This window comes from Mucilaginibacter sp. FW306-07-L (assembly GCF_058782065.1).
The window spans coordinates 517,113-574,783 of sequence record NZ_JBYSXI010000001.1 but is presented as its reverse complement, the minus strand read 5'-3'; the positions used below and the strand labels follow the sequence as shown (position 1 = coordinate 574,783).

Sequence of the window (57,671 nt, the reverse complement as noted above, 5' to 3'; positions counted from 1 at the left end):
GCATGTGTACTACGAGATCAAATCATCAGGCTACGAGAAAAAACTGATTGCCGGTATTGTAATAACCGGTGGCGGCGCGCAGCTTAAACACCTTACCCAATTGGTTGAATATGTAACCGGCCTGGATTGCCGCGTGGGCTACCCCAACGAGCACCTGGCTAAAAACGAGGTTTTACCAAAAGGCATATATGAGGAGCTGCAAAGCCCGACTTTTGCAACAGGTATTGGCCTGCTGATAAAAGGTATTCAAAAAATGGAATACGATACGCTTACCCTTACTGCACCTGCCATTGCCAAGCCCGAAAAGGTTAAATACAGCGCCGGCAGCGAGGAAAAGAAGTATGGCCTGCTAAGTAAAATATTAGAGAGCGGTAAAAAGTTTATTAAGGACGACATCAAGGATGAGGATTTTCTGAAGTAATTGTTCACAAACGAAAACTTTTCCACAATATTGACAATTGTGGAAAAACATTGTGGAAAAAGTTATAATATTACAATAGAGAATTCTGACTGATCGTCAAAATACATTTAGCTGAAAACAAGAGATATGCAGTTCGAGATGTTAAAAGAAAAATCGTCAATCATCAAAGTAATTGGTGTTGGCGGTGGTGGTGGCAACGCTGTAAACCACATGTACAGGCAGGGAATTACCGGTGTCGACTTCATAATTTGTAACACCGACGCGCAGGCTTTAGAGCTTAGCCCTATCCCCAATAAAGTACAATTAGGTGCCAGCCTTACCGAAGGTATGGGCGCAGGTTCGATACCCGAAGTTGGCAAAAACTCAGCTATCGAGAATATTGATGATATTAAGGAAATGCTTGGCACCAATACCAAAATGCTGTTTATAACAGCAGGTATGGGTGGTGGTACCGGTACAGGCGCGAGCCCTATCATTGCCAAAGCAGCACGCGAACTGGATATACTTACTGTAGGTATTATAACTACCCCGTTCTCATTTGAAGGCAAACGCCGTAAAATGCAGGCCGAGGAAGGTTTGGAAGAACTGAAAAAATACGTTGACTCGTACCTGGTAATTTCAAACGACAGGCTGCGCCAGATATTTGGCAACCTTACCCTAGGTTCGGCATTTGGCCAGGCTGATAATATTTTGACCACGGCTGCCAAAGGTATTGCCGAGATCATTACCCTGCCGGGCTATATCAACGTGGATTTTAAGGATGTGCGCACCGTAATGAAGGATAGCGGCGTAGCCATAATGGGCAGCAGTGCTGCCGATGGCGAAAACCGTGCCCTTAAAGCGGTTGAGGGTGCCCTTGCATCGCCACTGTTAAAAGATAACGAGATTGAAGGTGCACGCTACATACTGCTTAACATTACCTCGGGTGATAAAGAGGTAACAATGGATGAAGTAAGCGTGATCACGGATTACATACAGGAAGAGGCCGGCCTTGCTGCCGACCTGATCTGGGGTAACTGCCGCGACGAGAATTTAGGTGATAAAATATCGGTTACTATCATCGCTACCGGTTTCCAAACCAAGGATGAGCGCGAGAAAGAGATCAGCAACAAAAAAGTAGTTTCTATGCTGATGCCTGAGGATGCACCAATGGTTAAGCCGGTAAACGAATTTATTAACCCGGTTAAGGCTGATGCTGTGGTTGAGCCGTACATGAAGGCTAAGGATGAGCCTAAACAAACCGGCTTGTTTGATTTATTTGGCAACCGCGCTACTGAAGAAAATGCAGCCCCTGTAGTAAGGCACCAGTTAACGCCCGAAGAGCCTAAAGCATCTGCCGAGCCTGAGGTAACTGATTTTACCTTTAAGATAACCGAATCGGTAATGCAATACCAAACGGTTGAGCAGGCAGAACCGGAGCCGGAACCAACCCCGGAACCTGTTGCCGGTGCTGATGATGATAAAACTGAGGAATCAATGGAGGAGCAACTACGCAAATCGCGTGAGCGCATCATGAGGTTGAAAGACCTGAGCATGAAACTCCGTTCAGGTAATTTACAGGAGTTGGAAAATGTTCCTGCTTATAAACGTAAGGAGATCGCTTTACAGCAAACTCCGGCATCTAACGAAAGCCAGATCTCACGCTTCTCATTATTACCGGATGATGAAGGTAAAACCGAGATCAGGAACAACAACTCGTTTTTGCACGATAACGTAGACTAACTATACCCAAACATAATTCTCCAGCCTCTGCATCCCCTTGCAGAGGCTTTTTATTTGCGCATAACCTCGCTTCAGCCGCTAACGTAAGCATCCCCCATATTGGGGGTATAAACCCAATATTAAGCCTGTGTTAGGGTACATTTAGCAAGAAACAGTCTAAATAACTGTCTATCAGTTAAAATGTGGAAAAAATACACCTTTTGAGATTAGATTTTGATGTGGAAAATTTTTTTTTAAATAAAAACAATTTTAGATTAGCTACAGTAAAACAATTAAACTCAATTATCTAATCAAAGGAGTAACCTAAAATGAAAAAATTTAGCGAACTGAAAGAGCTCGTGTCCTCGCTGGAGACTGATGCTGACAAATTCTACAGTAAAGGTAACAGCGCCGCGGGCACCCGCTTGCGCAAAGGTTTGCAGGATCTGAAAAACTTAGCTCAAACTATCCGCCTGGAAGTTCAGAATACCAAGAACAAAGAGGAATAAGTTTACAGGATCTTCTAAAACACTGACCAATTAAAAACCGGCCGAAGCCGGTTTTTCTATTTTATGCTTTTATCTTATTGATCTCGCTGATGATGGCCTGTTCAGTAGCCGGGCTAACAGGCGTTAGTGGCAGGCGCAGAGTATCACCACAAACATCCAAATGTTTTAATGCCGCTTTAACCCCGGCCGGGTTGCCCTCAACAAACATCAGGCGGGTAAACTCAACCAGATCAAAATGAGCTTTACGGGCTTTTTTAAAATCACCGGCAAGGCATTGGCGTACCATATCTGTCAGTTCACGCGGTAAGGCATTACCCACAACAGATATGAGTCCGGCCCCACCCATCGCGATCAGCGGCAAGGTTACCGGGTCATCGCCCGATATAAAGAGGAAATCATCAGGCATATCACGCAGTATCTGGTTAAACTGGTCGAAATTACCGGCGGCCTCTTTAATACCTATAATGTTATCAAAATCATTAGCCAGGCGCACAGTAGTTTCAGGTGCCATATTGCTGCCAGTGCGGCCGGGTACATTATATAGTATAACAGGTAGCGGTGATGCCTGCGCTACGGCCTTGTAATGCTGGTAAATACCTTCCTGTGTCGGCTTGTTATAATAAGGACTAACTGATAGTATGGCATCATAGCCGGTACTGTCAAAACCTTTTATCAGCTCAACAACCTCAAGGGTGTCATTACCGCCGATACCTGCTACTAAGGGTACACGGCCATTTGCTTTTTCGGCAACAAACTTAAATATCTTCTTCTTTTCGTCCTTGGTTAAGGTGGCGGTTTCGCCGGTTGTACCTAAAACAACAAGGTATTCCACCCCGCCGTCAATTAAATGCCCGATCAGGTTATTTAACCCGTCAAAGTCCACTTGTCCGTCTGGCTGAAAAGGAGTAACCATTGCAACTCCCGTTCCGAAGAATTTGTTCATCTATTATGTTTAAAGCCCGCTAAGATAATAAAATTGAAAATTGTTGAGCAGTTTAGTAGGGATTTTTATTTGAGCTGTGTATTATGTTATGATGCTTCGACAAACTCAGCATGACAAGGTGGTTATTATTAAAAGAAGCTCGTCACCCTGAGCTTGTAGAAGAGAACTTTGTGATGGTTACAATTTCCCGGCCATGAACCATGATCCACAAACCATCAACTCCCCCCGTAATTAACACTCGAAAAATGTTATTAACAGGGTATAAATATTTCGTTAGAAATCATAACTTTGCGCCTCGAATAGTATCATTGTAACAATACACTCGACAACACACTAAAATATTTAATATCAGGTTATAATATGCCAAACACTGGAAAAGTATCGCGGATCATCGGTCCCGTAGTTGACGTAAGCTTTAGCGAAGGCTCTCTTCCTAAAATTTACAGCGCTTTAGAGATCACTAAACAAAACGGTCAGAAAATTGTGCTTGAGGTACAGCAACACCTTGGCGAAGACAGGGTACGTGCCATAGCCATGGATTCAACCGACGGTTTATTACGCGGTATGCCTGTTATCGACTTAGGCTCAGGTATTAAAATGCCTGTAGGCGAAGCTATAAAAGGCCGTGTATTCAACGTAGTTGGCGATCCTATTGACGGTATTGCCGCTCTTGATAAAACAAACGGCCGTAACATACACAACCACCCCCCACGTTTTGAAGACCTGTCAACCGAAAGCGAAGTACTGTTTACCGGTATCAAGGTTATCGATTTGTTAGAGCCTTATGCTAAAGGTGGTAAAATCGGTTTATTTGGTGGTGCGGGTGTAGGTAAAACCGTATTGATCCAGGAGTTGATCAACAACATCGCGAAAGCATATTCAGGTTTATCAGTATTTGCCGGTGTAGGCGAGCGTACCCGTGAAGGTAATGACCTTTTACGTGAGATGCTTGAATCGGGCATTATAAAATATGGTGATGAGTTTATGCATTCCATGGAAGAAGGCGGCTGGGACTTAACTAAAGTTGATGCTGAGGCTTTGAAAGATTCAAAAGCGACCTTCGTATTCGGTCAGATGAACGAGCCTCCCGGTGCACGTGCACGTGTGGCACTTTCAGGCTTAACTATCGCTGAGTACTTCCGCGATGGTGATGAAGAAGGTGGCAAAGGCCGCGATATCCTGTTCTTTATTGATAACATTTTCCGTTTCACCCAGGCAGGTTCTGAAGTATCGGCACTATTAGGCCGTATGCCATCAGCGGTAGGTTACCAGCCAACCCTGGCTACCGAGATGGGTTTGATGCAGGAGCGTATTACCTCAACCAAACGTGGTTCAATTACCTCAGTACAAGCTGTTTACGTACCTGCGGATGACTTGACCGACCCTGCGCCGGCCACAACCTTCGCCCACTTAGATGCTACTACCGTACTTTCACGTAAAATTGCTGAGTTAGGTATCTACCCTGCGGTTGACCCACTGGATTCAACTTCACGTATTTTGAGCCCGGCTATCTTAGGCGATGAGCACTACAACACCGCTCAACGCGTTAAAGAAACCCTGCAACGTTATAAAGAACTTCAGGATATCATCGCTATCTTAGGTATGGATGAGCTTTCTGAAGAGGATAAACTGGTTGTATCACGCGCCCGTCGTGTTCAGCGTTTCCTTTCTCAGCCGTTCCACGTTGCCGAGCAGTTTACCGGTTTAAAAGGTGTACTGGTTGACATTAAGGAAACCATCAAAGGCTTCAACATGATTATGGACGGTGAAGTTGACGAATACCCTGAAGCAGCCTTTAACCTTGTAGGTAACATTGAGGACGCTATAGAAAAAGGTAAAAAACTGTTAGCTGAAGCTAACGCGTAATAAGATATGAGATTGGAGATATGAGATTTGAGATCAGTGTTCTCAGATTTCATATCTTAATTAAAGCACAAGAGATAAAGTTTGATTTAGGAGATAATCTCACATCTCATATCTGACATCTCACATCTAAACAACAATGACTTTAGAAATTCTTACACCAGATAAAACAGTATTTGAAGGCGAGGCAACATCAGTTACCGTACCGGGTATACTGGGTGCTTTTGAAATACTTAATAACCACGCTCCTATTATTTCTATCCTGCAGGATGGCAAATTGGTTGTGCGCGGTGGTTCGGTACAAAAGGAAACCTTTATTATTAAAGGCGGGGTTGTTGAAGCTGCAGATAATAAAGTTACCGTACTAGCCGAAGGTATTTCACACTAACCTTTAAAAGATAAAAGCTAACGCCCCGGTAACAAGTTTACCGGGGCGTTTTTTTTGTACTTAATTTTGGCTGATGCCATTTTTACGCCGAATTTGAACACTTTATTATGCAAGCATAGATTTTATACTGAATACCGATTTACACTTTGGTACAATATGATAAATATTAAATTCTATATTTATAATACATATAGGAATTTAATTCTGAAATATGTAAATTATTGAAATATAATACCAAATGTAAATTTTTACAATTGCTATTGCATTAAAAAACGAGTGTTTATACCTTAACCATATCGATCACATACCTAATATCAATATATAAACTTTAAAAGATAATGAGCGATACTACCGATACTTTGCAGGCTGTTGAATTAAACAAATACAGCAAAACCCTTACGCAGGACCCTACCCAGCCGGCGGCACAAGCCATGCTTTACGGCATTGGCCTTACCGATGATGATATGAAGAAGGCGCAAGTGGGCGTAGCCAGTATGGGTTATGATGGCAATACCTGCAACATGCACCTGAATGATTTGGCCAAGGTGGTTAAGAAAGGCATTTGGGATGAGGATATGGTAGGTTTGATATTTAACACCATTGGCGTAAGCGATGGCATGAGCAACGGTACCGAAGGTATGCGCTATTCGCTGGTTAGCCGTGATGTGATTGCCGATTCTATTGAGGCCGTTTGCGGCGCGCAGTATTATGATGGCCTGATCACCCTGCCGGGTTGCGACAAAAACATGCCGGGCTCACTGATTGCCATGGGTCGTCTTAACCGCCCGTCAATCATGGTATACGGTGGTACTATTAAACCCGGCCACTGGAAAGGTGAAGACCTGAACATCGTATCGGCATTTGAGGCTCTGGGTAAAAAAATCGCCGGACAAATTGACGATGTTGATTTTATGGGCGTGGTTAAAAATGCCTGCCCGAGCGCGGGTGCCTGCGGTGGTATCTACACGGCAAACACCATGGCCGCGGCTATCGAGGCTATGGGTATGAGCTTACCCTACTCATCATCAAACCCGGCCCTGAGCGAAGAAAAACAAGCCGAATGCCTTGCGGCGGGTAAAGCCATCAAGATATTATTAGAAAAAGACATTAAGCCAAGCGACATCATGACGCGTGAGGCTTTTGAGAACGCTATTATCACCATTATGGTGATGGGCGGCTCAACCAACGCGGTGTTACACCTTATCGCGATAGCGAAAAGTGTTAATGTAAAACTTACGCAGAATGATTTTCAGGAACTAAGCAACCGTACACCGTTACTGGCCGATATGAAACCAAGCGGCAAGTACATGATGGAAGACCTGCATAAAGTGGGTGGTGTACCTGCGGTAATGAAATATTTGTTAAAGCTAGGCTGGCTGCATGGCGATTGCCTTACCGTAACCGGTAAAACTATTGCCGAAAACCTTGCCGACGTACCTGATTTTGATTTTGACACGCAAAAGATCATCCTCCCGGTTGATAAAGCGATTAAGGCTACCGGCCACCTGCAAATTTTGTACGGTAACATTGCCGAGGGTGGAAGCGTTGCCAAAATAACCGGTAAAGAGGGTGAGCGCTTTGAAGGCCCCGCCCGTGTTTTCGACGGTGAATTTGAGCTGATTGACGGTATCATGTCAGGGCGAGTCAAACAGGGTGATGTGGTGGTGATCCGCAACGTGGGCCCTAAGGGCGCGCCCGGTATGCCTGAAATGCTCAAGCCAACATCGGCCATATTTGGCGCTGGCCTGGGCAGTTCGGTAGCTTTAATTACCGATGGGCGTTTCTCCGGCGGTACACATGGCTTTGTAGTTGGCCACATTACCCCCGAAGCGTTTGACGGCGGCCTGATAGCGATGGTAAAAGATAACGATAGGATTGAGATAGATGCCATCAACAATAGCATAAACGTGAAACTTAGCGACGAGGAAATAGCCGCCCGCAGGGCACAATGGCAGCAACCGGCGCTTAAAGTAACCAAAGGCCTGCTTTACAAATACGCTAAAACTGTAAGCACAGCCGCCGAAGGTTGTGTTACGGATGAATAGTCTGAACAGGAATTTTCAGAATTAGGGAATTAACAGAATGAGTATAAATGTCAATTAGTAAAAAATTCTGCTCATTATAAAATTCTGAAAATTCAGGTTCAAGAATAAAATTAAGAAAATAACATTCGAGTCGATATTCGAAATAAAATAAGAGATTATGGAAGTTGCACAACAGGAAATACCTGCACCAACCAAAACCAAAGAAACCGTAGAGGTTTCAGGTTCAGTAGCATTGCTTGAGGCGTTGATAGCTGAAGGTACCGATACCATTTTCGGGTATCCGGGCGGGGCTATTATGCCTATTTATGATGCTTTGTATGATTATAACGAGAAGCTGAACCACGTGCTGGTGCGCCATGAGCAGGGCGGTATTCACGCTGGTCAGGGTTATGCACGTACGTCTGGCAAGGTTGGCGTGGTGTTCGCTACCAGCGGTCCGGGTGCTACTAACCTGGTTACCGGTTTGGCCGACGCGCAGATTGACAGCACGCCACTGGTTTGCATCACCGGGCAGGTATTCGCGCACCTGTTAGGTACGGATGCCTTCCAAGAAACGGACGTGATTAACATCACTACCCCGGTTACCAAATGGAATTACCAGGTAACAGATGCTAACGAGATCCCGGAAGTTATCGCCAAGGCATTTTACATTGCCCGCAGCGGTCGCCCCGGCCCGGTATTGATCGACATTACCAAAAACGCGCAGATCCAAAAATTTAACTTTGAGGGTTACGTGCCTTGCAACCATATCCGCAGTTACAGGCCAAAACCTATTGTGCGTAAACAGTATGTTGAGGAGGCTGCCACGCTGATCAATCAGGCAAAAAAACCTTTTGTGCTTTGGGGTCAGGGTGTAATTTTAGGCAGTGCCGAGCAGGAGTTCAAAGCTTTTATCGAAAAAGCGGGCATCCCGTCAGCCTGGACAATTTTAGGTGTGGGCGCTATCCCGACAGATCATCCGCTGAACGTAGGTATGCTGGGGATGCACGGTAACTACGGCCCTAACGTATTAACCAATGAATGCGATGTATTGATCGCGATAGGTATGCGTTTTGACGACCGCGTAACCGGCCGATTAGATAAATATGCCAAACAGGCCAAAGTGATCCACCTGGATATTGACCCGGCTGAGATAGATAAGAACGTACAAACCACCGTACCGGTATGGGGCGACTGTAAGGAAACCCTTCCCCTGCTTACCGAACTGGTAGAGGCAAAACAGCATACCGAGTGGCTGGCAAAATTTAACGACTTTACCCAAAAAGAAGTAGAAGCGGTCATCCACAAGGAACTAAATCCGGATACCGAGGAAATGACGATGGGCGAAGTGGTAAGGATATTGAATGAGCTTACCGGCGGCGATGCCGTTATTGTAACTGACGTTGGCCAGCACCAGATGGTAGGCTGTCGTTATGCCAAATTCAACAAAACCCGCAGCAACGTAACCAGCGGCGGCTTAGGCACCATGGGCTTTGCCCTGCCGGCAGCCATAGGCGCTAAATTTGGCGCGCAGGATCGCCAGGTGGTTGCCATTATTGGCGATGGTGGTTTCCAGATGACCTTGCAGGAACTGGGTACCATTATGCAAACCGGCGTTAACGTAAAGATCATCATCCTGAACAACCGCTTTTTAGGTATGGTACGCCAATGGCAGGAACTGTTTAATGAGCGCCGTTATTCGTTTGTGGATATTCAAAGTCCGGATTTTGTGCGCGTGGCAAGCGGCTACGGCATTGCAGGCAAATCTGTAAACGACCGCGCAGAACTAACCCCGGCTTTAGAGCAGATGCTTAATCACGATGGTTCCTTCCTGCTGGAAGTAATGGTTACCAAAGAGAACAACGTGTTCCCGATGGTACCTCAAGGTTGCAGCGTATCTGAAATCAGGCTTAAATAATTTAAAAGATCATATTATGAGCACTCCCGAAATAGAAAAACAGGAATTCAACATAACGGTATATACCGAAAACCAAATTGGTCTTTTAAACCGAATTGCTATTATATTTACACGCCGTAAAATTAATATCGACAGCCTGAACACTTCTCCATCAGAGGTTGACAGCATACACCGCTTCACCATCGTGATAAACGAAACGGAGGACGTGGTACGTAAACTGTGCCGCCAGATAGAAAAACAGGTAGAGGTATTGAAAGTGTACTATCATACCAATGCTGATGTAATCTGGCAGGAAATGGCGCTTTACAAGGTATCAACCAATGTAATTGCCGAGCAGGTTAGCGTTGAGCGTTTATTACGCGAAAATGGCGCGCGAGCGGTGGTGATCCGTAAGGATTACACGGTGTTCGAAACCACCGGCCACCGTGAAGAGACTGAATCGCTGATAAGGATATTACAGCCCTACGGCCTCATAGAGTTTGTACGCAGCGCCCGTGTAGCCATTATTAAGGATAGCGAAGGCTTTAACGCCAAACTGCGCGAATTTGAAAGGCTTGAACCGGGTGAAGAAGTGATCGAGAATGAATATTTGAACCAGGGGCAGAAGGTGTTTACGATGTAACCCCATTTTAATAGCGTCGTTGCGAGGTACGAAGCAATCTCTTCAGGACATTCTGATGGATAAGCTTAAAGAGATTGCTTCGTACCTCGCAATGACGCAGACAACCAAGTAACTAAGAACTAAAAACAATAAAACCAAGGTGAAGTGCCTGTAGGCACATCACACAACAAAACAAAAAAACATGGCAAAATTAAATTTCGGCGGTACCGAAGAAAATGTAGTTACCCGCGAGGAGTTCCCTTTATCAAAAGCGCAGGATGTACTTAAAAATGAAACGGTAGCCGTTATTGGTTACGGTGTTCAAGGTCCGGGCCAGGCTTTAAACCAAAAAGACAATGGCATTAATGTAATTGTTGGTCAGCGTAAAAACTCAAAAACCTGGGATAAAGCAATTGCTGACGGTTTTGTACCCGGCGAAACACTGTTTGAAATTGAAGAAGCGCTTGAAAAAGGTACCATTATTTGCTACCTGCTTAGCGATGCCGCACAAATTGAACTTTGGCCAACTGTTAAAAAACACTTAACTCCGGGCAAGGCATTATATTTTTCACACGGTTTTGGTATCACTTTTAACGAACAAACCAATATCGTTCCTCCGGCTGATGTTGACGTGTTCCTGGTTGCCCCTAAAGGTTCAGGTACCTCACTGCGCCGTATGTTTTTGCAAGGCCGTGGCTTAAATTCAAGCTTCGCTATCTTCCAGGATGCTACCGGTAAAGCATGGGATCGTGTTATTGCCCTTGGTATTGCCGTAGGTAGCGGTTACCTGTTTGAAACTGATTTCAAGAAAGAAGTATTTAGCGACCTTACCGGCGAGCGTGGTACTTTGATGGGTTGTATCCAGGGTATCTTCGCCGCACAATACGATGTATTACGGAGCAATGGCCACACACCATCTGAAGCTTTTAACGAAACTGTTGAAGAATTGACCCAATCATTAATGCCACTGGTTGCTGAAAACGGTATGGACTGGATGTACGCCAACTGCTCAACAACCGCACAACGCGGCGCGCTTGACTGGTGGAAAAAATTCCGCGACGCTACCAAACCAGTATTTGAAGAATTATACAACAGCGTTGCTACTGGTAAAGAGTCACAACGTTCTATCGACTCAAACAGCCAGCCTGATTACCGCGAAAAACTTAACGCCGAACTTGCTGAGCTACGCGACAGCGAATTATGGCAGGCAGGTAAAACTGTACGCAGCCTTCGCCCGGAGAACCAGGCAGTAGAAGCGTAATTTCTTAGTAGCGGTAGAAGTTTTTGAGTAGCAGTAACCTACTGCAACCGCAACTGCTACTGCTACTTTTATAAAAACAGAATATGGGACAGACATTATTTGATAAGATTTGGGACGCTCACGTTGTTAGCAGCAAGGAGGGATTTCCGGATATTTTGTACATCGATACACACTTTATTCACGAGGTTACCAGTCCGCAGGCTTTTGACGGATTGCGCCAGCGTGGATTACCTGTTTTTAGGCCGAAGCAAACCGTTGCCACGGCCGATCATAACGTACCTACCTGGGATCAGCACCTGCCCATCAAGGAGGAGCTATCGCGTTACCAGGTGGATATGCTTACAAAAAACTGCGCCGAATTTGGCGTTGAACTCTATGGCCTCGGCCATCCATACCAGGGCATTGTGCACGTAATAGGCCCTGAACTGGGCATTACCCGCCCCGGCAGTACTTATGTTTGCGGCGACAGCCATACTTCTACTCACGGCGCTTTCGGATCGATAGCGTTTGGTATTGGCACCTCACAGGTTGAGCAGGTACTGGCCACCCAGTGCTTACTGCAATCGCGCCCTAAACGCATGAAAATTGAAGTTAACGGCACCCTGCAAAAAGGCGTGGGTGCAAAAGATATAATACTCTACATCATCAGCAAAATATCGGCTGCCGGCGGTACCGGTTACTTTGTTGAATATGCGGGTGATACCATCCGTTCGCTGAGCATGGAAGGCCGCATGACCATCTGCAACATGAGCATCGAAATGGGTGCCCGCGGTGGTTTAATAGCGCCCGACCAAACTACTATTGACTATGTTAAAGGTCGCGAATTTGCCCCTAAAGGCGAAGCGTGGGACAAGGCAGTAGCTTACTGGCAAACACTGTATTCTGATGAAGATGCACAGTTTGACTCCGTATTAAGCTTTAACGCCGAAGATATTGAGCCGATGATCACCTATGGAACCAATCCGGGTATGGGCATCGGTGTAACACAACATGTACCGGCTACAGAGGATTTTGAGGCTAAAGAACGGGGCTCATACAAAAAAGCCCTTGATTATATGGGCCTGCATGATGATGAGCAGTTGTTAGGCAAACCTATCGATTATGTGTTCATCGGCAGTTGCACCAACTCCCGTATTGAGGATCTGCGCCAGGTAGCCGCTTTTGTAAAAGGCAAACACAAGGCCGATAATGTTACAGTTTGGGTAGTACCCGGCTCAAAACAAGTAGAGCAACAAGCCATAGCAGAAGGTTTGGATAAGATATTTGAATCGGCAGGCTTCCCGCTGCGCGAACCGGGTTGCAGCGCATGTTTAGGCATGAACGAGGACAAAATACCGGCAGGCAAATACTGCGTATCAACCTCAAACCGCAACTTTGAAGGCCGCCAGGGACCAAACTCCCGCACCTTATTAGCCAGCCCGCTGACTGCGGCAGCAGCAGCTATTACGGGTAAGGTGACGGATGTGAGGGAGATGTTGTCTGCATCAGAATTTGCAGAATTGGTTGATTAACAGAATTCATGCAGCGTGATGAGCTTACATATAAAATAATAGGATGCGCAATGCAAGTGCATAACACTTTGGGCAATGGATTTCAAGAAGTTATTTACCAAAGATGTTTAGCAATTGAATTATTAAACGCAGGTATATCATTTGTAAGAGAGCAGGAACAAACAATTTATTATAAAGGTATTGACGTAGGTACAAGAAGAGCAGATTTTATAGTTGAGAACAAACTAACTGTGGAATTAAAGGCAATAATAAATTTAGAAGATGTGCATTTAGCACAAGCAAAGAATTATACCATTGCTTATGATTTTCCCATTGGTTTGCTTATCAATTTCGGGAGCACCAGTCTTCAATATAAATTGATCTTTAACCTGAGATATAATACCAACATACATTAAGCAAATTCTATAATTCAGTAAATTCTGATTTAAGATGACAAAAATATTCAAACATATACAAACCACGGTGGTACCGCTGCCTATCGAGAATATTGATACGGATCAGATCATTCCCGCGCGTTTTTTAAAGGCCACTACCCGTGATGGTTTTGGCAATAACCTTTTTCGCGATTGGCGCTTTGACGAGAACGATCAGCCAAAAGCCGATTTCGTATTGAACCACCCTACCTACAGCGGCAAGGTGCTGGTGGCTGGCAAAAACTTTGGTTGCGGCAGTAGTCGTGAACATGCGGCCTGGGCCATAGCTGATTATGGCTTTGATGCCGTGGTAAGCAGCTTTTTTGCCGATATATTTAAAGGCAACGCCCTGAACAACGGCCTGCTGCCGGTACAGGTGAGCGACGATTTTTTGAAAAAGATATTCGATGCCGTTTTTGCCGATCATACCACCGTTGTAGATATCGACCTTGAAAACCAGGTAATCAAAATCTCATCAACCGGCGAGCAGGAAAGCTTCGAGATCAATCCGTATAAAAAAGCCTGCTTAATAAACGGATACGATGATATTGACTATATCCTGAGCAACAGGGAAGCGGTAGAGGAATTTGAAAAAGCCCCTAACCCCTAAAGGGGAACCGGAGAGCCGATTCAATAATTATAACATACATATTAAACACTTATTCCCCCTTTAGGGGGTTAGGGGGCAAATGAAAAAGAATATTTTAGTAATACCAGGCGACGGCATCGGGCCGGAGGTTACTACCTGGGGTAAGGCGGTACTGGAGAAGGTTGGCGCGGCAGGCGGTCATGAATTTACGTTTGACGAGGCCTTGATGGGCCACGTAGCTATTGAGGCTACCGGTACCCCACTGCCTGATGAAACTTTGGAAAAAGCAAAGGCCAGTGATGCCATTTTGTTTGGTGCCATCGGCCATATAAAATATGATAACGATCCATCGGCAAAGGTGCGCCCGGAGCAGGGATTGTTGAAGATACGTAAGGAGCTTGGCCTGTATGCCAACCTGCGCCCTATCATGCTGTTTGATGAGCTGCTGGATGCATCGAGCCTGAAACCTGAAATTTTAAGGGGAACGGATATTCTGTTTTTCCGCGAACTGACCGGTGATGTTTACTTCGGTGAGAAAAAACGCAGTGAAGACCGCAACACGGCATCGGACCTGATGATCTATCACCGTTACGAAGTAGAGCGCATAGCCACCAAGGCTTACGAGGCTGCCCGTGCACGCGGTAAACGACTGTGCTCGGTTGATAAGGCTAACGTATTGGAAGCGTCGCGCCTGTGGCGTGAGGTGGTGCAGGAAGTAGCCAAAAACTATCCTGACGTTGAAACCGAACACATGTTTATTGATAACGCCGCTATGCAACTGGTTAAAAACCCTAAAAAGTTTGATGTAGTGCTCACCGCCAACCTTTTTGGTGATATCCTGACCGATGAAGCTTCGCAGATCGCGGGTTCAATGGGTATGCTGGCTTCGGCATCTGTGGGTGATGGTACAGGCTTTTTTGAGCCTATCCACGGTTCGGCGCATGATATTGCCGGGCAGGACAAAGCCAATCCGCTGGCTTCTATCCTATCCGTAGCCCTGATGTTCGAGATCAGCTTCGGCCTGAAAGAGGAAGCCAAAAAGATAACCGACGCTATTGACAAGGTATTAAAAGACGGCTACCGCACCGGCGATATTGCCGATGCCAATACCGACAAAACCAAAATATTAGGCACCACCGCCATGGGCCAAAAGGTGTTGGAATATTTGTAACCCCTCCCGGCCTCCCCAATGGGGAGGAGATTGATGAGGAGTTGAATATTATTAATTAAAAGAAAGAAGAGCCTCTCCCCTTTGGGGAGATAAGAGAGGGGTACCAATGAAGTGGAACGCTGAATTATACGACCAGAAACATGCCTTCGTATTTCAATACGGGGAGAATGTGTTGGAATTGTTGAATGCCCAACCCGGTGAGCACATACTCGACCTAGGCTGCGGTACCGGCTACCTCACACAGCAACTGCATGATCTGGGTGCTATAGTTAAAGGCACCGATAGCTCGGCAGAAATGATCCGCCAGGCAAAAGCCAATTACCCGGACGTTGATTTCGCGGTTGAGGATGCTACTAAATTTAAGGCAACCGAAAAGTATAATGCCGTTTTTAGCAACGCTGTTTTGCATTGGATAAAAAATGCCGATGCGATGATGGATTGCGTATACAAAAGTTTAAAACCCGGCGGTCGTTTTGTGGCCGAGATGGGCGGCAAAGGCAATGTACAGCACCTGATAGCCGCCACCAAACAGGTATTGGAGCAGCACGGGTATCATCAGCAGGCAAAAAGCGAGATTTGGTATTTTCCATCTTTAGGCGAGTACACATCAAAGCTGGAAGCGCATGGCTTCAGGGTATCGTTCGCGGCGCATTTTGACCGTAAGACACCGTTGCAGGATGGCGACCAGGGCGTAGCTAAATGGATCACCATGTTTGCACCACTGTATTTGGTGGGTGTGCCCGAAGATGAAAAACAACAAATGTTGCAGGAAGTTACCACCCTGCTTGAACCGCACTACAATGAAGGCGGCCAATGGTATGCCGACTATAAGCGATTAAGGTTTATAGCGGTAAAGGAGATTTGAGTATTGAGAGGTGAGATATGAGATGATCTATGTCACTATAAATTAGTTAAATAAGAAATAAAACTGGTGTAAGAACAAGGATAGGGGGGCGCATGTCTCACATCTCAAATCTGACATCTAAAATCTAAAGAAATATGTTACACGATCCCAACCGAGTCTACATCTTTGATACCACGCTGCGCGATGGCGAGCAGGTACCGGGTTGCCAGTTAACAACCCCTGAGAAAATTGAGATAGCACGCGAACTGGAAGCACTCGGCGTGGATATTATTGAAGCAGGCTTCCCTATCTCGAGCCCCGGCGATTTTCAAAGCGTTGTTGAAATATCAAAAGCCGTAAAAGAACCTACCGTTTGCGCTTTAACACGCGCCAACAAAGGTGATATAGATGCCGCTGTCGAGTCGCTTAAATATGCCAAACGTCCGCGTATACACACAGGCATCGGCTCGAGCGATATGCACATCAAACATAAATTCAACAGCACCCGCGAAGAGATTTTAGAGCGCGCTGTTGATGCCGTTAAATACGCCAAAAAATCTGTTGAGGATATTGAGTTTTATGCCGAGGATGCCGGACGTGCTGATATTGAGTACCTGGCCAAAATGGTTGAGGCCGTTATTGGTGCCGGTGCAACAGTAGTAAATATACCCGATACCAACGGTTATTGCCTGCCCGACCAGTATGGCAGCAAGATCCGTTTCCTGAAAGAGAATGTACGCAATATCGATCAGGCCATTATATCCGTACATTGCCATAACGACTTGGGTTTGGCCACTGCCAACTCTATTGCCGGTTTGCAAAACGGTGCCCGTCAGATAGAGGGTACCATCAACGGTATCGGTGAGCGCGCGGGCAATACTTCTATTGAGGAAGTGGTAATGATCCTGAAAACACACCAAACCCTTGGCCTGCATACCAACATCAACAGCACTAAGTTTTATGAGATGAGCCGCATGGTGAGCACCCAAATGCGCATGCCGGTTCAGCCGAACAAAGCTATTGTTGGGTCTAATGCCTTTGCGCACAGCTCAGGCATACACCAGGATGGTTTCCTGAAAATGCGTGAGAATTACGAGATCATCCGCCCGGAAGATGTAGGCTTCCCGAGCGCGAGCATTGTGCTGACGGCCCGCAGCGGTCGCCATGCCTTAAAATTCCACCTGGAGCGTTTAGGCTTCCAGCTTAATAAAGAAGAACTGGCTGATACTTACCAACGTTTTTTAACGCTGGCGGATAGCAAACTGGATATAAACGATACCGATCTGCAAGGTTTGATGGCTTATCGTTTGGTAAAATAAATATTGATGAGTACTGAAACCGAACATCAGCTTGATTTTGAACAGGCCTACCAACGACTGGACGGGGTGGTTAACCATACCCCCCTGCAATATAATGCCGGCCTGTCAGCTAAATACGAGTGCGAGATCTACCTCAAGCGTGAGGATCTACAGGTAGTGCGCTCCTACAAACTGCGCGGCGCTTATAACATGATCAGCCAGTTAAATGCCGAGCAGCTTGGCCGTGGCGTGGTTTGCGCCAGCGCGGGTAACCATGCGCAGGGTGTGGCTTTTTCATGCAGCAGGCTGGGTACCAAAGGCGTAATTTTTATGCCCGAGATCACCCCGAAACAAAAGGTGAAACAAACCCAGATGTTTGGCGGCGACAATGTAGAAATTGTGCTTACCGGCGATACGTTTGACGATTGCCTGCGCGAAGCACTGGCCTATACCGAAGCCCATAACATGACCTTTATTCCCCCTTTTGATACCCAACGGGTTATTGAGGGGCAGGGTACCGTAGGTGTTGAAATACTGGATAAACTGCCCGATGTTGAAGCCGTAATAATGCCGGTTGGCGGCGGCGGTTTAGCTGCCGGTGTGGGCACTTATTTAAAACAGCATAATCCTGATATATTATTGATTGGTGTGGAACCGGAAGGCGCGCCATCAATGGTGGGCGCATTCGCGCATAACGAGCCGGTAACGCTCGATCAGATCGACCGCTTTGTGGATGGTGCCGCGGTAAAACGTGTGGGTACATTAACCTATCAGATATGCCGTGAAGTACTAAACGATATGCTGCTGGTACCGGAAGGAAAGGTGTGTACCACCATCCTGAAATTATATAATGAGGATGCTATTGTGGTGGAGCCCGCCGGTGCCCTGTCTGTTGCCGTGCTTGATCTGTGTAAGGAGCAGATAAAAGGCAAAAAAGTGGTGTGTGTTATTAGCGGCGGTAATAATGATATCGACCGTATGGCCGAGATCAAGGAGAAATCACTACTATATGAAGGGCTGAAACATTACTTCATTGTTCGCTTTCCGCAACGTCCGGGGGCGCTTAAATTGTTTGTGAACAATGTGCTTGGTCCCGGTGATGATATTACCCGTTTCGAGTTCATCAAAAAAACCGCTAAGGAGAATGGTCCGGCACTGGTAGGTATCGAACTAAAAGCTGCCGAAGACTACCCTGCCCTGCTGCAGCGTATGGCTGCCCATCGTTTTGATGTAATCGAGATCAACCGTGATCAAACCTTGTTTGAGTATTTAGTGTAAGCCATTTGGTCAAACCTAAGTAAAGTATACTGGCAAAGCCGGATCGCTATTGTGATCCGGCTTTGCATTTTACAATCCGCTGAACAATACCAAAACCTGAGTGTTCATATTTGCTGAAACATTTAAATAATGAGCACACTTTTTTCACCTATAACTATAAAAGAGGTTACCCTGCGTAACCGTATTGCCGTATCGCCAATGTGCGAGTATTCAAGCTCGGATGGCTTTGCCAACAACTGGCATTTAGTTCATTTAGGCAGCCGTGCTATTGGCGGCGCGGGTTTACTGATCACAGAGGCAGCAGCCGTTTCACCCGAAGGTCGTATATCTTATGGCGACCTGGGTATCTGGAAGGATGAACACATCGAAAAACTAAAAGAGATCACCGGTTTTATACATGAGCAAGGTGCCGTAGCCGGTATACAACTGGCACACGCGGGCCGCAAAGCCAGTCATCAAAAACCCTGGGATGGCGGTAAGCTTATACCTTCCGACCAACCTAACGGCTGGCCAACTGTAGCGCCAAGTGCCCTGCCTTTTGCCGAAGGTACCGAAGCTCCTAATGAACTGGATAAAGCAGGTATCGAAAAAGTAAAGGCTGATTTTAAAGCCGCCGCCTCGAGGGCATTGGCAGCAGGCTTTAAAGTAGCCGAGATACATGCCGCGCACGGTTATTTATTGCACCAATTTTATTCGCCGTTAAGTAATCACCGTACCGATGAATATGGTGGCAGCTTTGAAAACCGCATTCGCTTGGTAATTGAAGTGATTGAAGCCGTAAAAGAGGTTTGGCCTACCAGCCTGCCCCTATTTGTACGCATTTCGGCTACCGACTGGACCGAAGGCGGCTGGACTATTGAGGACTCTGTAGCGCTGGCTAAAAAATTAAAAGAAGCCGGTGTAGACCTGATCGATACCTCAACCGGTGGTAACGTCCCGCGTGCAACTATCCCTGTAAAACCAGGTTACCAGGTTGAATTTGCTGAGGCTATCAAAAAAGAAACCGGCATACTTACCGGCGCTGTAGGGATGATAACCGAACCGGAGCAGGCCAATGCTATTATTGCAAGCGGACAAGCCGACCTGATACTCATCGCCCGTGAATTATTACGCGACCCACATTTCCCGCTACGTGCCGCCCACGAACTTGGCCAGGAAATACATTGGCCGGTGCAATACGAGCGCGCGAAGTGGGGTTGATTTAGTCAGTTGTTCATAGATCATAGTTGATAGTTCATGGCCGGAGTTTAATAAACACTAAACTCAATATGATCTGTAAATCATCAAATATGAACTAAAAATAATATTACCATGATCTATGAACCATGAACTATTAGCTTATTAATATCTAACTTTACATACAAACTAAACAATAAATCAATAACTATGAAACGTACAGCAACCGCCCACTGGGCCGGCAATTTAAAAGAAGGCAAAGGCGAATTAAGCACACAAAGCACTACCCTTAGCCAAACTCAATATTCATTTAAAACCCGTTTTGAATCTGGCGTGGGTACCAACCCGGAGGAATTATTAGCTGCCGCTCATGCTGGCTGCTTCACTATGGCTGTTAGTGCTACATTAACCCAGCAAGGCATCACTGCCGGTGACCTGAACACTGAGGCCATCCTGGAGTTGGATATGGTTAAGCTTGAAGTTACCGCTATCCACCTGGAATTGAAAGCATCAGTTATTGATGGTGTATCTGAAGATCAATTCAAAGAAGTTGCCGAAGGTGCCAAAGCAAACTGTATCATATCAAAAGCTTTGAGCGTGCCTATCAGCCTGAATGTAACCTACGCGTAATCTTAAATAACGTAATTAAACTAAGGGAGCAGATTCAGGTCTGCTCTTTTAGTTTAACGGAAGTTTGGAATGAGATAACTAACTTTCGTCATTGCGAACGATAGTGAAGCAATCTCTTTAGGACATTCAGACGTAGCTTGTATAAAGAGATTGCTTCGTACCTCGCAATGACGCATTCCAAAATACGTTAGTTAAAACAAATTAAAATATGTCAAGTACCCGCAGCCGTGTGTCCATCAGTCTTGTTATTTTAATAGCGATAGCAGGCTTTTTGGCTTTCCTTTTCTTTTACATTAAGCGCCAGTTTACCGAAACCAAAACCGAGGTAAGCCAGGTAGTAATGGTGCAAAAAATAACCAGCATGGGCAAGCTCGAACTGGTTAAATACGCCATGAAAGATATTGTGGAGAAGAAAGAGATACACACTTTTTTGCCCGACGAAAAAGTATTGTTCCTGGCGGTTGGCGAGGTTACCGCCTGTATTGACCTGACCAAGGTTAAGCAGGAAGACATTACCCAAACTAAAGACAGCGTTATTGTTGTTTTACCTCAACCCGAGATCTGCTATGCCAAGCTCGACCATCAGCAATCAAAAGTGTATGATATTACCGGGGCTTGGTTTCCGAGCAACGCGAGGGATATGGTGGAGGATGTTTATAAGATAGCCGAGAAAAAAATTCTGGAAGAAAGCAAGAAGATGAACATTACCGGCAAAGCGCGCGACAATGCCCAGCTCATCTTCAAACCCCTGCTCGAAAGCATTTCCGGCAAAAAGGTTGTGCTTAAATTTAAGTAACGCTTATTTCATCACATCCAGCACACGGAACATCTTTTCCTTAATGCCCTTAGTGGTGCCGTTATAATTATTTACAATGATTGAAAAGCACAGCTCACGGCCCTTATAGGTTTGGTAGCCGGTATAAGCCAATACATCGGCAATGCTGCCGCTTTTCATCTTCATATCGTTATATATCGGCAGGCTCTCATAAAAAAACTTATACCAGGACTGGCCTTTGGCCGATTGCAATATGCGCGCCATGGTTTGCGTAGTTACCCGGTTACCCGGCGACAGGCCGCTGCCATCATAAATATTCAGTGTTTTTACGTCGATACCTTTGGTTTTCCAAAAATCCTGTAATACGGCAATACCATTGGGGGTAGTTGGCTCTTTGCCTGCCTTCAGGGCGATGGTTTTCAGTAGTTGCTCTGCGTACAGGTTAAGGCTTTTTTGATTGAGCCAGTAAATGATCTTGTTCAGCTCGGGCGATTCAATAACGGTCAACGTTTTACCTATTACAGGCGCGGTTTCGCCCTTTACGGCGAGCGTCAGGGTTGATTGCGGTTCGCCGCTTACCTTGAGGCCGAGGCGGTTCATGGTATCCGTCAGCCGCAGGGCCACGTCAAAAGCCGGGTCGGGTATGGCTCCTGATACGGTTTTCTTGGTTTGATCGACCGCATAAGTACCGCGCAAATACATCAGCTTACCGCCTACAGGCAAATAAATAAATGCGCGGTCGCCGGTGCCGGCGGGGGCATTGGTAAGCTCGCTTTTAAAACCCAGGTATGGCATCAGCGGCACGGTACGGTCAACCGAAATAGGCGTACCAACCGCGCCGGTTTTCAGCTTGATGTCAAACTGGTTTTCGTGCCAGCACAGGGCGTTGATGCCCGCGCCGTAGTAGTTGCCTACATCCTGCCATATCCAGCCGTCGGGTACGGCTTGGGTTCCGTAAGCGCTGTCATCACCAATAATGTCGCCGTTAATTTTTTTGATGCCTGCCTTTTGCACGGCGGCCACCAGCAGGCTAAGAATATAATTTTCTTTAGTGGTATTCCAGCGCCAGCTACCGAGGGTTGGATCGCCGCCGCCTTTTATAATGATGCTGCCATTCAGCGTACCATCAGCGGCAATGCTGCCGGTATAACCTATGGTAGTTTGATACTGGTAATCGGCCCCTAACAGGTTAAAGGCTGTTACCGAAGTTATGGTTTTCAATGTCGATGCCGTAGCCAACCCCATATTCGGGTTAGCAGCAAATACCTGCTCGCCTGTTTTAGCATCCAGCACGGTTAACGAGACCGATGCGTAGCGGCACTGGCTGTCCTGCTGTAATTTACCAAACGCTGTTTGCAATTGCTGCTGCAGCGTTTGGGCATGGGCGTATCCTGTAACTAATAAAAAACTAACTAACCAGCTCCGTTTTCTCATCATCCTCTTTTATATTTCGCTTTGCAATATAATAGATAGGTATGCCAATTAAAACTATAAGCAAGCCAGGAAATGAATAATTAGGCTTGTAATACAACAAAAGCACGCAGAACGCAACACCCATCACTACATATATAGCAGGCAGTACCGGGTAACCAAAAGCCTTGTATGGGCGCGGCGCATCGGGGCGTTTTATTCTTAATATGTATATACCGACTATGGTGAGTACATAAAAGATCACCACCACCAGCGATATCATATCCAGCAGGTTACCGTAAGTGCCGCTCAGGCATAGTATGCAAGCCAGGCCGCATTGCAGCCACAAGCCGTACTCAGGCACCGAGAATTTATTAAGCGTACCTGTCTTTTTAAAGAATAGGCCATCCTTAGCCATGGTATAATATACACGCGCACCGGCCAAAATCAACCCATTGTTACAGCCAAAGGTGGAAATCATGATCATAACGGCGATCAGTAAAGTACCTATGTTACCAAATATCACCGTTGAAGCGGCCACAGCCACACGGTCTTTTTCGGCATTTGCTATTTCCTGCAGCGGAAGCACTGAAGTGTACATTACATTAGCCGCTACATATATAATAGTTACGATCAGCGTACCTAAAAATAAACTTAGTCCAACATTGCGCTGCGGGTTTTTCATCTCTCCTGCAATAAAGGTTACGCTATTCCACGAGTCGCTGCTGAAGATGGAACCAACCAGCGATGCTGCGATAGCTCCCAGTCCGGCGGCAACAGTAAGTGTTACGGTTGATCCATCCTTGTTCAGGTTATGCAGATCCCAGGCGTTTGTCCAGTTGGCTGTCCATACATCGCCCCTGGCCATAATAAAACCGAAGATGATTAGGCCGAACAAACTCACCAGTTTAGTAATGGTAAAAGTGGTTTGAATAATCTTACCACCCTTTACACCTTTGGTATTAATGTAGGTTAGTAAGATGATCAGGATGATAGACACCAACTGCGCCGCGCTGAAATTAAAAACCTTATCGCCCCAATAATTAAAGCTGAATAAAATATTATCCTCACTAACGGCGGGCCACAGGTAAGCGAAAAATTTAGAGAAGGCCACCCCTACCGCCGCTATGGTACCGGTTTGTATCACCGCGAAAAAACTCCATCCGTATAAAAAGCCGATCAGCTTGTTATACGCCTCCTTCAGATAAACATATTGCCCACCCGCTTTCGGAAACATGGCACTCAGCTCACCATAACTAACGGCGGCGGTAAGCGTCATAAAACCGGTAATAAGCCATACGGCTATCAGCCAGCCGGCCGAGCCAACGTTACGTATAATGTCGGCACTTACTATAAAAATACCTGAACCTATCATTGATCCGGCAACCAGCATGGTACCATCAAGCAGGCCAAGTTCGTGCTTCATTCCGGAGGAAGAAGGGTTTTCTTTCATATAATTGTTTTGAGGTTAGTTAATATGTGGGTTAAGATAAGTATAAATTTCAGTAACCAAAAGCGCGTAAATTATCCTCTTAGCATCAATACTTGGCCTATTCCATATATCCGTAAACGCTTGGTTGCTATGCATAAAGCACTTTTTAAAAAGTTTAATATCATGCCTTTGTAATATTATTTTTACTAATTTGCATTTACCTCACTATCCTCTTTGGTGGGGAATTATAAACCAAATTATAACCAAATTTTATGGAGTTCTTAAACAATTACTTAATCTATTTAATACCCCTGTTAGGCATTTTGGGTATTATAGTTATGGCTATTAAAGCGGCCTGGGTAAGCAAGCAGCCTGCTGGTGATGCCAACATGACCGAGCTTGCCGGTTACATAGCCCAGGGTGCCATGGCCTTTTTACGTGCCGAGTGGAAGGTGCTGAGTTACTTTGTAATTATCGCGGTGATCTTACTGGTATGGTCGGGCACTACTGTGGCTACCTCCAGTCCGGTTATAGCCGTATCATTTGTTATTGGGGCGCTGCTATCAGCCTTTGCCGGTTATATTGGTATGCGCATAGCTACCAAAGCCAACGTACGCACTACCGAAGCGGCGCGTACCAGCTTGGCCAAAGCGCTTAAAGTATCATTTACCGGCGGCACCGTGATGGGCCTTGGCGTTGCCGGTTTAGCTATTTTAGGTTTAGGATCGCTGTTCATTGTATTTTATAAAATGTATGTAGGTTCCGATGTTAATGGCGAGGATATGGAAAAAGCGCTTGAAGTGCTGGCCGGTTTCTCGCTGGGTGCCGAGTCTATCGCCTTATTCGCCCGTGTGGGTGGCGGTATTTATACCAAAGCTGCCGACGTGGGTGCCGACCTGGTGGGCAAGGTTGAAGCAGGCATCCCTGAAGATGACGTACGTAACCCTGCTACCATTGCCGATAATGTGGGTGATAACGTGGGCGACGTAGCCGGTATGGGTGCCGACCTTTTCGGATCATATGTGGCTACCATGCTGGCTACGATGGTACTGGGGCGCGAAATCAAATCAGATGATGCATTTGGCGGTATTGCCCCTGTGCTATTACCAATGGTGATCGCGGGCTTAGGCCTGGTGTTTTCTATAGTCGGAGCCTCCTTTGTAAAGATCAAAAATGAATCAGATAGCGTGCAGACCGCCCTTAACATAGGCAACTGGGCATCCATTGTACTTACAGCCATAGCCACCTTTTTTGTAGTGAACTGGATGCTACCAAACGAGCCGTTGCACCTTACGCGCGATTTGATACCGGGCACACAAACCATAAAGGAAGGTGCCAAAGTATTTGATAAAACGGGCGTTTTCCTTTCCATTATAGTAGGATTGATCGTAGGCACGCTGATGTCATTGATCACTGAATATTATACCGCCATGGGCAAGCGCCCTGTGCTGAGCATTATCAGGCAGTCATCAACAGGGCATGCTACTAATATAATAGGCGGGCTGGCAGTGGGTATGGAATCAACCGTACTCCCTATCCTGGTATTGGCAGCGGGCATTTATGGTTCGTATCACTTCGCGGGTTTATATGGCGTAGCCATCGCGGCAGCAGGTATGATGGCCACCACAGCCATGCAATTAGCTATTGATGCTTTTGGCCCTATCGCCGACAATGCCGGTGGCATTGCCGAAATGAGCCGCCTGCCCGAAGAGGTAAGGCACCGTACCGATAACCTGGATGCGGTTGGCAACACCACTGCCGCTACCGGTAAGGGCTTTGCCATCGCTTCGGCTGCGCTTACTTCGCTGGCCTTGTTCGCGGCCTTTGTGGGTGTGGCGGGTATTGAGCATATTGATATTTATAAAGCCGATGTACTGGCCGGTTTATTTGTGGGCGGTATGATTCCGTTCATTTTTTCGGCACTGGCCATATCGGCGGTAGGGCGGGCAGCCATGGCGATGGTAGAGGAGGTTCGCCGCCAGTTCAGGGAGATACCGGGCATCATGGAGTACAAAGCCAAGCCCGAATACGAAAAGTGTGTCGCCATATCAACCAAAGCTTCCATTCGCGAGATGGTGGCACCAGGGCTTATCGCGCTTATTACCCCTATCATCATCGGCTTTGCTTTTGGCCCTGAAGTATTGGGTGGCCTGCTGGCAGGTGTTACCGTATCGGGCGTACTGATGGGCATCTTCCAAAGCAACGCGGGTGGCGCGTGGGATAACGCCAAGAAATCTTTTGAAAAAGGTGTGGAGATCAACGGCGAGATCTATTATAAAAAGTCAGAGCCGCACAAAGCATCAGTAACCGGCGATACCGTAGGCGATCCGTTTAAAGATACCTCGGGCCCTTCTATGAATATCCTCATTAAACTCATGTCCATCGTATCACTGGTAATAGCGCCGCACCTACATCAGGAAGTAAATACCAATGAACGTATACAAAAACAGTTGAAGGAGCAATCCTTAGAAAAGCCGGTAAGCAAACCCCATAATCACCGATTATAAAAAATAAATGGCATGGCTTAAACTAAGCCATGCCATTTATCAGGCCATAAGGCAACGTTTCTACACCGTGCGGGCGCTTATTCCCCATATAAAGGAACGGGGAAATTGGAATACCCATTTATCCGCTTAAAAACACCTAAAGCGTAAAGGAATAATATTTGAATTACTATCTGCATAACCATAAAACAGATGAACAGAATTGTGATGATTGACGACAACCCTATGGAACACTTTATAGCGGTAAAACTGCTTAAAAACGTGGGCCTGTTTGGTAACAGTAAACATGTAACCAACGGTTATGAAACTTTACAGTATATAAAAGACAACCTGCACAATACCGCCGAGCTGCCTGACGTGATATTGCTTGACATTAACATGCCTGATATTGATGCCTGGGGTTTTTTAGATCAGTTTAACGTGCTGCAGCAACAGATCAGCAAACCTATTGACATTTACATTATCACCTCATCAATTGATGCTGATGATATGCTGAAGGCAAAAAGCAACCCCCTGGTAAAATCATACCTGGTTAAACCATTAAGCGCTGATGATTTTGTTAAGATCCACGATGAATGCGCCAAGGCATAAGGCCGGATTTTAACCTGAATATTGAGATATTGGCACTATCATACCCAAAATTCAGAGTTTTGTTTTGCTGATACAATCAGTTCTTTACCATATCAATAAAATTAAGTAGGTTTGGACTGATATATTAACTGACATTATATATGAGATTTAAAAAACCACTTGATTTACTACTAAAAGAAGCGGCAGCAAGCGGCGAAGGCACACTAAAGCGTACTTTAAGCAGCTTCAACCTGGTAACTATGGGTATCGGAGCTATTATTGGTGCGGGTTTATTCTCGTTAACCGGTTTGGCTGCTGCTAACAATGCCGGCCCGGCCGTTACTATTTCATTTATTATCGGCGCTATCGGCTGCGCGTTCGCAGGCCTTTGCTATGCCGAGTTTGCCAGTATGATCCCTATCGCGGGTTCAGCTTACACTTATTCATACGCCACCATGGGCGAATTTATGGCCTGGATCATCGGCTGGGACTTAGTGCTTGAATATGCACTCGGCGCGGCAACGGTATCCATAAGCTGGTCACAATACCTCACTAAATTTCTGCATTTATACGGAATACAAATACCCCCCCAATTTACCATGTCGCCCTGGGAAAGCGTTACCATGGCTGATGGCAGCATAGTTAGCGGTTACTTTAACCTGCCTGCTGTATTTATTATTGTTTGCCTTTCACTATTACTAATCCGCGGCACTAAAGAATCAGCTTTTGTGAACAACATACTGGTTGTATTAAAAGTTGCCGTAGTATTGGTATTTATCGCTGTGGGCTGGGGTTATATCAACCCATCTAACCACGTGCCTTACATCCCTGAAAATACCGGTAAATTCGGTGAGTTCGGCTGGTCGGGCGTGTTACGTGGTGCCGGTGTGGTATTCTTTGCTTTTATTGGTTTTGATGCCGTATCAACCGCCGCCCAGGAAGCTAAAGACCCTAAACGCGGTATGCCAATCGGTATCATCGGTTCATTATTAGCTTGTACATTATTATACGTACTATTCTCGCACGTAATGACAGGTGTGGCCAACTACAAAGAGTTTAAAGACAGCGCGGCACCTGTTGCCGTAGCTATCGCTAAAACCCCATACGCGTGGTTACAGAAAGCCATTATCCTGGCTATTTTGGCAGGTTACACCTCAGTTATCCTGGTGATGTTAATGGGCCAGTCACGTATATTCTATACCATGTCAAAAGATGGTTTGATCCCTTCTGTATTCGCTAAGGTTCATAAAAAATTCCAAACGCCTTATAAATCAAACTTACTATTCGCGGTATTTGTGAGCTTGTTCGCGGCATTTGTACCGGTTCACGTTGTAGGTGAGATGGTATCTATCGGTACATTATTCGCCTTCGTGCTGGTTTGCGTTGGTGTTATGGTGATGCGTAAAAGCGATCCGAACACACCTCGCCCGTTCCGTACGCCATGGGTTCCTTTTGTGCCAATAGCGGGCATTGTAATTTGTATCTCTATGATGGTTTCACTACCGGCAGATACCTGGATCCGTTTAGCGGTGTGGATGATCATAGGCTTAATTATTTACATGGCTTACGGTAAAAAACATTCGCTGATCCGTAAAGGCCTTGTTAATTTACCTAACGATCCGCCTAACCCTAAATACACCGAATAACATTTAAAACCCTTACATAAGAAAGGTTCTGAAAAATATTTCAGAACCTTTTTTGCTTTTTACACTTTCTACATTAACCAAAACTATACCGAATGAAGAAAGGCCTATGGATACTGGCTATTATATGCGTTATCAACTCCATGGGCTTTGGCATTGTGGTGCCGTTGTTATACAGCTACGGCAAAAAGTTTGGCGTAACCAGCGAGACATTAGGCTTACTTACCGCTGCCTTTTCTATAGCACAGTTTTTTGCTACGCCGCTGCTGGGTTCACTGTCTGACAAGTGGGGCCGCAAACCGGTACTCATTATCAGCCTGATCGGCACTTGTATCTCGTTCATCCTTTTCGCGCAGGCACGTAGTATTATTATGCTTTTCGCGGCCCGTATTTTAGATGGATTGACCGGCGGCAACATATCCGTAGCGCAGGCCATGGTGTCTGATGTATCCTCACCTGAAGAACGCGCGAAAAATTTCGGAATACTCAGCTCGGCGTTCGGGTTTGGCTTTGTGGCAGGGCCTGCCTTAGGAGGCCTGCTTAGCAAATACGGTATGCATGTTCCTTTTTATTTCGCCGCAGGCATCGCGCTTATCGGGGTTTTGCTTACTGTATTTTTACTGAAGGAAACCAATCAAAATAAAGGCGAAAAGCAGTCTCCTAAATTCAACTTTGTATCCCTGGTTACCATACTCAAGCAAAAAACGGTTGGCCTGAGTATTTTTATTGGCTTTTTGCTTACCATGGCGCAGTTTGCCATGATCATCGGCTTCCAAACCTTTACTACGGATAACCTTAAACTATCGCCCGCGCAAACCGGTATATTTTATGCCGGGTTTGGTATTACGGGAATCATTATGCAACTATTGGTGCCCTTTTTCACTAAAGTGTGCCGGTCAAAAGCATTGATACTTTTACTGTCAACAACGGTATGCTTAGCCGCCATGCTGCTTGCCGGATTTTCTACAGGCCTGATGCTTTTTGCGGTGGCAATTGCCGTGTATGGTTTGTTTAACGGTTTACGAAACCCCATGCTCAATGCCATCATTGCCGACAATTCAAATGATGATGAGCAGGGCAAAGTTTTGGGCATCAATCAATCTTACACCTCCATCGGCCAAACCCTCGGACCCATCACGGCAGGTTTTGTTACGGCTATATCACTGCATAGTATTTTCTTTTTAGCATCTTTGTACATTCTGGCCGCGTTAGTTATCAGCTTTAAGCTAAAGCGCCAGCAGTGCTAAACTGACCTTAATTGTAATTTTGCTATGCAACCACTTATCTTTAAAGAGGTATTATCGGTTACCATGATCCTGTTCGCCATTATTGATATATTGGGATCAATACCGGTAATCATTGAACTACGCCAGCGCGCCGGGCACATACAGTCTGAAAAAGCCAGTATTGCCGTGCTGGTGCTGATGATCACCTTTTTATTTATCGGTAACGAGCTGCTGGATATTATCGGGCTCGACATCTCCTCTTTCGCTATAGCAGGCTCTATCGTAATATTTATCATAGCGATGGAAATGATCTTAGGTATCACCTTTTTTAAGGACGACCCGGAGATGGCAAAAACGGTATCTATCGTCCCCTTGGCTTTCCCGCTCATAGCCGGTGCCGGCACCATGACCACGCTATTATCCTTAAAATCACAATACCAAACGCAAAACATACTGGCGGCAATAGTGATCAATACCACCATTGTTTACCTGGTACTAAAAAATGTAAAATGGCTGGAGCATCTGCTGGGCAAGGCAGGGTTGAGCATTCTGCGTAAAGCCTTTGGAATAATATTATTAGCTATCGCGATAAAATTATTCCGGAGCAATAGCGGATTGTAAACTGATTATTCCGGGCAGATGAGGCGTGCCACAAACATGGTATCAGCCTTGCGTTCGTAGCCTTTAAGTATTTGCTGACTTTCGAGTTTTAGGCCTAATTCTTTGGTCAAAAATTCAACCGCTTCTTCATTCTCCGCCTTAAAGGCCGAACAGGTAATATAAATAAGCGGCTTGCCGGGTTTCAGATATTTCACCACATTACGGGCGATGTTTTGCTGCAAACGCTGAAAGAAAGCGATACGCTGCGGGTTAAACTGGCTTATCATCTCCGGCGTACGGCCCCAGGTGCCTGAACCGCTGCATGGCGCGTCTAATATAATACCATCAAATGCATAGTCGTGCATTTCCTGGTCGGGATTTTGAGTCAGGTCGAGCACCTTTTTTTGGTATTTGAGCAAGCCCGCTTGCTGAAAGCGCTCATCCAAATTAGCCAGGATAGATTCACGAACATCTGACACAACCAGCTTTACATCCGGTTGCAAACTATGCAGCAACAGCGATTTACCACCTGATGCCGCGCAGGCATCCCACCATTTATCCCAGCGTTCGGGTTTAAAAAAGCGGGCCGTTTGTTGTGACGAATAATCCTGCACCTCAAACCTGTGCTGCTGCCGCGGAAAGATGTTCTCCAACCGAGTACCATTTGGCAGGCAAAAGCAACTGTTACCTTCATCCTTAAAAATAATACCCGCGTTAGTCAGCTCGGCCTTTACCTCGGGCTCGTAGCCACGCAGTACGCGTATGTACAAATCGGGCTGTATAAAAAAGGACCGCAGAAACTTATCCCTATCCACCTCCGCCGAAAGCTCCCCTATCCATGGAAAAACATCATCCAGCTTAAAATCAGAATAAGTTGTTTTTATGAGGGCAATCTTCTCGTTAATGGTAAAACCAATGCAGGCCGCCCATTCAGGCTTAAAATGCTGTAAAAACGAATTGGTTTGCGTATTGCATAAAAACTCGGCCACCATGAGGCGCTCTTCGGGTAGTAAAGCAGGCAGTGCCCTGCCCAAACGAAAGTAATTATAAACCAACCGGCCCGCCACCTTACGGTCGGTTGAGCCCATTTGCTTATTTTGGCGATAAAAGCCCGGTAAAAATTTACCTAAAGGCACATCAGCAGGATATTCATCCAAAATACGTAAAAACGTTTTTAGCTGATTCAGCGCTTTCATTCCGCTTTTTTTAATTCAAAATTTTCGTAATGCAATAAATTTACATGCTTGTTTACCCAGCCCTGCCCCGGTTTATAAATAAAATCAAAGCTGTTGTGCAGGCCGGTAAACTCGTTATCATCAAGGCTTTTCAGCTTGTCGGCATCATCAGCCAGTAACTGGCCAAAATACATGCCTTCGTCAAACGCCTTAATAGCGTATTCAGAGGGCTCTGACCGGTACAGGCGGCGATAGTTACGCATAAAGGTAACAGTTGCCTGCGATTTATAGTTCACCCTATCTGCCGAGGTAATGTACGCGTTCAGGCGTTGCATTTGGTCAGCTTTCAAAAAGCCATATTTCTCCCAGTTAGGATGGCCTATCAGCGTTACCGGGTAACGTTTGGCAAGCGTATCAAGTGAATACAGTGTGATCTTTAAAAATGACTGATTAGTTGACGGTATAACCACAAAATTACGGTCAAACTTTGTCATCTGCGCTATAATAGGTTTCAGGTTCCCGCGGGTTACGGTTAGCTGAACCACTTTTATTTTCTTCTTACTCAGGCTGTCAACCGCCTTTTTAAAGTACCTGATGTAAGGCACCTCGGCACTGTAGCCGGATGTGAGCACAAAAATCTTTTTGGTTTTTGATTTATCTACCGCGAATTCAGCCGCCCGCAAGGCATGATATTCCAACGGCGGTATAACCGTTATCAGGTTTTCGGCTTTATAAGTTGTAGGTGCCGATGGTGACAGCGGCGACAGGATAAGCTTTTTACTGTTGCCTGGCACGGTAGTAAATGCCTTCATCCCATCCGGAAAAACGGGACCAACAATCAGATCACTGCCTTTTACCTGCGGATTGAGCGCCAGGCTATGCGACTGTGAGGTTTCATCCTTTGAATCAAAAAGCTGCAGGCGGTAGTTTGCTCCTTCGCCGGTGAGCGAGTCAAGCGCGAGTTTAAACCCGCGGTAATAATCAAGCGCCAGGGCGGCTTTTTTTAAACCCGCGGCGCTATAGTTAGCGCCGGGGTTTAAATGATCAAGCCCGAAAGGCAGTATCATGGCAATGGTTGATACTTTTTTATCAGATACCTTTTTGGCGTTCTTATCGTCTTTTTTATCCTTGTCAGCTTTATCGCCGGGTTTGTTTGTCGCTTTTTCAGTTGACTTAGTTGTACCCCTGCTTACCGGGCGTGTTTTTGGCGAACACGCTGCAGCAAGTGCAACAACTAAAATTAACAACCACTTATTCCCACTCAATAGTGGCCGGTGGTTTTGAACTGATATCATATACTACCCGGTTTATGCCTTTTACGTTATTGATAATTTCGTTTGATATTTTAGCCAGCAGTTCATACGGTAAGTGGCACCAATCGGCCGTCATACCATCAACTGATTCAACCGCGCGCAGCGCTACCGCATTTTCATAAGTGCGCTCATCGCCCATTACCCCTACCGATTGTACCGGTAAAAATATGGTGCCTGCCTGCCAAACTTTATCATAAACACCGGCAGCCCTTAAATTGTTGATGTAAATTGCATCGGCTTCCTGTAATATATGTACTTTCTCGGGCGTAACTTCACCTAATATCCTGATAGCCAAACCAGGACCCGGGAATGGGTGGCGGCCTAAAATATTAGGATCGATACCCAAAGCCTTACCTACGTTACGCACTTCATCCTTAAACAGGGTATTTAGCGGCTCAACCACTTTCAGCTTCATAAAATCGGGCAAACCACCTACGTTATGGTGCGATTTAATGGTTGCCGATGGCCCTTTTACCGATACCGACTCGATCACATCCGGATAGATAGTACCCTGGCCAAGCCATTTTACATCCTGCACCTCGTGCGCGGCATCATCAAACACCTCAATAAATACGCGGCCAATGGCTTTGCGTTTCAGTTCAGGGTCGGTTAAACCGGAAAGCGCATCGTAAAAACGTTGCTTGGCGTTAATGCCTTTTATGTTAAGCCCCATGTGTTTGTACGAGTCGAGCACCAGCTCATACTCATCCTTACGCAACAGGCCGTTATCAACAAATATACAGTGCAGGTTTTTGCCGATGGCATGGTGCAGCAATACCGCCGCAACCGATGAATCAACACCGCCCGAAAGGCCAAGCACTACTTTATCATCGCCCAATTTTTCTTTAAGCTGCGCGATGGTGGTTTCGACAAACGAATCCGGTGTCCAGTCCTGCGCGCATCCGCATATGTCAACTAAAAAGTTATGCAGCAGTTGCTTGCCATCCACACTATGGGTTACCTCGGGGTGAAACTGGATACCGTAGGTTTGTGAACCGGTTACCTGGTAAGCGGCAACACGCACGCTATCGGTACTGGCAATTACCTCAAAATCATCAGCCAAACGGGCAATGGTATCGCCATGCGACATCCACACCTGCGAATCGGCCGGGATCATCTTCAGCAACGGATTTTCGTGGTTGATGTATTGCAGGTTGGCACGGCCATACTCGCGCGTGCTTGATGGCAATACTTCGCCGCCGTTAAAGTGGGCCAGGTACTGCGCGCCATAACATACACCAAGTATTGGCAATGAGCCATGAAACTTGGCAAAATCAAAATGCGGTGCATCGTCCTGACGAACCGAATAAGGCGAACCCGAAAGGATGATACCCTTTACGCTGCCGTCAACTTCAGGAAAATTATTGAAGGGATGGATCTCGCAGTAAATGCGAAGCTCCCTGACACGGCGCGCTATAAGCTGGGTGAACTGCGAACCGAAGTCAAGAATGAGGATTTTTTCTTGCATGGGCAAAGATAGGATTTAGATGCGATATGTAATAAATGAGATTGAAGATAATATGAATTCAATGTGGCAGTTAACAAAAAAGCCGGCTAATTGAGTTAGCCGGCCTTATGATTGAATCCCGTTAGGAGATTATTTTTTCAAAAATTTGAAGTTTTTACCGATGAAGCGGGCGTTCTCGCCTAATTCTTCTTCGATACGCAGTAACTGATTGTATTTAGCTATCCTGTCTGAACGTGAAGCTGAACCGGTTTTGATCTGGCCGCAGTTAAGGGCAACAGCAAGGTCGGCAATGGTAGCATCCTCAGTTTCGCCAGAACGGTGGCTCATTACCGAAGTGTAACCGTTAGTTTGTGCCAGGGTTACCGCGTTGATGGTCTCCGTTAACGAACCAATCTGGTTTACTTTTACCAGGATAGAGTTAGCGGTGTCGGTATCAATACCATCCTGCAAACGCTTAACGTTGGTAACAAACAAATCATCACCCACTAATTGAACGTTTTTACCAATACGGTCGGTTAATAATTTCCAGCCATCCCAATCATCTTCAGCCATACCATCTTCAATAGATACAATAGGATATTTTTCAGATAAAGAAGCCAGGTATTCCGCTTGCTCAGCGCTGGTACGTATAGCACCTTTATCGCCTTCAAACTTAGTATAATCGTATTTACCGTTTACGTAGAACTCAGAAGCAGCGCAATCAAACGCCAGGTAAATTTGCTCACCTGCTTTGTAACCTGCTTTTTCGATAGCCTGGATGATGGTTTCAACCGCATCTTCTGTACCACCAAAGGTTGGCGCGAAACCACCCTCATCACCTACTGCGGTTGACAGGCCGCGATCGTGCAATATTTTTTTAAGCGTATGGAAAACTTCAGCACCCCAACGCAAAGCTTCAGAGAATGAAGTAGCGCCGATTGGCATGATCATGAACTCCTGGAAAGCGATAGGCGCATCAGAGTGCGAACCACCATTTACAATATTCATCATCGGGATAGGTAATGTGTTAGCGTTGACACCACCTACATAACGGTATAAAGGCTGGCGGCTCTCCTGAGCTGCTGCTTTAGCTACCGCTAAAGAAACACCAAGGATAGCGTTGGCACCCAGGTTGCCTTTATTTTCGGTACCATCTAACTTGATCATGATGTCATCGATGGTATTTTGCTCAAATACATCTACGCCTTTTAATACAGGGGCAATTTTTTCGTTTACGTTGGCAACTGCTTTTAAAACACCTTTACCCATGTAAATACCTTTATCACCATCCCTTAATTCAACAGCTTCGTGGGCACCGGTTGATGCGCCCGAAGGTACTGCGGCGCGGCCAAGTGCACCATTTTCGGTTAATACATCTACTTCAATTGTAGGGTTACCACGCGAATCAAGTATCTGGCGTGCATGAACATCAATTATTATACTCATAGTTATTATTAGCGTTTATTGATAAAACTTTAAACTGCGCTAAGTTAAAGCTAATTAGCTAAAACGCAATTACAATTTAGTATTTAATGATTATTTAATCGTGGATTGATGGTATGTGCTCCCTTGGCTTAACATTCTTGCGGTTAAAGCGGTACTGCACATTAATAGCCAGGTTATTTTTCGCTCCTGCCGTGGTTAGGTTGTAATTATACTGGTTCATTAAGCCGGCCTGTATATTCAGCGCTTTGGTAAACTGGTAACCTAAGGCCAGCGAGAAGCGATTACGCTCAAAGTGCGGAGCTTTATTGTTAAAGAAAACCTCATCAAATACGGCTATGTACCAGGTTTTTGGGTCAACCTTACGGTGGTTTAATGGGATAGCCAGGTTAAGCCTGTAACGGAATCGGTTGCGGTAACCGGTATTTTCAAAAAAGCGCTGCTCCACGCGGTAACGGTGCTCTATCTTGATACGATCCAGAAACTGGTTAACGGTTAATTGCTCCCACAGGCGGGTTTCCAAAGCGGTTGGCGGCTCGTCAAGGTTTTCGTAATCATAAGTAATGTAACGACCTGTACCAATAAGCGCGGTGTAATTCTTCGCTATATCGTAACTGATGCCGCCTTTTACTTCATAATAGAACGCCTGGTTAAACAGGGTGTTGGTACGTGTTTGCAGCTCGATGTAGCCGCCCCATTTGTGCGCGCTGTCGCCTGGTAAAACAACGGTAACAATGCCCCAGGTACCCGTTTTGCTGTTTTGCGCCTTAACATTTACCGAACAAAAAATTAATATCAGAATTGATAATAAGCCCGAAAAGATATTTTTTAACATCTGATTAACATTATATCACAAATGTATTTCGATAATGTTATTTTAATGTTAAGTGGATAGTTCCTAATATTATTTTAATGTTAATTAATTATTCCCATTTAAAGGTTTTTACAGCGATGGTATAGATCACGATGCCCCAAATAAGCAGTATAAGCAGTTGATGCGTAACATCGCCAAGCCCTGCACCTTCAAAAGCCACTTTGCGCATGGCATCGTTCAAATAAGTTAAAGGTAAAATGCGGCTTACCGGTTGTAGCCACGCCGGAAAGTTATCAATAGAAAAAAACGTACCCGATAGCAGAAACTGCGGCAGGGTTATAATATTGGCTATGGGCGGTACAGAACTTTCGTTTTTGGCGATGCCTGATACGGTGAAACCAAAACCCATGAATACGATTAAACCGATGATCGACAGTATCAGCATGTTGATTACGGTTACCGCCCCATGCACCAGCGTAAAGCCAAAAGCAAAGTGGCCGATAAGGATTATAAACAGCGCCCCGATAAGCGAGAAGCAGATACGTGCCAGCGCCTCGCCCAATACAATGCTCGCCCGCTTAACCGGCGTAGCAAAAAAACGCTTGATAACTAAGGTGATACGCAGGCTCAGAAATACAAATGCCGTACCAAATACACCTGTACTCAATAATGAAAAACCTAACTGACCGGGCAAGATGAAATCAATGGTTTTATAGGCACGGCCTGTAATAGTACTTTCACGCACTTCGGCCATTTGGAAACCGGCGGCGGCACGGGCGGCAGCATCTGCATCGCCGCCAGAACGACCTGCCAGTACTTGCTGCATAAACTTGATATTCACCTCATTTTTTATGTTGGTGATTATCGATTTAAATATATCGCCTTTGGCTGATGATGTGGTATAGTTTACATTAACTATGTAAGGAGCATTACCAGATGTGAGACGCATTCTACCATCGCCGGTTTTAACGTAGCTGTTCGATTTAATTTGCAATACCGCATCCAAACTGCCTTTTGACAGATTCTGGTTAAGCGATTTTATATTTAACCCTTTGTGAAGATTGATGATGGATGTTTGTTCAAGCGCTTTGTAGATGGGGTTAGCGGTATCCGTTCCCGGCGCTACGCCTACATCAACCTTTACGCCGCCACCGCCAATAAAGCCGAACACCAAAATAAATATCAGCGGGAACGCCAACGTAAAAACCACCGACGACGGACTACGCAGGATCGATCTTAAACTCGCCTTCGCAATGGCCAGCGTGGCCCCAACATGATTGTATTTGCTCATAAACCTCACCCCAACCCCTCTCCGGGGGAGAGGGGCTTTTAATGTATCTTAATTAATGTTATTATCTAAATAATTCCAACAAACTGCAAACCGGACACTGCTAACTTAAAACCGCTACCGCCACTGCAACCGCTACTTCTTAACTACCCTCTCCACTCCTTGCCTGTCAGATCAATGAATACATCCTCCAGGGTGGCGGCTTTTACTTCCTTTTTACGTTCAAAACCCGATGCTATCAGCTTATCAACAAAATTATCCGGGGTATCAATACCTACAATTTTGCCGCCGTCAACAAAGGCCACACGGTCGCACAGTACTTCGGCCTCGTCCATGTAATGGGTGGTGATCACCACGGTGGTACCGCTGTCGCGGATCTTGATGATGAGGTCCCACAAATTACGGCGCGCCTGCGGGTCAAGCCCTGTGGTCGGCTCGTCTAAAAATATAATGCGTGGATTGTTAATCAGTGTGGTAGCAATGGAGAACCGCTGCTTTTGTCCACCCGAAAGTTGTTTGTATTTGGCCTTGGCCTTATCAGTAAGGGCTACCATCTCCAGCATCTCCAAAGGTTTTTTGTTGATGCCGTATAGTCCGGAGAAAAGCTCGATCAGCTCGGAAAGGTTAAGGTTGGGATAATAACCCGCCGCTTGTAGTTGTACGCCTATGCGCTGTTTTATGCTCTCGGCATTGGTATCAACCGAAAAGCCGTCGACAATAATTTCGCCTGAGGTTTTATCACGCAAGGTTTCAATAATTTCGAGCGTGGTGGTTTTACCCGCGCCGTTTGGCCCAAGCAAGCCGAATATCTCCCCCTCGTAAACCTCAAAACTTATATCCCTTACAGCTTCAAAATCACCATAGTTTTTAACCAGGTTTTTTACGCTGATAATAGGCTGTTTTTCCATGCTGTAAAAATGGCACAGATTATTGATATTCTCACAATTTTTTAATTCGATTGACGGAATATTTGCGGCGGGATAAATTCTTATGATTGTCATTTCGAAGAGGTACGAGGAGAAACCTGTCCGCGTCTATAACCGGGCCACAGATTTCTGGCTATCACTCGGAATGACAAATATCATTTCCTAATTTACGTGTGTCATTTCGAACGAGGTACGAGGAGAAATCTGTCCGCTCTGTTATGAACGCAGGCAGATTCCCTCTCTATCGTTCGGAATGACAAGCTTGGTAAAAGGGAGAGGTTATTATGCTCTTTTACCGCTTGGCCTTGCGCCGCTCATGCCGCTGCTGCCGCCTTTGGCTTTATTGTTGCCTCCGCGGGTATTGTTATTACGGCGCTTGTTGTTGCGTTGCTTTTCGGCTGATGATGCTTTGTTGTGATGCGGCTGTTTCTTCAGATCCTGCAAAATACGCTGCTCGCGGGTAAGCTGCGCTAACGGGTAAGGGTGCGAATCGTTAACCGGAACTTTTACACCGATCAGCTTTTCAATATCCTTTAAAAATTCCTTTTCTTCCTCATCGCAAAACGAGATAGCCTTTCCGCTTGCACCTGCACGCCCGGTACGGCCTATACGGTGTACGTAAGTTTCGGGTATGTTAGGCAGTTCGTAATTAATTACAAAGGCCAGTTCATCAATATCAATACCACGGGCGGCAATATCGGTAGCCACCAGTACGCGTGTAGTATGCGCCTTAAAGTTGGTAAGGGCACGCTGTCTCGCGTTTTGTGATTTATTACCATGAATAGCCTCGGCAGTGATATTGGCCTTACTCAGGTCTTTCACTACCTTATCGGCACCATGCTTGGTGCGGGTAAATACCAGCGCGGTTATAACGTTTTTATCCTGAAGTATAAAGTTGAGCAGGCTTTTTTTATCGCCTTTATCCACAAAATACATTTCCTGCTGTATCGTTTCGGCGGTTGATGATACCGGAGTAACCTCCACACGCTCAGGCTTGTTCAAAATACTGTCCGCAAGTTGCTGTATCTCCTTTGGCATCGTGGCCGAAAAAAACAGCGTTTGCCTTTTGGCCGGCACTTTAGCGATGATCTTTTTAACATCATGCACAAAGCCCATATCCAGCATACGGTCAGCCTCATCAAGAATCAGCATTTGTATGTGGTCAAGGTGAATAAAACGCTGGTTCATCAGGTCTAATAACCTGCCGGGAGTAGCTACCAAAATATCCACCCCTTTCTTTAGCGAATCAGTCTGCGGGTTTTGCGATACACCACCGAATATCACCAGGTGCTTTAGTCCGGTATGTTTGCCATAGGCTGCCAGGCTTTCGCCAATTTGTATAGCAAGCTCGCGGGTTGGCGTTAAAATAAGGGCCTTTATGGTTTTTTGTTCGCGGTGCTGCTGGCGTTGCTGGTAAAGCAGTTGCAGTGTTGGTATGGAGAAGGCTGCTGTTTTACCGGTACCGGTTTGGGCACAGCCCAGCAGATCCTTTTTTTGCAATATAATAGGTATTGATTGTGCTTGTATGGGGGTTGGTTGCGTATAACCCTCGGCTTGTAACGCCTTTAAAATAGGGTCAATTAAATTAAGTTGCTGAAATGACATGTATTGTTAATTATTGCTGGCTGTGTGCTTCATTGTTTTGAGCCATAGTTAGGCGGTATGCCTGTAAGCGAGCGGGTAAAAATATTTTGGCAAAGATACAATTAATTATTCAACAACGCATTAACGCTTTATCAGCATAAAATCACTATATTTCTTGCTGTAAGCTGTAACGTATTTTTTATTTCAGCGTCTATTAATATGCGCAAGCTTTTGTGCAAAATCCCGCTGCTTTTTAATTATATCGATATATTTATATTCTAATTAATTACCTGTTTATATGACCTCACAATTTACCAAGCATTTAATGTTAAGTGTTACAGGGCTGTTTTGTGCCTTGTGCGCTGTAGCGCAGCCCAGGCTGCCCGAAGGCTACTTTTGGAAAAAGCTCCCTAACGGCCTCGAAGTAGTAGTTATTGAAAACAGCAAGGTGCCCCTGGCCACTATTGAAATTGCTGTAAAAAATGGTGCTTACACTGAAGGTCCGGAGTACAGCGGCCTTTCGCATTTGTTTGAGCACATGTTTTTTAAAGCCAACAAGGATTATCCCGACCAGGAAAAATTCCTGAAACGCACCCAGCAACTTGGCGCTATTTGGAATGGCACTACCGATGTGGAGCGCGTTAACTACTTTTTTACGTTTGATAGGGATAGCCTTAAAGCCGGGTTAAAGTTCATGAACGCCGCCATCCGCTTCCCTATTTATCGTGATGAGGATATGAAAAAGGAACGCCCGGTAGTTGACGGTGAATTTCAACGTGCCGAGAGCAGCCCTTACTTTCAATTGTGGTATGAATCGCAAAAGAAAATGTGGGGCGATCTGGTAACCCGCAAAAACCCGATCGGCGATCACGAGGTGATCAATACCGCCACCCCGGCTAAAATGATGATCATTAAGGATAAATATTACTATCCAAACAATAGCATACTGGTTATTTGCGGCGACGTTAAGCATGATGCTGCTTTTGCCCTGGCCGAAAATACTTTTGGCGATTGGGCATCAAGCGGCTATGATCCGCATGTTAAATACCCTATCCCGCCGTTTAAACCGCTTACTAAGGATGAATTCTTTGTAAAGGAATCAACCATAGCCAAAACGCCGTACATGATGTACTCATGGCATGGCCCTTCTTACGCTACTGATTCAGCCGCTACCATTGCTGCCGATGTATTCTCAACCATTGTTGGCTTAAATTCATCAAAACTACAACAAGCACTGGTTGATAAAGGCCTGGCTTCATCCGTTGAAGTTAATTACAGCACCAATAAATATGTAGGCCCTATAACCGTGTTTATTGAACCTACCAGCGCCGAAAAAATTAAAGAATGCCATGAGGAACTGATGAAACAGATAGCCATGTGGGATAAGACCGACTACTTTACCGACGAGCAGTTTAAGGATGCCAAAGCTATATTGCTGCGCAACAGCCTTCGTCGTAAGGAGAAACCATCCTCATTGGCAAGCCAATTAACCTACCAGTGGTGCAGCACCTCGCTAAACTACGCTACTGATCTGGATGATAACTATCAAAAAATAACCCGTGCGGATATTAAAAATTATGTTGACAAATACATTATTGGCAAGCCAAAGGTAGCGGGTGTTATCCTGCAGCCCGAAGCGAGCAAACAGAACAATGTAGCTTCATTTTTTGTGGCTAAATAACCTTAAATTTTATTACGATGAAGAAATACCTATTTGCATTACTGGTTGCTTCGGCAGCCATATATACACAACCGGCATCGGCACAGGATGATGCCTATGAAATGATGGTGAGCGGGGTGAAAGTAATTGTTCAGCCAACTAAAAACGAGATTGTTGAGATACAAACCGTGATAAGGGGTGGCGTGCAAAATTACCCGGCAACTAAAATCGGCATTGAATCGCTGGCCATGACGGCCCTAACCGAATGCGGTACTGATAAACATGATAAGAACAGCTTTAAAAACGCACTGGACAAGGTGAGCGCGCAGGTATACGGGTACGCCTCAAAAAACTACGCGGTTGTACGCATGAATTGCCTTAAAGGTGATTTTGACGCGGTTTGGCCATTGTACGTTGAAGCCATGACCGAGCCTAAATTTGATGCAACCGAATTTGACCGCATTAAAAAAGTAGCCATCTCCAGGTTAAAATCAGAGCAATCACAACCGGACGCGGCTATTGACAAGTTTGCGGATAGTATTGCCTTTAAAGGCCGCGATTACGCTAAAGACCCATCGGGCAGCGTAGCATCGCTCAGCAAGCTTGGCCCGCAGGAAACCAAGGCGTATTATGAATCGGTATTCACCAAATCGCGCTTGCTTATTGTAGTGGTTAGTAACCTGGACCGTGCTACTATTGAAAGCAAGGTAAAAGGTATGCTGGGCAGTGTTAAGCAAGGCGCTCCGTTTACTTTTAAAAAGGATGTGTTCCGGGTGTATAAAAACTCGTTTAATGCCGAGTCTCGCGACCTGGCTACCAATTATGTTGAAGGCGTGAGCAGCGGCCCGCAGCCCGGAACTACTGATTTTGACGCGTTCAGCGTAGCCATGCGTATTTTTGCCAACCGTCACTTTTTAGATGTACGTACCAACAACGGCCTGTCATACGCGCCGCAGGCCTGGTTCAGCACCGGCTCAACATCGGTAGCCCGGTTCTCGGTATCAACCACCCAGCCTGATAAATACATAGCCGTGTTTGATAAACTGGTGGACAAGATAAAAACCCAGGGCTTTGATGCTGACGAGGTAGCCAACATGAAAGTTACTTACCTTACCGGTTTTTATTATAAAAATGAAACCAATAGCGCGCAGGCATCATCAATGGTGGCTAACGAGGTATTGTTCAATAACTGGAAACGCTCGTTAACCATGGTGAATGATATTAAGAAATTAAGCGTTACCGATGTTAACAACGCTTTCCGTAAATACATTGGCAACATGATTTGGGTTTACCAGGGCGACCCTAAAAAGGTTACACCTACCATGTTTATTAACGGTACGCTTAAAAAAGCCGATAACCCGGTAAGCCACTAAAAACAGCTTAACTTAAAAGTGAGATGCCTGCGTAAGCGGGCATTTTTTGTTTGGTTGTAAACTGCCTGAAACCAATACCTTATCAGCTTGTTATTCTGCAAAACAAGTACCATGAAAAAAGGCGATACCGTACACTGGAACTGGGGCAGCAGCGAGGCCGAAGGCAAGATTGAAAAGAAGCATACCGAGAAAGTAGAAAAAACTATTAAGGGCAGTAAAGTAACCCGCAATGCCAGCAAGGACAAGCCCGCTTATGAAGTAAAGCAAAAGGATGGCGGCAAAGTACTGAAATCAGAAAGTGAACTAAAAAAGGGTGGGAAATAATATCAACCTGTCTATTTTCCAAATTACTCTTTAACTGGAGAGTTATTGGAAAAATTGTCATGGTTATACCCTTGTTGTTCGCTCGATTAGGAGATTGCCTGCTGCTTACCTGCCAAACATTTTTAATCCCTCATAATCAACTTGTTTCATACTAACTTAAAAAGGCTTGTACATGTTAATAAGTTAATAATGATATTTGCATCCGTCAAAAAATATAGATAGCTTTAGATGAATATTATAGAGCCAAAAAAAATGAAACGTCTTATTGCGTTGTTTAGCAACAAGTTCTTCCTGGTAACGGTTGCTTTTGTGGTGTGGATGATATTTTTTGATACCAATGATTTGCTCTCACGCTACGAATACCACCAACAGCTTAAAAAGCTTGAGCAGGAGCGTGATTTTTATAAAACCGAAACCGACAAGGTAACCAAAGACCTTGACGAATTGAACTCCGACCCCCGCCACCTCGAAAAGTTCGCCCGTGAAAAGTACCTCATGAAAAAAGAAAATGAGGATGTTTACATGGTAAGCAAGGAAGTGAAAGAGGAATAAGTTTTACTTCCCTTTTCAATAATAATCTCTGTTATTTAGAACGAGTTACGAGGAGAAATCTGTCGCTTTGCTAATAAACGCAGACAGATCTCTCCTTCGTCGAGATGACAACAAATAAAGGAACAACGACAAGCAAGAATCGTAAATACCCTACAATTCCGGCCTTTTAATTTTCGGGTAGCACTAAAGAATCACTGCCTTCACAGAAAATTAAACAGCCGGCGATTTTTGTTTCTTTTGATCGCTCAAAAGAAATTTAGAACAGGTAATGAACTATTTAAAGCTGTACTTAGATTCAAAGATTGTGGTTAAAATTATCGTCAATCTGCTCTTGGCCGCAGAGGCCAGTTACTTTGTCTTAGACACAGAGTAACCAAAAGTCAAGCCGGAAAAAACCTTCCACCCACAGGCCATACTCCTTGGCCCGGTTTTCCGGCAACCCTACGCTCTTTTACAAAATTACTATTGTGAGATACAATTCAAACCAAGTGAAATAATAAGCCAAAACAACTTAAAGAGATTTGCTTCAAGGTCGTTTGTAATAAAAACCTCTTGTCATTTCGAACGAGGTACGAGGAGAAATCTGTCTCCTTGGAATGAACGCAGACAGATTTCTCGTTCTCACTTCGAAATGACAATATTTATAAATTTAAATACCCAGCACTTGTTTTAACTTAGCATAACCGGTTTTACTTACCGGTATTTTAGCGCCTGATTTGAGTATGGCCAGGTGCGAATCCTTTTCATAAGGATCGATACGGGTGATCTCGGCAACACTTAGTATGTATGAGCGGTGCACACGTACAAACTGTGCTCCATCCAGTGTTTGCTCAAAAAAGCTCATGGTTTTATTTTTGAGGTAGGCGCCCTCTGTGGTTATAATACTTACGTAATCATCATCGGCCTGTAAATACAAAATATCCCGTACGGGGATGATCTTTACCTTGGTACCGGTTTTTACTACAATGCGCTCGTGCTGCGCATGGCCCTGTGCCACATCCTCTAATAATTTTTCGGTTCTAGCGGCGGGTTTACTATCAACAGCAGAGAGAGCCAGGTATTTTTCGATGGCCTTGCTAAAGCGGTCTTTACTAAAGGGTTTTAACAGGTAATCAATGGCGTGCGCCTCAAAAGCCTTAATAGCATATTCATCAAACGCGGTGGTGAATATTACTGATGGTGGTTGGTCAACCAGTTCGAGCATTTCAAAACCGGTTATTTTGGGCATTTGCACATCCAGAAATATCAGGTCAGGTTTATGCTGCTGAATAGCCTTTAAGCCTTCAAAGCCATCGCCACACTCCTGTATCAGTTCTATCCTATCCTTAAAATCAAGCAAATACTCCATTACAACCATCCGTGCCAATGGCTCATCATCAATAATTAATGCGCGTTTCATCCCTGTGGTACCTTTATAATGGTTGTAAATATATTATCATTTGCATGAGTTTCCATCAAATCATTACGTGCAAATAATAAATATAACCGGCGCTGCACCCCGCGCAGCCCGAAACCGGTACCCTGCTTAGGGCGCGATGTTTGCGGATCGTACGGATTTTGCACCATCATTACCAGGTAATTATTATCTATTTCGCCACGTATGCTGATGGTTACCTGGCCGGTAGTATCGTACAAACCAAATTTTATGGCGTTCTCAACAATAGGCTGCAGCAGCATGGCCGGCATAATGGCTTCGCCGCAATTACGGTCGCAGCTTATCTCGGTATGCAGGCGGTGGCCAAAGCGCACCTTTTCAATTTCGAGGTAAAGGTTGAGGTGGGCAAGCTCTTCATTCAGCGTTATTTTTTGCTGATCGTCCTTACGCAGGGTACCCCGCAAAAAGTCAGACAGTTGATGGATCATCATCCTGGCCTGGTCGGGCTTAAAGCCTATCAGCGCGTTAATGGAGTTAAGGCTGTTAAACAGAAAGTGCGGCTGCAGTTGCTGGCGTAGGTTATACAGTTCGGCATCACGGGCAAGGCTTTCGGCTTCGTTACGGCGCTTCTCAGTTTCCTTTTGGTCGAGCTGCGAAAACCATATCGCACTTAGCATGGCCATCCAGCCGATAGCTAAAAAGTTAGTGAACAGGCGAATGACGAGCGATTGCTGCAAAAAGTTAACGTACACCGCGCCCGGGTTTAACAATGGCAGTAAATAACGTGCACCGGCGGCACAAATGGCGGCCAATGCCACACACCATATAAACAGGTTGATGTAACTGCCCCTGCCCGGCTGGTAATAACGCAGGTTATTGTTTATTAACCAGCAGGCACCGCTAAGCAGTAAGGAACTGCCTACGCCATCAATAATAGCCATATACCAATCAAACCCCAAACTATGGATAATGTAGGTTTGCAGTGCGCCCCACGCCACACTACCTATGGCTATTGCCATGTAAACACGTGATATTTCTGCCTTAGAGATAGCCAAAACGTTGCGCCTTTATCGGTTTAATTATTTATAGCCAGCAAAGCTGATTTATGGTGCGCCCAGGCAATATACAGGTCGGCATCCGGAGCTTCGTGTATCTGGTAATGCAGTTCGGCACCATCAGTAAGCCCGTTTATGGGGTTCACCTCGGTAACATCAACAAATTGCCACCTTACCATTTGCTTTTGGGCATTGGTAAAACTGTCCTGCAGATCGATACCTATGCCGGTAGCTTTTTTAAAAGCCGCCTGCTCGTTATCGGCGTTAACAAGCCTTAATTGCTCATCAAACTGCGCGGGATGGTTGCCATCGCCGCTAATTATCCGGAAGATAAGTTTTGTTACGTACCAGTTCATGTCGGTTAATAGTTTTGTATAGTGTAATTGTGTGTTAGTAACTGCGGATCTCAATACCGGCGAATATGCTAACGCCTTTTATTATCAGCACCTTATCGTTAGTTATTGTAGTGGTATGGCGCATGCGCTTATCATCAACACCGGCAAAAACAGCAGATACATCAGATATTACATGCCAGTGCGGCGGTATAATAAGCTTGGTGGCACCAAAAACCTGCGTAACCTCTATCATTACGTGGCCACGTATATCGGCCTTGGTCAGGTCAATTTCGCTGCCGCCAAATATGTTCACGATCTCACCACCGCGAAAATCCTTTGATAATACGATCTTATCCACCCCGCCAAAAACGGCTGTGGCATCCAGGATATCATCACTGTAAACCTTACCTTTTATGGTAAAAGGCTCATTCGGAACCTCGGTTGCCGGCTGCTCGGTTGTTATGGGCTGCTCAGTTTCAGGGGTTATACGGTAATCAACAACAGGCTCACCGCCAAAAGGCGGCGGGGTTGACGGGGGTGTATTAAAATCAACTGCTTGCTTTTTACTGCCACGGTTAAACTTATCCCAATCGGCTGCATCGTGCTTATTGTTGCGGCGCAGTATCATCCAAATACCAAATACAATAAACGCTACAGGCCATATTACACCGCTGCCGTCAATATTATAACTATCAAGCGCCTCGTTAGCCATAAAAGCCAGGCCTAAACCAACCAGCACAAACCAGCTCGATTTTTGAAAGTTGCTACGGGTACCGATGTACAGGCCAGGTACTATTAAGCACCACAACGGCCAGCTAATTAGCCAACCCGGGAAAAAAACTATATTTAGTTGTTGGATGAGCATCCCTACACCCAGCACCAGCAAGATCACGCCGGCGATAGCCTTGCCGCTACGTGGTCCTTTTTTATATTCTATATTATTGCTCATGTTAGTTTCTCTACAATTATTTGATGATATAAAACTACTATAACATTTATAACAGGCAAACACCTATTGGGTAGCATAAGGCAACTACTCGGTAAACGCGGTTGTTTTGGCGGTGAAAATTCCGGAGAGGTAAAATCAAGACATAAAAAAAGCGGCCGGTAATTAACCGGCCGCTGTATATATTGCTTTAGATGCTTATTTCATCAGGCTGATAAAATCATCAAACAGGTAGCGTGAATCATGCGGACCAGGTGATGATTCCGGGTGATACTGTACCGAGAACGCCTTTTTATCTTTTACACGGATACCTTCGATAGATTGATCGTTCAGGTTAACGTGGGTGATCTCTACCCTGTCTGACGAGCGCACAGCTTCCTGCACTACACCAAAACCGTGGTTTTGTGAGGTAACCTCGCAATGATCCTTAATAATATTTTTTACCGGGTGGTTTAAGCCGCGGTGCCCGTTGAACATTTTTTTGGTCGGGATGTCATTAGCCAAAGCCAGTAACTGGTGGCCAAGGCAGATACCGAACATCGGTTTATCAGCCGCTAATATTTCTTTCACGGTATCAACCGCGTAAGGCATGGCTGATGGATCGCCGGGGCCGTTTGAAATGAAGTAGCCGGTAGGCGCGAAATCCTTTTCTATCTCTTCAAATGATGTTTTGGCCGGGTATACTTTGGCATACACATCACGATCTGCAAAGTTACGCAGAATGTTCTTTTTCACACCCAAATCAAGCACGGCAACGCGGTAAGGCGCGTCCTCTTTACCAAAGGTATACGTTTCGGTAGTTGATACCTGTGATGATAGCTCCAGCCCGTCCATTGAAGGCACCTCGGCCAATCTGGCTTTTAGTTCTTCCACATCCACGATTTCTGAGGAGATAATGGCGTTCATTGCACCCTTATCGCGTATGTGGCGCACCAACTGGCGGGTATCAATATCTGATATGCCTACAATGTTCTGCTCCTGAAAATAATCCTGGATAGACTCATCGGCCTGTTTACGGCTGTAAGCAATGTTATAGTTTTTACAAACCAAACCCGCAATCTGTATCTTACCTGATTCAACTTCTTCATTACTGATACCATAGTTGCCAATGTGGGCATTGGTAGTCACCATGATCTGCCCGAAGTATGACGGATCGGTAAAGATCTCCTGGTAGCCGGTCATACCGGTGTTGAAACAGATCTCGCCGGTGGTAGTTCCTATTTTTCCGGCAGCTTTACCATGAAAAACTGTACCGTCAGCCAGTAATAATACAGCCGGTAATTTGGTGTAGTTGGTCATTATAAAATAAGTTAAATGATTTAAAAATCCGGTTTGCCTGGTGCGACGCGCCGATGAAATGTAAAGAATTACTGAAGTAAGGCACTTCCATTTTCACGCCGCAAAGATAGGGCAAAGCCGTGTAATTTTAAAGTATGTTTTCGCATTTTTTAATATTCGACTAATGGCTTGTTAACACGAGGTTAATCATCCTTAAATTATAGCCAAATAATTGTAGGCCTTAACATTGCATTCATTGTTTAAAAAGCGCTATACAATTACATACCTTTGCCATCAAAATCAGCAAGCACATGTCTGTTAACAAAGAGATTAAACGCGTAACCACCCGTACGGTACAGGAGATGAAGGGCCGCGGCGAAAAGGTATCTATGCTCACCGCTTACGATTACTCATTAGCCACCATTGTTGATGATGCCGGGGTTGATATTATACTGGTGGGCGATTCGGCCTCCAACGTTATGGCGGGCCATGAAACCACGCTACCTATTACGCTCGACCAGATGATCTACCACGCCGCATCAGTAGTGCGGGCGGCAAAGCGGGCTTTGGTGGTGGTTGATCTTCCTTTCGGTTCGTACCAGGGTAACTCTAAAGAGGCGCTTAACTCTGCCATACGCATTATGAAGGAAGCAGGCGCGCATGCCGTAAAACTGGAGGGCGGCATAGAAATAGCCGAATCAGTTACCCGCATATTAGCCGCCGGTATACCCGTTATGGGGCATCTGGGTTTAACACCGCAATCCATCTATAAATTCGGCACTTATACCGTAAGGGCTAAGGAAGATGCCGAAGCACAAAAATTGCGTGAGGACGCGTTGACATTGCAGGAGCTTGGCTGCTTTGGCGTTGTGCTTGAAAAAATACCCGCGCAGTTAGCTAAGGAAGTTACCGAAAGCCTGAGCATACCTACCATAGGCATTGGTGCCGGGCAGTTTTGTGATGGCCAGGTGCTGGTGATACATGATATGCTGGGCATTAACAAAGGCTTTAAACCCCGCTTTTTACGCCAGTACGCCAGTTTGTACGATGTAATGAATGATGCCATTAAAAATTACGTGTCCGACGTAAAATCAGCAGATTTCCCTAACGAGAAGGAACAATATTAGGCTGTTAATAGTTATTAGTTTAGTTCATGATTGATTGTTCATAGTTCATGGCAACTCTGTTTGGATTACATTTCCATACTATGAACCATCAACTATGAATCATGAACTCAATATCATTAGAAAAATATGAGCGAACCTATTACCGATAACGATATTTTATACGAGGACAATCACCTGATCGCTGTGAACAAACGCGCGGGTGATATTGTGCAGGTTGATGAAACCGGTGATGAACCGCTGGACGAGAAGGTAAAAAAATACATCGCCCAAAAATACAACAAACCCAACGGCGCGTTTTTAGGCGTAGTGCACCGACTGGACAGGCCGGTGAGCGGCGTTATCCTGTTCGCTAAAACCAGCAAGGCTTTGGACAGGATGAACCAGCTATTTAAAACCCGCCAGATCCGCAAGACCTATTACGCCGTGGTGCGTAACAAACCCGAACCCGAATATGGCGACCTGGTACACTGGCTGGTAAAAAATCAGCAGAAAAATGTTACCAAGGCGCACGGGCACGAAGTACCGGGCAGTATGCGATCTGAACTGCATTACCGCCTCGCCGGCGAGGCCAATGGCTATTACCTGATCGAGGTTAACCCTATTACCGGCCGCCCGCACCAGATACGGGTACAACTATCCACCCTGAACTGCCCTATTGTCGGCGATAATAAATACGGCTATCCGCGCGGCAGCCTGCGCAGGAGCATCAGCCTGCATGCCCGCAAACTACAATTTATCCACCCGGTGAAAAATGAGCCGGTGGAAATCAAAGCCCCCCTACCGAAAGATGGTTTTTGGGATAAGTTTGCGCATTTGATGGAGTAGTCAGTAAATTAACTTTTATAGTTAAAAGCTTATTATACAACAAGGCCTCATTATTTAAATGAGGCCTTTGTTCTTGAGTAATCAGATGGCTTATTTCAAGCTTGCCATATCAATTACAAAACGGTAGCGAACATCGTTTTTAAGCATGCGCTCATAAGCCTCGTTAATGTAATCAATATTGATAACTTCTACATCTGAGGTAATGCCGTGCTCGGCACAATAGTCCAGCATCTCCTGGGTTTCTTTAATACCGCCTATCATGCTGCCCGCCAGCCTGCGGCGTTTACCGATCAGGTTGAAGGCTGATACCTGCGGCGCTTCCGGCGGAATGCCTACCAATACCATAGTACCATCAAGTTTCAGCATCTGCAGGTAAAAATCATACTCATGCTGTGCCGATATGGTATTCAGTATAAAATCGAACGAATTGGCAACTTCCTTAACTTCATCCTCATTTTTGGTTACCACAAAGTGATGGGCACCCAATTTAAGGGCATCTTCCTTTTTTGAAGCTGATGTACTCAACACAGTAACCTCGGCACCCAAGGCTACACCAAACTTAACCGCCATGTGGCCTAATCCGCCTAAACCTACAACGGCCATTTTATGCCCCTTGCCAATTTTCCAGGTCATTAACGGCGAATAGGTGGTAATACCGGCGCAAAGCAGCGGGGCAACGCCCTCAAGCGGTAGTTTATCTGAAATATGCAGCGCGTAGCTTTCGTCAACCGTTATCTGGTCTGAGTAGCCGCCGTAGGTTGGTGTACCATCCTTATAACGGCTGTTATAAGTGCCTACCATTCCAAAATCGCAATATTGCTCTTCGCCTGCCAGGCAGCTCGGGCAATGGCGGCACGAGTCAACAAAGCAACCAATGCCGGCAGTTTCGCCAACTTTAAATTTAGTTACGGCATCACCCACTTTAGTGATCTTGCCCACAATTTCATGCCCCGGTACCATCGGAAAGATAGAGCCTCCCCATTCGTCGCGTACCTGGTGAATGTCTGAGTGGCAAACACCGCAGTATTGTATCTCGATCTGTATATCATTCGGCCCTAAATCCTTACGCTCTAACCTGAATGGTGTTAGCGGGGCACTTACTGCCTGTGCAGCATACGCTTTTGTTTCAATCATAATATTTGGTGGTATGTGTTTAATAATAAAAGCAAAAATAGAGGTGTATGTTTTTGTAAAACATAATGGAAAAGTAATATTTACGTTCTGCAAATGCGACAGGCATTGACATTGATAACCAATACGCCGTATATTTTTTTACTTTTGAACGCATAACGTACCATGAAGCGACCGGCCATATTATTTATCAGCGCGTTTTTTATCATCTCGCTGTACAACTCATGTAAAAAGGATGACCCGACCAACATACGCAACCTGTTTACATCCGGGCCGTGGGAACTGGCCTCATTACAGGTGTTTAACTATGTAGGCACTACCCAGGGACAAACAGATACATTAAATCAGGATTGCGATAAAAAACAGATATTCCGCTTTAATGACGATAATACCTGTACTTACAGCAACTATAATTGCATTGAGCAACTGCCAATGGGTACATGGTCAATATCAAGAGACAGGCTTTACCTGATCTCTGGTATTACCTGCGATACCTCTGCTACAGGTGGCAGTATACAGCCGTTTACCAATACCAAAATAGTGAACCTTGGCCAATACTCCATGGTGCTGCAAACCGGCGATTTTCAGGAAACCAACCAGCCCACTAAAGTGCGCCGCGTAGTGCAATACAGCTTTACAAGGCAAAGAAATAACTAATCATAGCAAACAATTCGCTCAATATTTTATATTTGACCATATTGTAGCACCAAAATACACCGCACTTGAAAAAACGTATAGCTATTTTCGCCTCCGGATCCGGTTCAAATGCTCAAAAAATAATGGAGCACTTTAAACGGCACAGTGATGCCGAAGTGGCCATTATACTCACCAACAATCCGCAGGCTTACGTTTTACAGCGTGCCGATAATTTTGAGATCCCCTCGCATGTATTTAACCGCCACGAGTTTTATGAGAGCGATGAGGTGATCCGCCTGCTTAAAAACCTTAATGTTGATATTATAGTATTAGCCGGCTTTTTGTGGCTGGTGCCGCAATCATTATTAAAAGCGTTCCCTAATAAGATCATTAACCTGCACCCTGCCCTGCTGCCCAAATACGGCGGCAAAGGTATGTATGGCGACAATGTACACAAAGCCATCCTGGCCGCAGGCGAAGAAGAATCGGGCATTACCATCCACTTTGTAAACGAGCAATTTGACGAGGGCGAGGTAATCCACCAATCCCGCTTTAAAATTGAACCGGGCGATACCCTCGAGATCGTAAAATTCAAAGGCCAGCAACTGGAACATCACCACTTTCCCCGCGTGGTTGAAAATTTGTTGAAGAAGATGAAGAGCTGATTGGTGAATAGGGGAATAGTGAGTATTTAGGCCAGTAATGAGCCATGCACTATTTCATACACAACTAATCTGTTGCCATCTATTTTAAAAGCAATTACCCAATCATTAAAATGAGAGCAGGAATAATCGCTTTCCAAAAATATTTTGTGATTGCATAAAGTATATTGCACGTTTGGTACAGCTAACTTTTTAATTGCTTCTTTAAACTTTAGGGCGTAACGGGCACCACTTCCTTTTGTATTTTGTGATTCAACAAACTTTGCGATGCTATCAATAGCATTTAGAGCTCTTTCAGAAATTATTGTTTTCAAAACGCTAATACCTATTTATCGTCGTCTGAATATTTTGAAAAAGCCTCATCAATATCAATGAATTTTTCATCCTTGTGCTTCTCAAAATAATGCTCCCACTCTGCATTGGTTGCAGGGCGACCAATGCCAAAGGCTAAGGCTTTTGCATCAAGTTCAACAAAATCAGACTGCATTTCAGCTTCCAAACCCAGTTCTTTAGCCAGTTTTATCAGCAGATCGGTTTTGGTTTCCGAATCAGATTTTATGATTACCGTAGTCATACTACTAAATTACTAAAACTTTTTAATACTGATTTAATTTTTGTTTAACCGGATAACCTAATTAAGGCTGGTAATCACTACCTTTGCGGCTTAAAATTCGCAGTAGTACATGAGCAATCCCGTTCAAATAAAAAACGCTTTAATTTCAGTTTATTACAAGGATAATCTTGAGCCTATCATCCACGAGTTGAACAGGCTTGGCGTAACCATTTATTCAACCGGCGGTACCGAAACTTTTATTCGTAACCTTGGTGTTGATGTAGTAGCTGTTGAAGAGCTTACCTCCTACCCATCCATCCTGGGTGGCCGTGTAAAAACCCTTCACCCCAAAGTATTCGGGGGCATTTTAGCCCGCCGCAGCTTTGAAAGCGACGAACAGCAATTGGCTCAGTACCAAATACCGCAGCTTGACCTGGTGATTGTTGACCTGTACCCGTTTGAAGAAACCGTACAATCAGGCGCCGGACAGGAAGACGTGATTGAGAAGATCGATATCGGTGGTATCTCGCTCATCCGCGCCGCGGCTAAAAACTTCAAGGATGTGGTTATCGTTGCCTCCAAAGATGATTACGGTACCTTAGAGAACATCCTGAAAACACAGGACGGACAAACCAACATTGATCAGCGCCGTGCTTTCGCCCGTAACGCGTTCAACATATCATCACACTACGATACCGCTATCTTCAATTACTTTAACGAGGAAGATCCGCTGCCGGTATTCAAACAAAGCATACAAAGCAGCCAGGTATTGCGTTACGGTGAAAACCCGCATCAGCACGGTACTTTTTATGGCAACCTTGATGCCATGTTCACCAAACTGCATGGCAAAGAGCTATCGTACAACAACCTGGTTGATGTGGATGCCGCCGTTGCCCTGATAGATGAATTTACCGAACCTACTATCGCCATCCTAAAACATACCAATGCCTGTGGCGTAGCTACCCGCTCGTTTATTAAAGAAGCGTGGATTGATGCCCTGGCCTGCGATCCGGTATCGGCCTTTGGTGGTGTTATTATTGCTAACGCCGAGATTGACGCGGCCACAGCCGAAGAGATCAGCAAGATATTTTATGAAGTATTGATAGCGCCTGCTTATACGGATGAAGCTGTAAGCATACTGCAATCAAAAAAGAATCGCATTATATTGGTTCGCCAGCGTACCGAGCTACCTGTTAAACAGTTTAAAACTTTATTAAACGGTGTAATTGAGCAGGATAAGGATGCCGTTATTGAAGGCCCTGAACAAATGAACGCGGTTACCAACCGTAAGCCAACCGAGCAGGAATTGAAAGACCTGTACTTTGCCAATAAAATTGTAAAGCACACCAAATCAAACACCATCGTTTTCGCCAAAAATAACCAGTTGATGGCCAGCGGCGTAGGCCAAACCTCAAGGGTTGATTCGCTGAGGCAGGCGGTGCTTAAAGCAAACGGCTTTGGCTTTGATTTAAACGGCGCGGTAATGGCATCAGATGCCTTTTTCCCCTTCCCGGATTGTGTGGAACTGGCGGCCGAAGCAGGTATTACAGCGGTGCTGCAACCGGGTGGCTCAATAAAAGATCAGGACTCGATAGACATGGCTAACCAAAAAGACATTGCAATGGTTACCACAGGTGTACGCCATTTCAAACATTAATTAACGTAACACAATAATCACCGTAATTTGACGCTATAAAGTACAACTAAAATAGTGTAGTTTTATAACCCGCAAATTATTTGAAGCATATAGCAAATGGGCCTGTTTAACTTTTTTACCCAAGAGATCGCCATAGATTTAGGTACAGCAAATACGCTGATTATACATAATGATAAAGTTGTTGTTGATGAACCATCAATAGTAGCTTTTGACCGTAAAACCAATAAGGTGATAGCCATTGGGCGCCAGGCCATGCAAATGGAGGGCAAAACCCATGATAATATACGTACCATCCGTCCGCTAAAAGATGGTGTAATTGCCGACTTTGACGCTGCCGAGTACATGATACGCGGCATGATCAAGATGATCAACTCAGGCAAAGGCTGGTTTTTCCCGTCGCTGCGTATGGTTATCTGTATCCCGTCGGGCATTACCGAAGTGGAGAAACGTGCCGTACATCAATCAGCCGAGCGTGCCGGTGCCAAAGAGGTTTACCTGATACACGAGCCAATGGCAGCCGCCGTAGGTATCGGTATTGACGTAGAGGAGCCTATGGGTAACATGATCATCGATATCGGTGGTGGTACTACTGAGATCGCGGTTATCGCCCTTTCAGGTATCGTTTGTGATCAGTCTATCCGCGTAGCCGGTGATAATTTTGATGCCGATATTGTACAGTACATCCGCCGTCAGCACAACATTATGATCGGTGAGCGTACTGCCGAAAAGATCAAGATAGAGGTTGGCGCGGCATTGCCTGAACTGACCGACCCTCCGGGCGACTTCGCCGTACAAGGCCGTGACCTGATGACCGGTGTCCCTAAACAGATCATGGTATCCTACACAGAAATCGCGCATTGCCTTGACAAGTCGATATCAAAAATTGAAGAAGCTATTTTAAAAGCGCTGGAGATCACGCCTCCCGAGCTTTCGGCCGATATTTACCAAACCGGTATTTACCTTACCGGTGGCGGCGCTTTACTGCGCGGTTTAGACAAGCGTGTGGCTGCTAAAACCAAGCTGCCGGTTCACGTTGCCGAAGATCCGCTGCGTGCTGTAGTACGCGGTACCGGCACCGCCCTTAAAAACATAGGCAACTTTAAGTTTTTAATGCAATAATTGTTAAGATGTGAGATATGAGATGTTAGACTTGAGATAATCCTGTCGAACATTATATATCTCACATCTCATTTCTAATATCTCAAATCCCAATAAAGAATGCGTAACCTGCTGATATTTATCACTAAGTATAGCGCATTTTTTTTGTTCCTGATATTTGAGGGTATCGCCCTGTTTATTTTTCTCAATTATAATAATTTTCAGCGGGCATCATTCATCAATACCAGTAACGAGGTTACAGGTAATTTGTACCGCAACATCAGTAATGTGAACGACTATCTTAAACTCAAAGAGATCAACGATAGCCTGGCGCATGAGAATGCCCTGCTGCGCAACCAGTTACTGTCATCGTTATATGTAGATACAGCGGGTCA

The 57,671-nt window shown here is 45.3% G+C and carries 54 protein-coding genes (2 of these 54 cut by a window edge); 35 read left to right on the top strand and 19 right to left on the bottom strand.

Annotation, left to right across the window (positions count from 1 at the left end):
* The 3 genes from ftsA to AC3WJC_RS02595 form a co-directional block, all read left to right on the top strand.
* Window positions 1–421, top strand: the 3' portion of a protein-coding gene (gene ftsA, locus AC3WJC_RS02605; protein WP_492397512.1) for a cell division protein FtsA. The gene continues 935 nt to the left of window position 1, outside the view; 421 of the gene's 1,356 nt are visible here — the last part of the coding sequence; its start codon lies beyond the left edge, outside the window; its stop codon occupies window positions 419–421.
* Window positions 422–547: 126 nt separating this feature from the next.
* Complete coding sequence (gene ftsZ, locus AC3WJC_RS02600) at window positions 548–2,143, top strand: cell division protein FtsZ (RefSeq protein ID WP_492397511.1); 1,596 nt, start codon at window positions 548–550, stop codon at window positions 2,141–2,143.
* A 308-nt stretch (window positions 2,144–2,451) separates the two neighbouring features.
* Window positions 2,452–2,631: a histone H1 gene (locus tag AC3WJC_RS02595; RefSeq protein ID WP_492397510.1), complete on the top strand. Its 180-nt coding sequence runs from the start codon at window positions 2,452–2,454 to the stop codon at window positions 2,629–2,631.
* Between the two features lie 61 nt (window positions 2,632–2,692).
* On the opposite strand, the gene dapA is transcribed toward AC3WJC_RS02595, so the two are convergent.
* Window positions 2,693–3,574, bottom strand: coding sequence for a 4-hydroxy-tetrahydrodipicolinate synthase (gene dapA / locus AC3WJC_RS02590; RefSeq protein WP_492397509.1), 882 nt, complete (start codon window positions 3,572–3,574; stop codon window positions 2,693–2,695).
* A gap of 360 nt (window positions 3,575–3,934) precedes the next feature.
* Between dapA and atpD the strand changes: the two genes are divergently transcribed.
* The 16 genes from atpD (at window position 3,935) to AC3WJC_RS02510 (ending at window position 21,335) form a co-directional block, all read left to right on the top strand.
* Window positions 3,935–5,440, top strand: a complete 1,506-nt coding sequence (atpD, locus tag AC3WJC_RS02585) for a F0F1 ATP synthase subunit beta (protein WP_492397508.1) — start codon at window positions 3,935–3,937, stop codon at window positions 5,438–5,440.
* A 136-nt stretch (window positions 5,441–5,576) separates the two neighbouring features.
* The gene (atpC, locus tag AC3WJC_RS02580) at window positions 5,577–5,825 is read left to right on the top strand and encodes an ATP synthase F1 subunit epsilon (RefSeq protein WP_492397507.1); all 249 of its coding nucleotides are present in this window, start codon (window positions 5,577–5,579) and stop codon (window positions 5,823–5,825) included.
* Between the two features lie 338 nt (window positions 5,826–6,163).
* A complete protein-coding gene (ilvD, locus tag AC3WJC_RS02575; protein ID WP_492397506.1) occupies window positions 6,164–7,870 on the top strand; it encodes a dihydroxy-acid dehydratase in 1,707 nt (568 codons plus the stop codon).
* Window positions 7,871–8,027: 157 nt separating this feature from the next.
* A complete protein-coding gene (ilvB, locus tag AC3WJC_RS02570) occupies window positions 8,028–9,767 on the top strand; it encodes a biosynthetic-type acetolactate synthase large subunit (RefSeq protein WP_492397505.1) in 1,740 nt (579 codons plus the stop codon).
* A 16-nt stretch (window positions 9,768–9,783) separates the two neighbouring features.
* Window positions 9,784–10,389, top strand: a complete 606-nt coding sequence (gene ilvN / locus AC3WJC_RS02565; RefSeq protein ID WP_492397504.1) for an acetolactate synthase small subunit — start codon at window positions 9,784–9,786, stop codon at window positions 10,387–10,389.
* A gap of 181 nt (window positions 10,390–10,570) precedes the next feature.
* Entirely contained in the window at window positions 10,571–11,629 is a 1,059-nt protein-coding gene (ilvC, locus tag AC3WJC_RS02560; RefSeq protein WP_492397503.1) for a ketol-acid reductoisomerase, read from the top strand.
* An 83-nt stretch (window positions 11,630–11,712) separates the two neighbouring features.
* Window positions 11,713–13,140, top strand: coding sequence for a 3-isopropylmalate dehydratase large subunit (gene leuC, locus AC3WJC_RS02555; protein WP_492397502.1), 1,428 nt, complete (start codon window positions 11,713–11,715; stop codon window positions 13,138–13,140).
* Between the two features lie 8 nt (window positions 13,141–13,148).
* The gene (locus AC3WJC_RS02550; RefSeq protein WP_492397501.1) at window positions 13,149–13,535 is read left to right on the top strand and encodes a GxxExxY protein; all 387 of its coding nucleotides are present in this window, start codon (window positions 13,149–13,151) and stop codon (window positions 13,533–13,535) included.
* 34 nt (window positions 13,536–13,569) lie between these two features.
* Complete coding sequence (gene leuD / locus AC3WJC_RS02545) at window positions 13,570–14,163, top strand: 3-isopropylmalate dehydratase small subunit (RefSeq protein WP_492397500.1); 594 nt, start codon at window positions 13,570–13,572, stop codon at window positions 14,161–14,163.
* Between the two features lie 79 nt (window positions 14,164–14,242).
* Window positions 14,243–15,313, top strand: a complete 1,071-nt coding sequence (gene leuB / locus AC3WJC_RS02540) for a 3-isopropylmalate dehydrogenase (RefSeq protein ID WP_492397499.1) — start codon at window positions 14,243–14,245, stop codon at window positions 15,311–15,313.
* 106 nt (window positions 15,314–15,419) lie between these two features.
* Window positions 15,420–16,178: a class I SAM-dependent methyltransferase gene (locus AC3WJC_RS02535; RefSeq protein WP_492397498.1), complete on the top strand. Its 759-nt coding sequence runs from the start codon at window positions 15,420–15,422 to the stop codon at window positions 16,176–16,178.
* 134 nt (window positions 16,179–16,312) lie between these two features.
* Window positions 16,313–17,476 (top strand): 2-isopropylmalate synthase, encoded by a 1,164-nt coding sequence (locus AC3WJC_RS02530; RefSeq protein ID WP_492397497.1) that lies wholly within the window; start codon window positions 16,313–16,315, stop codon window positions 17,474–17,476.
* Between the two features lie 6 nt (window positions 17,477–17,482).
* Window positions 17,483–18,733 carry a threonine ammonia-lyase IlvA gene (ilvA, locus tag AC3WJC_RS02525; RefSeq protein ID WP_492397496.1) on the top strand — a complete coding sequence of 417 codons (1,251 nt, stop codon included), beginning with the start codon at window positions 17,483–17,485 and terminating at the stop codon, window positions 18,731–18,733.
* Between the two features lie 129 nt (window positions 18,734–18,862).
* Window positions 18,863–19,933 (top strand): NADPH dehydrogenase NamA, encoded by a 1,071-nt coding sequence (gene namA / locus AC3WJC_RS02520; RefSeq protein ID WP_492397495.1) that lies wholly within the window; start codon window positions 18,863–18,865, stop codon window positions 19,931–19,933.
* Window positions 19,934–20,119: 186 nt separating this feature from the next.
* On the top strand, window positions 20,120–20,539 hold the full coding sequence (locus tag AC3WJC_RS02515; protein ID WP_492397494.1) for an OsmC family peroxiredoxin: 420 nt from the start codon (window positions 20,120–20,122) through the stop codon (window positions 20,537–20,539).
* Window positions 20,540–20,747: 208 nt separating this feature from the next.
* Window positions 20,748–21,335: a DUF4230 domain-containing protein gene (locus tag AC3WJC_RS02510; protein WP_492397493.1), complete on the top strand. Its 588-nt coding sequence runs from the start codon at window positions 20,748–20,750 to the stop codon at window positions 21,333–21,335.
* A gap of 3 nt (window positions 21,336–21,338) precedes the next feature.
* Here the strand turns inward: AC3WJC_RS02510 and dacB are convergent, their stop codons facing one another.
* The gene (gene dacB / locus AC3WJC_RS02505) at window positions 21,339–22,751 is read right to left on the bottom strand and encodes a D-alanyl-D-alanine carboxypeptidase/D-alanyl-D-alanine endopeptidase (protein WP_492397492.1); all 1,413 of its coding nucleotides are present in this window, start codon (window positions 22,749–22,751) and stop codon (window positions 21,339–21,341) included.
* Window positions 22,723–24,177 carry an APC family permease gene (locus AC3WJC_RS02500; RefSeq protein ID WP_492397491.1) on the bottom strand — a complete coding sequence of 485 codons (1,455 nt, stop codon included), beginning with the start codon at window positions 24,175–24,177 and terminating at the stop codon, window positions 22,723–22,725. The genes dacB and AC3WJC_RS02500 overlap by 29 nt, the downstream gene beginning before the upstream one ends.
* 251 nt (window positions 24,178–24,428) lie before the next feature.
* On the opposite strand from AC3WJC_RS02500, the gene AC3WJC_RS02495 reads away from it, so the two are divergent.
* The 5 genes from AC3WJC_RS02495 to AC3WJC_RS02475 all read left to right on the top strand — a co-directional run bounded on the left by AC3WJC_RS02495 (window position 24,429) and on the right by AC3WJC_RS02475 (window position 30,720).
* The gene (locus AC3WJC_RS02495) at window positions 24,429–26,663 is read left to right on the top strand and encodes a sodium-translocating pyrophosphatase (protein WP_492397490.1); all 2,235 of its coding nucleotides are present in this window, start codon (window positions 24,429–24,431) and stop codon (window positions 26,661–26,663) included.
* A gap of 189 nt (window positions 26,664–26,852) precedes the next feature.
* The gene (locus AC3WJC_RS02490) at window positions 26,853–27,251 is read left to right on the top strand and encodes a response regulator (protein WP_492397489.1); all 399 of its coding nucleotides are present in this window, start codon (window positions 26,853–26,855) and stop codon (window positions 27,249–27,251) included.
* Window positions 27,252–27,391: 140 nt separating this feature from the next.
* On the top strand, window positions 27,392–28,876 hold the full coding sequence (locus tag AC3WJC_RS02485) for an amino acid permease (RefSeq protein ID WP_492397488.1): 1,485 nt from the start codon (window positions 27,392–27,394) through the stop codon (window positions 28,874–28,876).
* Between the two features lie 92 nt (window positions 28,877–28,968).
* Window positions 28,969–30,120, top strand: coding sequence for an MFS transporter (locus tag AC3WJC_RS02480; protein WP_492397487.1), 1,152 nt, complete (start codon window positions 28,969–28,971; stop codon window positions 30,118–30,120).
* 24 nt (window positions 30,121–30,144) lie between these two features.
* Window positions 30,145–30,720 (top strand): MarC family protein, encoded by a 576-nt coding sequence (locus AC3WJC_RS02475; protein ID WP_492397486.1) that lies wholly within the window; start codon window positions 30,145–30,147, stop codon window positions 30,718–30,720.
* 5 nt (window positions 30,721–30,725) lie between these two features.
* On the opposite strand, the gene AC3WJC_RS02470 is transcribed toward AC3WJC_RS02475, so the two are convergent.
* From AC3WJC_RS02470 to AC3WJC_RS02435, 8 genes are all read right to left on the bottom strand, one after another.
* Complete coding sequence (locus AC3WJC_RS02470; RefSeq protein WP_492397485.1) at window positions 30,726–31,895, bottom strand: RsmB/NOP family class I SAM-dependent RNA methyltransferase; 1,170 nt, start codon at window positions 31,893–31,895, stop codon at window positions 30,726–30,728.
* Window positions 31,892–33,139: an ABC transporter substrate-binding protein gene (locus tag AC3WJC_RS02465; RefSeq protein ID WP_492397484.1), complete on the bottom strand. Its 1,248-nt coding sequence runs from the start codon at window positions 33,137–33,139 to the stop codon at window positions 31,892–31,894. The genes AC3WJC_RS02470 and AC3WJC_RS02465 overlap by 4 nt, the downstream gene beginning before the upstream one ends.
* Entirely contained in the window at window positions 33,126–34,655 is a 1,530-nt protein-coding gene (gene guaA / locus AC3WJC_RS02460; protein ID WP_492397483.1) for a glutamine-hydrolyzing GMP synthase, read from the bottom strand. The genes AC3WJC_RS02465 and guaA overlap by 14 nt, the downstream gene beginning before the upstream one ends.
* Before the next feature lie 129 nt (window positions 34,656–34,784).
* Entirely contained in the window at window positions 34,785–36,080 is a 1,296-nt protein-coding gene (eno, locus tag AC3WJC_RS02455; RefSeq protein WP_492397482.1) for a phosphopyruvate hydratase, read from the bottom strand.
* Between the two features lie 94 nt (window positions 36,081–36,174).
* Window positions 36,175–36,912 (bottom strand): DUF2490 domain-containing protein, encoded by a 738-nt coding sequence (locus AC3WJC_RS02450; RefSeq protein WP_492397481.1) that lies wholly within the window; start codon window positions 36,910–36,912, stop codon window positions 36,175–36,177.
* Window positions 36,913–37,000: 88 nt separating this feature from the next.
* Window positions 37,001–38,182: an ABC transporter permease gene (locus tag AC3WJC_RS02445; RefSeq protein ID WP_492397480.1), complete on the bottom strand. Its 1,182-nt coding sequence runs from the start codon at window positions 38,180–38,182 to the stop codon at window positions 37,001–37,003.
* 143 nt (window positions 38,183–38,325) lie between these two features.
* Window positions 38,326–39,087, bottom strand: a complete 762-nt coding sequence (locus AC3WJC_RS02440) for an ABC transporter ATP-binding protein (RefSeq protein WP_492397479.1) — start codon at window positions 39,085–39,087, stop codon at window positions 38,326–38,328.
* Window positions 39,088–39,387: 300 nt separating this feature from the next.
* Entirely contained in the window at window positions 39,388–40,710 is a 1,323-nt protein-coding gene (locus tag AC3WJC_RS02435) for a DEAD/DEAH box helicase (protein WP_492397478.1), read from the bottom strand.
* A gap of 277 nt (window positions 40,711–40,987) precedes the next feature.
* Here AC3WJC_RS02435 and AC3WJC_RS02430 point away from each other — a divergent pair, with 277 nt between their 5' ends.
* The 4 genes from AC3WJC_RS02430 (at window position 40,988) to AC3WJC_RS02415 (ending at window position 44,598) form a co-directional block, all read left to right on the top strand.
* Window positions 40,988–42,370 (top strand): M16 family metallopeptidase, encoded by a 1,383-nt coding sequence (locus AC3WJC_RS02430; protein ID WP_492397477.1) that lies wholly within the window; start codon window positions 40,988–40,990, stop codon window positions 42,368–42,370.
* Window positions 42,371–42,387: 17 nt separating this feature from the next.
* The gene (locus tag AC3WJC_RS02425) at window positions 42,388–43,722 is read left to right on the top strand and encodes a M16 family metallopeptidase (RefSeq protein ID WP_492397476.1); all 1,335 of its coding nucleotides are present in this window, start codon (window positions 42,388–42,390) and stop codon (window positions 43,720–43,722) included.
* Window positions 43,723–43,833: 111 nt separating this feature from the next.
* On the top strand, window positions 43,834–44,046 hold the full coding sequence (locus tag AC3WJC_RS02420; protein ID WP_492397475.1) for a hypervirulence associated TUDOR domain-containing protein: 213 nt from the start codon (window positions 43,834–43,836) through the stop codon (window positions 44,044–44,046).
* A gap of 252 nt (window positions 44,047–44,298) precedes the next feature.
* Window positions 44,299–44,598: an FtsB family cell division protein gene (locus AC3WJC_RS02415; protein ID WP_492397474.1), complete on the top strand. Its 300-nt coding sequence runs from the start codon at window positions 44,299–44,301 to the stop codon at window positions 44,596–44,598.
* A gap of 649 nt (window positions 44,599–45,247) precedes the next feature.
* Here the strand turns inward: AC3WJC_RS02415 and AC3WJC_RS02410 are convergent.
* The 5 genes from AC3WJC_RS02410 to carA form a co-directional block, all read right to left on the bottom strand.
* Window positions 45,248–45,997, bottom strand: a complete 750-nt coding sequence (locus tag AC3WJC_RS02410; RefSeq protein WP_492397473.1) for a LytR/AlgR family response regulator transcription factor — start codon at window positions 45,995–45,997, stop codon at window positions 45,248–45,250.
* Entirely contained in the window at window positions 45,994–46,992 is a 999-nt protein-coding gene (locus AC3WJC_RS02405; RefSeq protein WP_492397472.1) for a sensor histidine kinase, read from the bottom strand. The genes AC3WJC_RS02410 and AC3WJC_RS02405 overlap by 4 nt, the downstream gene beginning before the upstream one ends.
* A gap of 56 nt (window positions 46,993–47,048) precedes the next feature.
* Window positions 47,049–47,384, bottom strand: coding sequence for a DUF4288 domain-containing protein (locus AC3WJC_RS02400; RefSeq protein WP_492397471.1), 336 nt, complete (start codon window positions 47,382–47,384; stop codon window positions 47,049–47,051).
* A gap of 34 nt (window positions 47,385–47,418) precedes the next feature.
* Window positions 47,419–48,312 (bottom strand): LiaF transmembrane domain-containing protein, encoded by an 894-nt coding sequence (locus AC3WJC_RS02395; RefSeq protein WP_492397470.1) that lies wholly within the window; start codon window positions 48,310–48,312, stop codon window positions 47,419–47,421.
* A gap of 195 nt (window positions 48,313–48,507) precedes the next feature.
* Window positions 48,508–49,608 (bottom strand): glutamine-hydrolyzing carbamoyl-phosphate synthase small subunit, encoded by a 1,101-nt coding sequence (gene carA / locus AC3WJC_RS02390; RefSeq protein ID WP_492397469.1) that lies wholly within the window; start codon window positions 49,606–49,608, stop codon window positions 48,508–48,510.
* A 290-nt stretch (window positions 49,609–49,898) separates the two neighbouring features.
* Between carA and panB the strand changes: the two genes are divergently transcribed.
* Window positions 49,899–50,714 (top strand): 3-methyl-2-oxobutanoate hydroxymethyltransferase, encoded by an 816-nt coding sequence (gene panB, locus AC3WJC_RS02385; protein ID WP_492397468.1) that lies wholly within the window; start codon window positions 49,899–49,901, stop codon window positions 50,712–50,714.
* Window positions 50,715–50,840: 126 nt separating this feature from the next.
* Entirely contained in the window at window positions 50,841–51,539 is a 699-nt protein-coding gene (locus AC3WJC_RS02380) for an RluA family pseudouridine synthase (protein WP_228950163.1), read from the top strand.
* A gap of 90 nt (window positions 51,540–51,629) precedes the next feature.
* On the opposite strand, the gene AC3WJC_RS02375 is transcribed toward AC3WJC_RS02380, so the two are convergent.
* Complete coding sequence (locus AC3WJC_RS02375; protein ID WP_492397467.1) at window positions 51,630–52,673, bottom strand: NAD(P)-dependent alcohol dehydrogenase; 1,044 nt, start codon at window positions 52,671–52,673, stop codon at window positions 51,630–51,632.
* A 162-nt stretch (window positions 52,674–52,835) separates the two neighbouring features.
* Here AC3WJC_RS02375 and AC3WJC_RS02370 point away from each other — a divergent pair, with 162 nt between their 5' ends.
* Window positions 52,836–53,327 carry a hypothetical protein gene (locus AC3WJC_RS02370; RefSeq protein ID WP_492397466.1) on the top strand — a complete coding sequence of 164 codons (492 nt, stop codon included), beginning with the start codon at window positions 52,836–52,838 and terminating at the stop codon, window positions 53,325–53,327.
* Window positions 53,328–53,392: 65 nt separating this feature from the next.
* Window positions 53,393–53,971, top strand: coding sequence for a phosphoribosylglycinamide formyltransferase (gene purN / locus AC3WJC_RS02365; RefSeq protein ID WP_492397465.1), 579 nt, complete (start codon window positions 53,393–53,395; stop codon window positions 53,969–53,971).
* Between the two features lie 26 nt (window positions 53,972–53,997).
* On the opposite strand, the gene AC3WJC_RS02360 is transcribed toward purN, so the two are convergent.
* Together AC3WJC_RS02360 and AC3WJC_RS02355 are read right to left on the bottom strand one after the other, a co-directional pair.
* Window positions 53,998–54,282, bottom strand: a complete 285-nt coding sequence (locus AC3WJC_RS02360; RefSeq protein ID WP_492397464.1) for a type II toxin-antitoxin system RelE/ParE family toxin — start codon at window positions 54,280–54,282, stop codon at window positions 53,998–54,000.
* Window positions 54,283–54,293: 11 nt separating this feature from the next.
* Window positions 54,294–54,542 (bottom strand): hypothetical protein, encoded by a 249-nt coding sequence (locus tag AC3WJC_RS02355; protein ID WP_492397463.1) that lies wholly within the window; start codon window positions 54,540–54,542, stop codon window positions 54,294–54,296.
* Window positions 54,543–54,651: 109 nt separating this feature from the next.
* Here AC3WJC_RS02355 and purH point away from each other — a divergent pair, with 109 nt between their 5' ends.
* From purH to mreC, 3 genes are all read left to right on the top strand, one after another.
* On the top strand, window positions 54,652–56,178 hold the full coding sequence (gene purH, locus AC3WJC_RS02350) for a bifunctional phosphoribosylaminoimidazolecarboxamide formyltransferase/IMP cyclohydrolase (RefSeq protein ID WP_492397462.1): 1,527 nt from the start codon (window positions 54,652–54,654) through the stop codon (window positions 56,176–56,178).
* 96 nt (window positions 56,179–56,274) lie between these two features.
* Window positions 56,275–57,297: a rod shape-determining protein gene (locus tag AC3WJC_RS02345; protein WP_194100907.1), complete on the top strand. Its 1,023-nt coding sequence runs from the start codon at window positions 56,275–56,277 to the stop codon at window positions 57,295–57,297.
* 99 nt (window positions 57,298–57,396) lie between these two features.
* On the top strand, window positions 57,397–57,671 hold the 5' portion of the coding sequence (gene mreC, locus AC3WJC_RS02340; RefSeq protein ID WP_492397461.1) for a rod shape-determining protein MreC. It continues 559 nt past the right edge of the window; the window shows 275 of its 834 coding nt (coding positions 1–275); its start codon is at window positions 57,397–57,399; its stop codon lies off the right edge, out of view.

Coding starts and splice junctions, on each gene's coding strand:
- ftsZ (WP_492397511.1), top strand. CDS start 548: ATGCAGTTCGAGATGTTAAAAGAAAAATCGTCAATCATCAAAGTAATT.
- AC3WJC_RS02595 (WP_492397510.1), top strand. CDS start 2,452: ATGAAAAAATTTAGCGAACTGAAAGAGCTCGTGTCCTCGCTGGAGACT.
- dapA (WP_492397509.1), bottom strand. CDS start 3,574: ATGAACAAATTCTTCGGAACGGGAGTTGCAATGGTTACTCCTTTTCAG.
- atpD (WP_492397508.1), top strand. CDS start 3,935: ATGCCAAACACTGGAAAAGTATCGCGGATCATCGGTCCCGTAGTTGAC.
- atpC (WP_492397507.1), top strand. CDS start 5,577: ATGACTTTAGAAATTCTTACACCAGATAAAACAGTATTTGAAGGCGAG.
- ilvD (WP_492397506.1), top strand. CDS start 6,164: ATGAGCGATACTACCGATACTTTGCAGGCTGTTGAATTAAACAAATAC.
- ilvB (WP_492397505.1), top strand. CDS start 8,028: ATGGAAGTTGCACAACAGGAAATACCTGCACCAACCAAAACCAAAGAA.
- ilvN (WP_492397504.1), top strand. CDS start 9,784: ATGAGCACTCCCGAAATAGAAAAACAGGAATTCAACATAACGGTATAT.
- ilvC (WP_492397503.1), top strand. CDS start 10,571: ATGGCAAAATTAAATTTCGGCGGTACCGAAGAAAATGTAGTTACCCGC.
- leuC (WP_492397502.1), top strand. CDS start 11,713: ATGGGACAGACATTATTTGATAAGATTTGGGACGCTCACGTTGTTAGC.
- AC3WJC_RS02550 (WP_492397501.1), top strand. CDS start 13,149: ATGCAGCGTGATGAGCTTACATATAAAATAATAGGATGCGCAATGCAA.
- leuD (WP_492397500.1), top strand. CDS start 13,570: ATGACAAAAATATTCAAACATATACAAACCACGGTGGTACCGCTGCCT.
- leuB (WP_492397499.1), top strand. CDS start 14,243: ATGAAAAAGAATATTTTAGTAATACCAGGCGACGGCATCGGGCCGGAG.
- AC3WJC_RS02535 (WP_492397498.1), top strand. CDS start 15,420: ATGAAGTGGAACGCTGAATTATACGACCAGAAACATGCCTTCGTATTT.
- AC3WJC_RS02530 (WP_492397497.1), top strand. CDS start 16,313: ATGTTACACGATCCCAACCGAGTCTACATCTTTGATACCACGCTGCGC.
- ilvA (WP_492397496.1), top strand. CDS start 17,483: ATGAGTACTGAAACCGAACATCAGCTTGATTTTGAACAGGCCTACCAA.
- namA (WP_492397495.1), top strand. CDS start 18,863: ATGAGCACACTTTTTTCACCTATAACTATAAAAGAGGTTACCCTGCGT.
- AC3WJC_RS02515 (WP_492397494.1), top strand. CDS start 20,120: ATGAAACGTACAGCAACCGCCCACTGGGCCGGCAATTTAAAAGAAGGC.
- AC3WJC_RS02510 (WP_492397493.1), top strand. CDS start 20,748: ATGTCAAGTACCCGCAGCCGTGTGTCCATCAGTCTTGTTATTTTAATA.
- dacB (WP_492397492.1), bottom strand. CDS start 22,751: ATGATGAGAAAACGGAGCTGGTTAGTTAGTTTTTTATTAGTTACAGGA.
- AC3WJC_RS02500 (WP_492397491.1), bottom strand. CDS start 24,177: ATGAAAGAAAACCCTTCTTCCTCCGGAATGAAGCACGAACTTGGCCTG.
- AC3WJC_RS02495 (WP_492397490.1), top strand. CDS start 24,429: ATGGAGTTCTTAAACAATTACTTAATCTATTTAATACCCCTGTTAGGC.
- AC3WJC_RS02490 (WP_492397489.1), top strand. CDS start 26,853: ATGAACAGAATTGTGATGATTGACGACAACCCTATGGAACACTTTATA.
- AC3WJC_RS02485 (WP_492397488.1), top strand. CDS start 27,392: ATGAGATTTAAAAAACCACTTGATTTACTACTAAAAGAAGCGGCAGCA.
- AC3WJC_RS02480 (WP_492397487.1), top strand. CDS start 28,969: ATGAAGAAAGGCCTATGGATACTGGCTATTATATGCGTTATCAACTCC.
- AC3WJC_RS02475 (WP_492397486.1), top strand. CDS start 30,145: ATGCAACCACTTATCTTTAAAGAGGTATTATCGGTTACCATGATCCTG.
- AC3WJC_RS02470 (WP_492397485.1), bottom strand. CDS start 31,895: ATGAAAGCGCTGAATCAGCTAAAAACGTTTTTACGTATTTTGGATGAA.
- guaA (WP_492397483.1), bottom strand. CDS start 34,655: ATGCAAGAAAAAATCCTCATTCTTGACTTCGGTTCGCAGTTCACCCAG.
- eno (WP_492397482.1), bottom strand. CDS start 36,080: ATGAGTATAATAATTGATGTTCATGCACGCCAGATACTTGATTCGCGT.
- AC3WJC_RS02450 (WP_492397481.1), bottom strand. CDS start 36,912: ATGTTAAAAAATATCTTTTCGGGCTTATTATCAATTCTGATATTAATT.
- AC3WJC_RS02445 (WP_492397480.1), bottom strand. CDS start 38,182: ATGAGCAAATACAATCATGTTGGGGCCACGCTGGCCATTGCGAAGGCG.
- AC3WJC_RS02440 (WP_492397479.1), bottom strand. CDS start 39,087: ATGGAAAAACAGCCTATTATCAGCGTAAAAAACCTGGTTAAAAACTAT.
- AC3WJC_RS02435 (WP_492397478.1), bottom strand. CDS start 40,710: ATGTCATTTCAGCAACTTAATTTAATTGACCCTATTTTAAAGGCGTTA.
- AC3WJC_RS02430 (WP_492397477.1), top strand. CDS start 40,988: ATGACCTCACAATTTACCAAGCATTTAATGTTAAGTGTTACAGGGCTG.
- AC3WJC_RS02425 (WP_492397476.1), top strand. CDS start 42,388: ATGAAGAAATACCTATTTGCATTACTGGTTGCTTCGGCAGCCATATAT.
- AC3WJC_RS02420 (WP_492397475.1), top strand. CDS start 43,834: ATGAAAAAAGGCGATACCGTACACTGGAACTGGGGCAGCAGCGAGGCC.
- AC3WJC_RS02415 (WP_492397474.1), top strand. CDS start 44,299: ATGAAACGTCTTATTGCGTTGTTTAGCAACAAGTTCTTCCTGGTAACG.
- AC3WJC_RS02410 (WP_492397473.1), bottom strand. CDS start 45,997: ATGAAACGCGCATTAATTATTGATGATGAGCCATTGGCACGGATGGTT.
- AC3WJC_RS02405 (WP_492397472.1), bottom strand. CDS start 46,992: ATGGCAATAGCCATAGGTAGTGTGGCGTGGGGCGCACTGCAAACCTAC.
- AC3WJC_RS02400 (WP_492397471.1), bottom strand. CDS start 47,384: ATGAACTGGTACGTAACAAAACTTATCTTCCGGATAATTAGCGGCGAT.
- AC3WJC_RS02395 (WP_492397470.1), bottom strand. CDS start 48,312: ATGAGCAATAATATAGAATATAAAAAAGGACCACGTAGCGGCAAGGCT.
- carA (WP_492397469.1), bottom strand. CDS start 49,608: ATGACCAACTACACCAAATTACCGGCTGTATTATTACTGGCTGACGGT.
- panB (WP_492397468.1), top strand. CDS start 49,899: ATGTCTGTTAACAAAGAGATTAAACGCGTAACCACCCGTACGGTACAG.
- AC3WJC_RS02380 (WP_228950163.1), top strand. CDS start 50,841: ATGAGCGAACCTATTACCGATAACGATATTTTATACGAGGACAATCAC.
- AC3WJC_RS02375 (WP_492397467.1), bottom strand. CDS start 52,673: ATGATTGAAACAAAAGCGTATGCTGCACAGGCAGTAAGTGCCCCGCTA.
- AC3WJC_RS02370 (WP_492397466.1), top strand. CDS start 52,836: ATGAAGCGACCGGCCATATTATTTATCAGCGCGTTTTTTATCATCTCG.
- AC3WJC_RS02355 (WP_492397463.1), bottom strand. CDS start 54,542: ATGACTACGGTAATCATAAAATCTGATTCGGAAACCAAAACCGATCTG.
- purH (WP_492397462.1), top strand. CDS start 54,652: ATGAGCAATCCCGTTCAAATAAAAAACGCTTTAATTTCAGTTTATTAC.
- AC3WJC_RS02345 (WP_194100907.1), top strand. CDS start 56,275: ATGGGCCTGTTTAACTTTTTTACCCAAGAGATCGCCATAGATTTAGGT.